Here is a 49,988-nt window from a genome sequence, read left to right on the forward strand (position 1 = left end):
GCCCCAGGTGTCCGCCCGCTCCGTGCGTCCCGGCCTCCCGGAAGCCGGATCACCCAGCGCCACGCCCCGTTTGCGGTCGGCAACACGCGAGCCATGGGCCGGTGATGGCTTGGCCACGGGCGCATAACAAGGTGGACAGAAGGGGTTTTCAGGCAGGTCTACGCGCGTTAATCTGCGGCGAAGCCAGCGCTGAAGCTGAACCGTCCCGGCGCTGTGCGACCTCGTTGTACGACAGGAGCACCCACACATGCGCCGGATATCCCGGATCACGGTCGCAGGCGCAGCGACCGCCTCCCTGGCCCTCGCGCTCTCCGCCTGCGGCAGCACCTCGACCTCCGGGTCGTCGGACTCGAAGGGCGACAAGGGTCTCGCCATCGCGTACGACGTCGGCGGCAAGGGTGACCAGTCCTTCAACGACGCGGCCTACGCCGGCCTCGAGCAGGCGAAGAAGGAGTTCGGCTACCAGACGGCCGACGTCGAGCCCACCGACGGCGAGACGGGCGCCGACAAGGAGCAGCGCCTCTCCTCGCTGGCCAAGCAGGGCTACAACCCGGTCATCGGCGTCGGCTACGCGTACGCCTCGGCCGTGAAGGGTGCCGCGGAGAAGTTCCCGGACACCACCTTCGGCATCGTCGACGACGCCACGATCAACACCAAGAACGTCGCCGACCTGGTCTTCAGCGAGGAGCAGGCCTCCTACCTGGCCGGTGTCGCCGCCGCCAAGAGCACCAAGTCGAACGTCGTCGGCTTCGTGGGCGGTGTGGACATCCCGCTGATCCACAAGTTCCAGGCGGGCTTCGAGCAGGGCGTCAAGGACACGAACCCGAAGGTCAAGGTCCTTTCCCAGTACCTGACCCAGACGGCCGAGGAGGGTGGTTTCTCCAGCCCCGACAAGGGCAAGACGGCCGCTGAGGGTCAGATCGAGAAGAAGGCCGACGTGGTCTACGCGGCCGCCGGCCTGTCCGGTCAGGGTGTGATCGAGGCCGCCGCCACCAAGAAGGTGTGGGCCATCGGTGTCGACTCCGACCAGTACCAGCAGGAAGCCCTTGCCAAGTACAAGGACTTCATCCTGACCTCGGCGATGAAGGACGTCGCCAAGGCGGTGTACAACCTGGCGAAGTCGGTCGAGGACGGCAAGCCCGAGACCGGTATCGTTCGTGGCGATCTGAAGACCGGCGAGGTGGGCCTGTCGAACTCCAACCCGAAGTTCGCGGACGACGCCGAGCTCCAGGCAGCCATCAAGACGGCCAAGGAGAAGATCATCAGCGGCGAGATCAAGGTCAAGAGCAGCTGACGAGCGACTGCCTCGAAGCAGGCGGTAACCCCCGGGGTTACGTCCGCTCGACGGGGTGCGGGGAGGCTGCTCCTCGTACCCCGTTGGCGCGGGGCGTCGGCCCCTTTGTATGCCGTAGGGGCGCTACGCGCGTAGACGGCCCCCGTCCCCAGGAGAGTGCGCCATCAACGCGTCCAGCAGCCCTCCGGCCGGAGCGGCGGTCAACGAATCGGTGACCGCCGTCGAACTCGCCGGGATCACCAAGCGTTTCCCCGGTGTCGTGGCCAACCACGACATCCACCTCAGCGTCCGCAAGGGCACCGTCCACGCCCTCGTCGGAGAGAACGGCGCCGGCAAGTCGACGCTGATGAAGATCCTCTACGGCATGCAGAAGCCGGACGAGGGCACCATCGCCGTCAACGGCGAGCAGGTCAGCTTCTCCTCGCCGGCCGACGCGATCGTCCGCGGCATCGGCATGGTCCACCAGCACTTCATGCTCGCCGACAACCTCACGGTCCTCGAGAACGTCGTCCTCGGCAGCGAGAAGCTCCACGGCATCGGCGCCAAGGCCCGCCGCAAGATCAAGGACCTCTCCGAGCGCTACGGCCTCGGCGTCAAGCCCGACCTCCTGGTCGAGGAGCTCGGCGTCGCCGCCCGCCAGCGCGTGGAGATCCTCAAGGTCCTCTACCGCGGCGCCACCACCCTCATCCTGGACGAGCCGACCGCCGTGCTCGTCCCGCAGGAGGTCGACGCCCTCTTCGCCAACCTGCGCGAACTGCGCTCCGAGGGCCTGTCGGTCATCTTCATCTCGCACAAGCTCGGCGAGGTGCTCTCCGTCGCCGACGAGATCACCGTCATCCGCCGCGGCACCACCGTCGGCACGGCCGTCCCCGCCGAGACCACTCCGCGCCAGCTCGCCGAGATGATGGTCGGCAGCGAGCTGCCCACGCCCGAGACGGCCGAGTCCACCGTCACCGACCGCCCGGTCATCAGCGTCGACAAGCTGCGCCTGGCGGCCCCCGGCGGCAAGGCCCTCCTCGACGACATCACCTTCACCATCCACGCGGGCGAGGTCCTCGGCATCGCCGGAGTCGAGGGCAACGGCCAGACCGAACTGGTCGACGCCCTCATCGGCCTCAAGCACGCCGACTCCGGCACCATCCGGCTCGCCGACGAGGAGATCACCGCCTGGCCCACCCGCAGGCGCCGCGAGCAGGGCATCGGCTACATCCCCGAGGACCGGCACCGCCACGGCCTCCTCCTGGAGGCACCCCTCTGGGAGAACCGCATCCTCGGCCACGTCACCGAGAAGCCCCTCGCCAAGGGCGTCTGGCTGGACCCGAAGGCCGCCCAGGAGGACACCCGCCGCATCGTCGAGGCGTACGACGTGCGCACCCCCGGCATCGACGTCACCGCCGCCTCCCTGTCCGGCGGCAACCAGCAGAAGCTGATCGTCGGCCGCGAGATGAGCCACAAGCCGCGCTTCCTCATCGCCGCCCACCCGACCCGGGGCGTGGACGTCGGCGCCCAGGCCGCCATCTGGGACCACATCCGCGAGGCCCGCCACGAGGGCCTGGCCGTGCTGCTGATCTCCGCCGACCTGGACGAGCTGATCGGCCTGTCCGACACGCTGCGCGTGATCTACGACGGCAAGCTGGTCGCGGACGCCGACCCGGCCACCATCACCCCCGAGGAGCTCGGCTCGGCCATGACCGGTGCCGCCGCAGGGCACCTCGAGCACGACGACACCCCCGAGACCTCGAAGGCCGACGCCCCCGAGTCTCCGGAAGACGAGGCCCGCTGATGAAGAAGTTCGACAAGGAGCGCGTGCTCCTCGCGGTGGCCGGGCCGGTCATCGCGCTCGCCGTGGCCTTCGTCCTGAGCGCGATCGTGCTGATCGCGTCCGGCAAGAGCCCGTTCGAGCCGTTCGCCTTGATGTTCGAGCAGCTGGGCTTCTCCGACATCCAGGTCCTGATCATCAACCAGGCCTCGATGTACTACATCGCGGCCCTCGCGGTGGCCATCGGCTTCCGGATGAACCTGTTCAACATCGGCGTCGACGGCCAGTACCAGCTCGGCGCCATGATGGCCGCCGTCGTCGGCGCCCACATGAACCTGCCGGCCGTCCTGCAGGTCCCGCTGCTGCTCCTGACGGCCGTCCTCACCGGCGCCTTCTGGTCCGGTATCGCCGGTGTCCTCAAGGTCACGCGCGGCGTCAGCGAGGTCGTCGCCACGATCATGCTCAACGCGGTCGCCACCTCCGTGATCGCCTACCTGTGGCTGCCGACCGTCTTCGGTGTGAAGGTCGGCAACAACAACACCACCGGCGAGATGTCCGAGTCCGGCTGGATCCCCGGCATCCCCATGGGCGCGGCCGGCGAGATCTACGGCCTGGTGGTGCTCGCCGTCCTGCTCGGCATCGGCTACTGGGTCGTCCTCAACCGCACCCGCTTCGGCTTCGACCTGCGCGCCTCCGGCGCGTCGCAGACCGCCGCCGCGGCCAGCGGCGTGGACCCGGGGCGCATGGTGCTCAGCGCCATGCTGATCTCCGGCGGCATCGCGGGCCTCGCCGGCCTGCCGATCCTGCTCGGCGACACCCACACCTACAGCCTGAACTTCCCCACCGGTATCGGCTTCCTCGGCATCGGCATCGCCCTGCTGGGCCGCAACAGCCCCGTGGGCATCGCCTTCGCCGCCCTGCTGTGGGCCTGGCTCGACAAGGCCTCGCCCGAGCTGGACTTCCACGGCTACGACAAGGAGATCGCGGTCATCATGCAGGGCCTGATCGTGCTCTCGGTCGTCGTCTCCTACGAGGCCGTCCGCGAATGGGGGCTGCGCCGCCAGCAGCGCCGCGTCGGCGCCGAACTCGCCGCCGGTCACGTCCTCGGCGCTCAGAACACGAAGGAGGTGGCTGGCCGATGACCACCGCGACCGACGTCAACCAGCCCACGCTGCAGCCCGCGGCGCCGACCGGCCGCCGCCTGTCGTGGCCCGTCCTGCTGCTCATCATCGCCGGCGGACTGGCGCTCACCTCGATGGTCCGCCTCATCACCGGCGCCAACGGCATCACCAACGTCAGCCAGATGTCCACCGCGCTCCAGCTCGCCGTGCCGATCGGCCTCGCCGGTCTCGGCGGTCTGTGGGCCGAGCGCGCGGGCGTGATCAACATCGGCCTCGAGGGCATGATGATCCTCGGCACCTGGTTCGGCGCCTGGGCCGGCTTCCAGTGGGGCCCGTGGACCGGTGTCCTGGTCGGCATCGCCGGCGGCGCGATCGGCGGTCTGCTGCACGCCTTCGTCACCGTCACCTTCAACGTCAACCACATCGTCTCCGGTGTGGCCATCAACATCCTCGCCCTCGGCGCCACCCGCTACCTCGCGCCCCTAGCCTTCGAGGGCCACACGGGCGGCTCCGCCAAGCAGTCCCCGGCGGTGGAATCCCTCGGCAACTTCACCGTGCCGGGCCTGTCCGACGCGCTCAGGGACCTCAACGACCAGGGCTGGTTCTTCGTCTCCGACATCGCCGGCCTGCTCGGCGGCCTGGTCACCGACGTCTCCTGGCTGACCCTGATCGCCATCGGGCTGATCCCCGCCACCTGGTGGATCCTGTGGCGCACGGCCTTCGGTCTGCGGCTGCGCTCCTGCGGTGAGAACCCGGTCGCCGCCGAGTCCCTCGGCGTCAACGTCTACAAGTACAAGTACATCGCCGTCGTCATCTCCGGCGGTCTGGCCGGCCTCGGCGGTGTCTTCCTGTCCATCGTGGCCAACCCCTTCTACCTGGAGGGCCAGGTCAGCGGCCGCGGCTTCATCGGCCTCGCGGCGATGATCTTCGGCAACTGGATGCCGGGCGGCCTCGCCCTCGGCGCGGGCCTGTTCGGCTACACCGACAGCCTCAACCTGCGCGGCGGCTCCGCCAACGTGCACGCCCTGCTCCTGCTCGGCGCGCTGCTGCTGGTCATCGGCGCCATCTGGCTGGTGGTCCGCAAGAAGTACGTCCCGGCCGTGGTCACCCTGGTCCTGGGCGCCCTGGTGTTCGCCTGGTACGCCACCACCGACGAGGTCCCGAACCAGGTCGTCTCCGCCACGCCGTACGTCATCACCCTGGTGGTCCTCGCGCTGTCCGCCCAGCGTCTGCGGATGCCGAGGGCGAACGGCATGCAGTACCGGAAGGGGCAGGGCAAGTGACCGACGCCGGCCCGGCCGTCGACTGGGAGAAGCTGCGCGCCGTGGCCCGGGACGCCATGTCCCGGGCTTACGCCCCGTACTCCGGTTACCCGGTCGGCGTGGCCGCCCTCGTCGACGACGGCCGGATCATCTCCGGCTGCAACGTCGAGAACGCCTCGTACGGGCTCGGCCTGTGCGCCGAGTGCGGCCTGGTCTCCGAGCTGCACAACACCGGCGGCGGCCGGCTGACGCACTTCACCTGCGTCGACCGCGACGGCGCCACGCTGGTCCCGTGCGGCCGCTGCCGCCAGCTGCTCCACGAGTTCGGCGGCCCGGACCTCCTGCTGGAGACCCCGGCGGGCATCCTGCCGCTGTCGGAGATGCTGCCCCAGGCTTTCGGCCCGGAGCACCTCACCAAGTAATCCCCGTGCGGCCCCCCTGAGTTGCTCACGCGACCGGCTCAGGGGGGCCGTACGGTTTCTGGAACCCTCGGAAGGAATCCACGCCATGGCCATGGACGCCATCTCCGTCATCCGCACCAAGCGGGACCGCGGCGAGCTCAGCGACGAGCAGATCGACTGGGTCATCGACGCGTACACCCGCGGGGAGGTCGCCGACGAGCAGATGTCCTCCCTCGCGATGGCCATCCTGCTCAACGGCATGAACCGCCGCGAGATCGCCCGCTGGACGGCCGCGATGATCGCCTCCGGCGAGCGCATGGACTTCTCGTCGCTGTCCCGCCCGACCGCCGACAAGCACTCCACGGGCGGCGTCGGCGACAAGATCACGCTCCCGCTGGCCCCCCTGGTCGCCGCCTGCGGCGCGGCCGTCCCCCAGCTGTCGGGCCGGGGCCTCGGCCACACCGGCGGCACCCTGGACAAGCTGGAGTCGATCCCCGGCTGGCGCGCTCTGCTCTCCAACGAGGAGATGCTGTCCGTCCTGGACGGCACCGGCGCGGTGATCTGCGCGGCGGGCGACGGCCTGGCCCCCGCCGACAAGAAGCTCTACGCCCTCCGGGACGTCACCGGCACCGTCGAGGCGATCCCGCTGATCGCCTCCTCGATCATGTCGAAGAAGATCGCCGAGGGCACGGGCTCCCTGGTCCTGGACGTGAAGGTCGGCACGGGCGCCTTCATGCGGACGCTGGAGGACGCCCGCGAACTGGCCTCCACGATGGTCGGCCTGGGCACGGACCACGGCGTGAAGACGGTCGCGCTCCTCACGGACATGTCCACGCCCCTCGGCCTCACGGCCGGCAACGCCCTGGAGGTCCGCGAGTCGGTGGAGGTCCTGGCGGGCGGCGGCCCGGCGGACGTGGTCGAGCTGACGGTCGCCCTGGCCCGCGAGATGCTCGACGCGGCCGGCGTCAGGGACGCCGACCCGGCGAAGGCCCTGGCCGACGGCTCGGCGATGGACGTCTGGCGCCGCATGATCACGGCCCAGGGCGGCGACCCGGACGCGGCGCTTCCGGTGGCTCGCGAACAGCACGTGATCAAGGCCCCGGCCTCGGGCGTCCTCACCCGCCTCGACGCTTACGACATCGGCGTCGCGGCCTGGCGCCTCGGCGCGGGACGGGCCCGCAAGGAGGACCCGGTCCAGGCGGGCGCGGGCATCGAGATGCACGCCAAGCCGGGCGACCAGGTCACCGAGGGCCAGCCCCTGCTGACCCTCCACACGGACACCCCGGAACGCTTCGAGTACGCGCTCCAGTCGATCGAGGGCTCCTACGACGTGGCGGCCCCCGGCACGGACTTCACCGCGTCGCCGGTCGTGCTGGAACGTATCGCCTGACCTGGGGTTTCCTCATTCGGACGAACGGGACTGGTGGACCCGCACCAGTCCCGTTCGGCGTGCTGGGATCGGTGACGCACCGATGGGGGAAACCGTCATGAGCGCACTCACCGTCGACCACTCGACGGCCGACGGCCACGAGTGGGACGCCCCCGTCCGGATCTGGCAGGAGACGGACGCGCGCCCGAGGACTGCAATCCTCTCCATGTGATCCTCGCGGCGCCGGCAGGACGGACAGACGCGATGAGTTACGGCCGCCCGCCCGGTCTACCGATCGTGGACGCCATGACACCGCCCGTGCTCGTACTGCCCGGCCCTGTCACCCGGGACGAGGCGAGAGGGCTCAGCGACGATGTCCGGGCACTGCTGCACGGCAGCGGTGCCCGGGTCGTGGTGTGCGATGTCGCGGGCCTGGGGCCGTCGGGGCTCGCCGCCGTCGACCTGCTGGCGAGACTCCAGCTGGCCGCCCGCCGGGCCGGGGGCCGGATCCGGCTGCGCGACCCCGACCCCGCCCTACGCGCCCTGCTCGACCTGGTCGGTCTCCGCTTCGAGGTGGAGGGGGAGGTCGAAGAGCGGGAACCAGCGCTGGGTGTCGAGGAAGCAGTGGAACCCGGTGATCCGGCCGTCTGAGATCTCCAGTACCTGGACCGCCCACGGCGTGAAGCCGCCCTTCTCGGGGTCGGGCTTGTACTGGGCGAACCCCGGCAGGCCGTTGACCTGGACGGGCACCAGGCGGGAGCCCGCGCAGGGCGCGCCGAGGGTGGTCATGAAGCCGGTGATGTCCCGCGTGCCGGTCAGCCACAGGTCGAACGGCGGCATCGTCATGACCGCGTCCTCGTGCAGCAGGGCCGTCAGCGCCGTCATGTCGTAGCCCTCGAAGGCCGCCACGTAGCGGTCCAGCAGCTTCTGCTGGTCCTCGTCCAGCGGGTCGGAGACGGCCGCGTCGGCGCCCGGTTCCTGCCGCTCGGCCAGGGTCGCGCGGGCCCGCTGGAGGGCGCTGTTGACCGACGCCACCGAGGTGTCCAGCAGCTCGGCGACCTCACTGGCCTTCCAGGCCAGGACCTCGCGAAGGATCAGCACGGCCCGCTGCTTGGCCGGGAGCTGCTGCAGGGCGGCCATGAAGGCGAGCCGCACGGACTCCCTGGCGATCGCCGCCTCCGCCGGGTCACCGGTCGTGGGCAGCACACGGGCGTCCGGCATGGGCTCCAGCCAGGTGTTGTCCGGTCGGGGGGAGAGGGCGGCCCGGGCGAGCGGCGTGGACTCGGTGAGGTCCATGGGCCGGGCGCGTTTGTTGCCCGCGGTCAGCATGTCCAGGCACACGTTGGTCGCGATGCGGTAGAGCCAGGAGCGCAGGCTGGAGCGGCCCTCGAACGTGGCGTAGCTGCGCCAGGCGCGGACCATCGTGTCCTGCACCGCGTCCTCGGCCTCGAAGGAGGAGCCGAGCATCCGGTAGCAGTACCCCGTCAGCTCGGTCCGGTGTGCCTCCAGCCTGATGTCCAGGTCCGTCGGTGTCGCCGTGCCGTTCGCCATCTCCACCCACCCCTGCGGAAGTTCTGTTCACGCGCCTTTGCGCCCCAGCACTTCGGAAGCTACCGCAGCCCACTGACAACGGCCCCTCGAGCGCACAAAGGCGCAGGTGGAAGCAGGTGCTCCAGGCCGGATGCGACAGGTCCGCGGGCCTTCACACGAGCTCCCTGACCGACATGAGCAGATGCCGGTGCTCCCCGGCCGCCGCGGCCGCACCCGTGTCCCCGTCGCCCGCCACGGCGTGCAGCAGTGCCCGCTGCCCCGCCCCGAGCAGTTCCAGGCGTACGCGCGGGCTCTCGAAGGACGTCAGCGCGTCCAGCAGGTAGGCCGGGCTGAACGCCACCGGCATCTCGTCGGCGCCGCTCAGCGTCGCGGGCAGCCGCTGGGCCGCCACGTCGTCCCCGTAACCGGCGCGCAGCCGTACGGATCCGTCGGCCGAGAAGTCCAGCCGCACCGGGCTGTTCGCCTCCGCCACCACCGCGACCCGCCGCACCGCCTCCGCGAGTCCCTCGCGCTCCACCTCGGCGACCGCGGCCCCCGCCATGGTGAACAGGGACGTGTACGACGGCAGCCGCCCGTCCAGCAGCCGCAGCGCGGTCCGTGTCCGCCCGCACTCGAAGCCGACCAGTCCGCCGCCCGGCTCCCACCCGATCCGCACGTCCCCGCCACGCCCCAGCGACCGCGCCACGTCCAGCAGCCGCCGCGCGGGCAGCAGGGCCTCCACGACCCGGTCGTCGGCGGCGGCCTCCGGTTTCCATCCCAGCCGCCGCACCGCGTACCGGTAGCGGTCCGAGGCCGCGAGGGTCATCTCCCCGCCGTCGAGGCGCAGCTGGACGCCCGTCAGCAGGGGCAGCGTGTCGTCGCGTCCGGCGGCGACCGTCACCTGGGCGACGGCGGTCGCGAAGGCGGCGGCGTCGACGGTGCCGTAGGCCGCGGGCGGCGTGGGCAGGGACGGGTACTCGGCGAGCGGCAGCGTCGACAGCCCGAAGCGCGTGCCGTCCGCCTCCACCGTGAACCGCGAGGCCTCCAGGACGCAGCCCACCGGCCCGTCCGGCAGTACCCGGCAGACGTCCAGCAGCCGCCGCCCCGGGACGAGCACCCGCCCGGGAGCCGTGACCTCCGCTTCGGCCTCCACCCGGACCGCCGCCTCGAAGTCGAACCCCGTCACGGCCAGCCGCCCCCCGTCCGCCTCCAGCAGCAGCCCGCCCAGCACCGGCACCGGCGTCCGTCCGGGCAGCGCGCGTGCCGCCCGGCCCACGGCGTCGGCGAACTCGGTACGGTCCACCCGGAACTCCATGGAAAATCCCCCTGCCCGGTTCGGTGATCAGTCGGCGCGGACGTTATCCGCACCCACTGACAACCGGCCCCGGCCAGGGGGATCGTCAGCAGGAATCAGGCAGCGGTGGCCAGCCGGTGGCGCTGCAGCCGCGCCGCCCGCGTTCCGAAGACGGTGATCGTCACGACACCCACGACCGCGAGGAGCCCGACCCCGACCGTCCCGGCCCAGCCGCCCGTGTGGAAGGCGATCGCGCCGACCGTGCTGCCCGCGCTGGAGCCGATGTAGTACGCCGACTGGTACAGCGCCGAGGCCTGGGCGCGGCCGTGCGCGGCCGTCTTGCTGACCGCCGAGGAGGCGACCGCGTGGCCCGCGAAGAAGCCACCCGTGATGAGGACCAGGCCCAGCAGGACCAGCGGGAGGGAGCCCGCCAGGGACAGCAGCAGGCCGGCCGTCGTCGTGCCGCCCGCCGCGTACAGCGCGCCCCGGCGGCCCAGCCGGCCGACCAGCCGGCCCGCCGTCGACGCCGACACCGTACCGACCAGGTACACCAGGAAGATCGAGCCGATGATGCCCTGCGGCAGCGAGAACGGAGCCTCGGTCAGCCGGTAGCCGATGACCGTGTACACGCCGCCGAACACCGTCATGAACAGCGCGCCGATCGCGTACAGCCGGCACAGCAGCGGGTCGGACAGGTGGTCGCGGACCGTGCGGGCCAGGACGCGCGGCCGCAGCGAACCGGCCCTGAAGTGCTTCGGGGCGGGGAGCAGCAGCCGGAAGGCCACCGCACACGCCACCGCGATCACGCCGATGACACCGACGGCGACCCGCCAGCCCCACTCCTGCGCGACCCAGCCGGTGATGACCCGGCCGCTCATCCCGCCCACGCTGTTGCCCGCGACGAACAGCCCGATCGCGGTGACCAGCGCCCTGGGGCTGACCTCCTCCGCGAGATACGCGGTCGCCGACGCCGGCAGCCCGGCCAGGGCGGCGCCCTGCAGCGCCCGCAGCGCGATCAGCATGCCGAGGGAGGGGGCCAGCGGTACCAGCAGCCCGAGCGTGACGGCCACGGCCAGCGAGGCGGTCATCACCGCACGGCGTCCGAAGCGCTCCGACAGGGCGCTCATCGGCAGCACGAACAGCGCCAGCCCGCCCGTCGCGGCGGCCACCGTCCAGCTCGCGTCGCTCGCCGCCACCCCGAACTCGCCGGAGATCAGCGGGAGCAGCGCCTGCGTGGAGTACAGCAGCGCGAAGGTCGCGACACCCGCGAGGAAGAGGGCGAAGCTCATCCGGCGGTAGCCGGGGCCGCCCGGGGACACACGTGAGTCGGCAGCAGGAACAGAGACATCGGCGCCCACGACGGTGGACGCCCCGGTACTGGCGGGAGACATGCCTCGAACCTACGGACGCCGTATTCATCCGTCCAATGCACGGAACGGTCATAATCGTTCCCATGGTGCATCAACCGAGCTCACAGGGTCGCCTGTCACCAAGCAGTGACACAGAAGACAGGGCAGAGATGTCGAAGGTGCTGGCGCCGCGCCTCGCGTACTTCGCGGGCGTCGCCCGCACCGAGCACGTCACCCGCGCCGCCCAGGAGATGAACGTGCCCCAGTCGACCCTGTCCCGGTCCATGGCCCGCCTGGAGCAGGACCTCGGCGTCGACCTGTTCGCCCGGCACGGCCGCACGGTCTCCCTCACCCCGGCCGGCCGCACCTTCCTCACCTCCGTCGAACGCGCCCTGGCCGAGGTCGAGCGCGCCGCCGAGGAGGTGCGCGCCGACGCCGACCCGACCACCGGCAAGGTCGCCTTCGGCTTCCTGCACACCATGGGCGCCGAGACCGTCCCGGGCCTCCTGCACGCCTTCCGGGCCGACCACCCGCGCGTCCGCTTCAGCCTCGTCCAGAACTACGGCGAGGCCATGCTGGAACGCCTGCGCGCCGGCGAGCTCGACCTGTGCCTGACGTCCCCGGTGCCGGACGCCCCCGACCTGGTGGCCCGCCGCCTGGACGAGCAGAAGCTGCGGCTGGTCGTCCCCGCCGACCACTCCCTCGCGGGCCGCCGCCGTATCCGCCTCGCCGAGGCGGCCGACGAAACCTTCGTCACCCTGGAACCCGGCTACGGTCTGCGCCGCATCACCGACGACCTCTGCAAGGAGGCCGGCTTCAAGCCCCGCATCGCCTTCGAGGGGGAGGAGGCGGAGACCCTGCGGGGCCTGGTGGCGGCGGGCCTGGGAGTGGCCCTCCTGCCACCACCCGCCGTTCCCCGTCCAGGGGTGGTGGAACTGACGGTCACGGCCCCGCGGGCGGCCCGCGAGATCGGCGTGGCCTGGCTGGAAGGCCACCCGGACACACCCCCGGTGGCGGCCTTCAAGAAGTTCCTGCTCTCCAGGAGGGGCAATCTGCTGCCCTGAGCCCGGGGGCGCGGGGCAGTGTCGATGTGCGGCTCCGCCGCGTGGGCGCGAGCGACCGCACGCATCCGGCACTCCGGACGTCACGGCGACCCGAACGGCGCTACCGCCGCGAAGGACTGAACCCCGCGGCGAGCGGCATCCGCAGCCCCAGCGGCGGCGGCGCGGCGAACGCGTCCCGTACGGGACGCGACACCGCCCGTCCGAACAGCGCCCCCATCACGAAGTCCTCCGCCAGCGCCAGGACTTCGTCCCGGTACTGATGCAACCCGTGTCCGTCCGCGTGCACTTCGAACCGGCACACGTCCCGGTTCGCCTTCTTCGCCCGCGCCGCCAGCCGGAACGACAGCTCGGGATCCGTCCGTCCGTCGTTCGTGCCGTGCACGATCAGCACCTGGCGCCCGGCCAGCTGCTTCACCGGTTCGGGTGGCGTCGCGACGTCCTCCTCCGGCAGCCAAGGGGCGAGCGCCAGAACGGAGTTGACGGCCTCGTGGCCCCCGGCCCGCAGTCCCGCCCGGCCGCCCATCCCCAGGCCGACGAGGCAGACGGGGACGTCGCCGTACCGCCGTACGATCTCGTCGGCCGCCCAGGTCGCGTCCTGCGCGAGATTGGCCTCGCTGCCGTTCCACCCGCGGTAGCGGTAGTGCACCACGTGCGCGGCGAGACCCTCGTCCCGGCCCGCGCGGGCCAGGCGGCGCCCGACGCCGCGCATGGAGGCGGTCGCCAGCATGGGCGACGGTCTGCGGCCGGAGACCTCGTCGCCGCCGGGGAGCAGCAGCACCGCGCCGCTCACCGCCGTCGGCTCCGGACCGAGTGCCCTGCCCAGCCGGGCCCTGCGAACCGGCGTCGCTTGGTGTGCCATGACAGAACAGTGTCAGAAGCGCGGGTGTACCCGACCCGTCCTCGGGGTCACCGTTACGTATCGACGAAAACGTCGAGCAACCGGGAACGCGCCATCTACGCGCGTAGGAGTTAGAGTGCGGAAATGACGAGCCAGACCATCGCGAACACCCCGACACCGGACCAGATCCGCCGGGCGCCCAAGGTTCTGCTGCACGACCACCTCGACGGCGGTCTGCGCCCCGGCACGATCGTCGAACTCGCCCGCGAGAGCGGCTACTCGCAGCTCCCCGACACCGACCCGGAGAAGCTCGGCGTCTGGTTCCGCGAGGCCGCCGACTCCGGTTCCCTGGAACGGTACCTGGAGACGTTCTCCCACACCGTCGGCGTCATGCAGACCCGCGACGCCCTGGTCCGGGTCGCCGCCGAGTGCGTCGAGGACCTGGCCGGGGACGGCGTCGTCTACGCCGAGGTGCGCTACGCCCCCGAGCAGCACCTGGAGGGCGGCCTCCGCCTCGAGGAGGTCGTCGAGGCCGTCAACGAGGGCTTCCGGGAAGGGGAGCGGCGCGCACGGGAGAACGGCCTGCGCATCCGCGTCGGCGCGCTGCTCACCGCCATGCGGCACGCGGCCCGCGCCCTGGAGATCGCCGAACTCGCCAACCGCCACCGCGATCTGGGAGTGGTGGGTTTCGACATCGCGGGAGCCGAGGCCGGCTACCCGCCCACCCGGCACCTCGACGCCTTCGAGTACCTCAAGCGCGAGAACAACCACTTCACCATCCACGCGGGCGAGGCCTTCGGGCTGCCCTCCATCTGGCAGGCCCTGCAGTGGTGCGGCGCCGACCGGCTCGGGCACGGTGTGCGGATCATCGACGACATCCAGGTCCACGAGGACGGCCGCGTCGAGCTCGGGCGGCTCGCCTCCTACGTCCGGGACAAGCGCATCCCGCTGGAGCTGTGCCCGAGCTCCAATCTCCAGACCGGCGCCGCCGCCTCGTACGCCGAGCACCCCATCGGGCTGCTGCGCCGGCTGCACTTCCGCGCCACGGTCAACACGGACAACCGCCTGATGTCCCACACCAGCATGAGCCGCGAATTCGAGCATCTCGTCGAGGCATTCGGATACACGCTCGACGACATGCAGTGGTTCTCCGTCAATGCGATGAAATCAGCGTTCATTCCTTTCGATGAACGACTGGCCATGATCAATGACGTCATCAAGCCCGGATATGCCGAGCTGAAATCCGAATGGCTGTTCCGTCAGACCGCTTCCACCAGCGGTTCTTCCGATTCGGAGGGCTGATCCGGGCGTATTCGGCGCCCAGTGGGTTCGGGCAGCGTTCACAATCCGTCCGCATTTCGATGTTTGCGGCGGGTGGCGCCGGGTGTTTACGGTCACTGGACCGCTCCCCACTCCCTCATCCCGTTACGAGGACGCATTTCATGAAGCAGTCTGCTGCCAAGTCCCTCGGTGTCGCCGCTCTCGGTGCCGCCTTCGCCGCCGCCGGTGCGGGTGCCGCCAACGCCGCCCCGGCCCTCCCGGACACCGCCCAGACGCTGGAGACCGTCACCGCGGCGCTCCCGGCGGAGCAGCTCTCCCAGACGCTTCCGGGCTCGGGTGAGGCGCTGGGGCAGGGGCAGACGGCGGCCGGTGCCGGTCTGGCCGCCGCGCAGCCGGTCGCCGAGCAGCTGCTCGCCAAGGGCCCGACGGGCCCGGCCGCCAAGCTGCTGGGCGGGCTGCCGGTGCAGGGGCTGCCCACGCACGGCCTGCCGGTGAACGGCGTGCCGGTCGGCTGAGCCTCCCGCCGAGGCGGCCACCCATGCCGATGGGGCGCACCCGCACGGGGTGCGCCCCATCGGCGTTCTCGCGCACGGTCTTACCAGGCCGTCTGGGTCTTGCCGGGCGTCTTGTCCTCCGAGGGCAGCACGATCCACAGCGCGATGTACAGCAGGAACTGCGGGCCGGGCAGCAGGCACGAGATCAGGAAGATCACTCGCATCGTGGTCGCGGAGGTGCCGAAGCGCCGTGCCAGCGCGGCGCACACTCCGCCGATCATGCGGCCGTGGGTGGGGCGGGCGAGGCGGGACATGTGCGACTCCTTCGTCAGGGTGGGTGAGGCCTCTCGTCCGAGTACCCCATCTGCGCTCCACGCTACGGAGACGAAGGGGGCAAAGCGTCGCTCCACGGGGCGATCCCGACCCTGGGAATCGTCGGGGTCCGACCCTGAGCCGGCTCCTCCGGGGGCAGGGGCGTGTGGAGCGGGCGGGCGGTGGTGCGGCGGCGCAGCCAGGAGCGGCCCACCGGGACCAGCGCGAGGTGCGCGAGGGCCACGCCCGCGGTGTTCAGGAACAGCGAGTCGACGTCGACCACCTGACCGGGCACGCCGGTCTGCAGCAGTTCGATGCCCCACGACAGCAGGGCGGCGGCCGCGACGGTGCGCAGCAGGGACGCCAGCGGCGAGACGACCAGCCTGCCGCCGGCCAGCGGCAGCAGTACACCCAGCGGGGCGAGCAGGGCCAGCCCCTCACCGATCCGGCGGGCCGCCGCGGGCCAGCCCAGGGCGAGGTCGGCCCGGATGCCGGCGAACGGCCGCAGATTGGCGGGCATCACCCAGGGCACGTCCAGCGGCCGCAGCGTGAACCAGGCGACGAACGCGAGGTGGGCGACGAGGAGGACACCCCCTGTCACACGGATGCGGATCGCGGCGCTGCCGCCGATGGAGCCTTGACGCTGCACGCCCCCCTAGACGCGGCCTCCGGCAGGATCGGTTCCGGGATGGGCCCGGGTAGGCCTGTGAGGCATGCGCCACAGCCCGGGCGGATCACTCCCCGGCCACGTCCTTCGACGGGGGTTCCGTGCTCCCCGGCCGGGCCCGCACCTCGTCGGTGCACTCGTAGCGGCGCGGGGCCCCGGCCCCGGGGCCGCCCAGGACCACCGAGCCGTCGCCCTCGGCCGCCGCGGAGTCGGAGAAGGTGCAGACGACCTGCGCGAGGGCGTACGAGGTGAGGCCGACCGGTGCCGTGCTCAGCCGCAGCGTGTCGTCCGGGTCGCCGGGGCGCGGCCCGCCGACGGTGATGCCGTCGCGGACGTCCGTGCTGTAACCGGCTTCCTTCTCGGCGGTCGACGTCGGTGTGGCGAGCTGGTCCAGCAGGCCCTGCGCGACGAGGATGCGTCGCTCGGAGTCGGCCGCGCCCTCCGGCACCCGCACGGTCCGGTCGACGGTCACCAGCGAGGACCCGCAGAGCAGGAACACCTGCACCGGCAGCCCCCGGGCGGCCTGCGTGGAGACGTCCGGCTCGGCGAGCGAGCACTGCACCCGCGAGGGCGCGGGCCCGAAGTTCGTCGGCACCTCCGTGGCCCGGATCCCGCAGCCGGCCAGCAGCACGGCGAGCGCCGGGACGGCCAGCGCACGAGACACGGCCGCGAGACGTGCGGTCGTCATGCGTCCCCCTTCGAGTCCTCGCCCTGGAGCCGGGCGGTGTCGCTCCCGGGCTTCTGCTCGTCCTCGGCGGGCTGGTCCTCCGCGGGGGACGTGCCGCGCGGGAGCCGCAGGGTGAACACCGCGCCCGAGTCGGGCGAGTTGGCCGCGGTGATCTCGCCCCCGTGGATGTGGGCGTTCTCCAGCGCGATGGACAGCCCCAGGCCGCTGCCCTCGGAACGCGGCCGGGAGGCGCTGGCCTTGTAGAAGCGGTCGAAGACGTGCGGCAGGACGTCCTCCGGGATGCCGGGCCCGTTGTCCTGCACCTCGATGACGATCGAGTCGTCCGCCTCGCGCACGGACACCCGCACCGGGGAGCCGCCGTGCTTGAGCGCGTTGCCGATGAGGTTGGCCAGGATGACGTCCAGGCGGCGCGGATCCAGGCGGGCGTGCAGGCCCCGCTCGGCGTCCAGCTCGACCGCGTCCAGCCAGGCGCGGGCGTCGATGCAGGCGGTGATCTGGTCGGCGAGGTCGACGTCGTCCAGGACGAGCCGGGCGGTGCCCGCGTCGAAGCGGGTGACCTCCATCAGGTTCTCGACCAGGTCGTTCAGCCGCCGCGTCTCGCTGACCACCAGCCGGACGGCGGGCTCGATCATCGGGTCCATGCTGCCGGTCTCCGCTTCCAGCTCCTCCTCGAGCACCTCCGTCACGGCGGTGATCGCGGTGAGCGGCGTCCGCAGCTCGTGGCTCATGTCCGCCACGAACCGCCGGGACGCCTCGTCGCGTGCGGCCATGTCGGCGACCCGTTTCTCCAGTGCCTCGGCCGCGTTGTTGAACGTCCGTGACAGGTCGGCGAGTTCATCGGTTCCCGACACCCTGAGCCGGGTGTCCAGCTTGCCCTCGCCGAGCCGCCGCGCGGCCGCCCCGAGTCGCTGCACCGGCTTCAGCACGGTCGTCGCCGCGGCCTGCGCGAGCAGCGCCGAGCCGATCAGCGCGAGCCCCGTGGCGATGCCCAGCGACCAGGCCAGCGAGTTGAGGTCCTTGGCCTCCGGCTCCAACGACTTGAGCATGTACCCGGTCGGACCGCCGCCGATGACCCGCGTGCCGGCCACCAGGTACGGCGTGTCGTGGTCGACGATCCGCTGCCAGTACAGGTGGTGCGGGTGCTTGTTGGTCCCGTCGAGCTTCTGCGTCTTGTTGACCGCCGTGCGCAGCGAGACCGGCACGTCGCGCGACGAGAAGCCGTTCAGCCCGCCGGAGCTGCCGTAGACGGTCCTGCCCTCGGCGTCGCGGCCGACCAGCAGCACGCTGAAGCGCTGGTCGCTGCCCGCCATCTGGCCCGCGGTGTGCTGCAGCTCGTCCTGCGTCGGGCGCTCGGGCAGCGCGCCCGCCCGGTTCTGCATCTCCTGCTCGAAGTCCCGCAGCACGGCGTCCTGGGTACGGGTGAGCACGGCCTCGCGGTTGAGCCAGTAGGCGATCGCGGACGCCGACACGGCGGCCGTCAGCGCCACCAGGCCGAAGACGACGACCAGTCGCAGCCGCAGGCTCGTGAAGCGCAGCCGCGACAGAACTCCCTTGCGCGCCCCGGTCCAGCCGCGGGTCCCCCCTTGGTGCGCCTGGGTCACTGAGGCGCGTCCAGCCGGTAGCCGACACCCCGCACGGTGCGGATCAGCGTCGGGGACGACGGCACGTCCTCGACTTTGGCGCGCAGCCGCTGGACACACGCGTCCACGAGCCGCGAGTCGCCCAGGTAGTCGTGCTCCCACACCAGCCGCAGCAGTTGCTGCCGGGACAGTGCCTGGCCCGGCCGCCGGCTCAGCTCCAGCAGCAGCCGCAGCTCGGTCGGCGTGAGCTGGAGGTCCTCGCCGTTCTTCGTCACGGTCATCGCCGAGCGGTCGATGACGAGGCTGCCGAAGCTCGCCGCGTCGTTCGACTCCCGCTCGCCGCGCCGCAGCACGGCCCGGATCCGGGCGTCGAGCACGCGCCCCTGCACCGGTTTCACGACGTAGTCGTCGGCGCCGGACTCCAGCCCGACGACCACGTCGATGTCGTCGTTGCGCGCGGTCAGCAGGATGATCGGCAACTGGTCCGTGCGCCGGATGCGACGGCACACCTCGAACCCGTCGATGCCGGGCAGCATCACGTCCAGCACGATCAGATCCGGCCGCTGCTCGCGCAGGAGCTTCAGACCGTCCTCACCGCTGGCAGCGGTCGCCACGCGGTGACCCTGGCGCGTCAGTGAGAGCTCCAGGGCCGTCCGGATGGCGTCGTCGTCCTCGATCAGCAACAGGGAAGGCACGCGCTCATTCTGGCCCATGGAGGGCTCGGGGTTCGACCTGTGGGGCCCAGTCGATGCGCCTGGTACCGCCGACGTGTGTGTACGACCCCGTGGCCGACCTGTGACCGACCCCTGTGACAGGTCTGTGACAGTCGGCGGACACGGCCATGAAAGTGCCGCGGCAAGCTTTTCGGCACAGGCAAGGAAGCCCGCCCCAGCCGGCGGGCCGCACACCGGAAGTCCACGACGGGGGGCGCGAGATGAACACGCTGCACGGCATCAGCACCAGCGCGGTTGTCACGCGTCTGCACGACGTGCACCGGGGTGCCGAGAAGTCCGGTGCCGATGGGGGCCCCTCCCGCGCGAGCGGATTCGAGCGTGGGGGAGGGCGGGGGTGCGCTCGCGGCACCGGGCGTCAGCACACCGCGTTCATGACGGTGGTTGACGCACCTACGGGGGAGATCAACAAGGGGTCCGCGGCGGCAGCCGCCACGGGCACCGTCGGGGGAGCAGCGTACGGGGAGGGCTCGGGGGAGCGCCGTTCGCCGGCGGAGACCGTAGATGCCGAAGCGGCGTTTACCGCCTACGTCCAGGAGCGCCGCGCCTCCCTGTACGCGACCGCCTACCACCTCACCGGTGACCGTTTCGAGGCCGAGGACCTGCTGCAGAGCGCGCTGTTCTCGACCTACCGGGCGTGGGACCGGATCAGTGACAAGGCGGCGGTCGGCGGATACCTCCGCCGCACCATGACCAACCTGCACATCAGCGCCTGGCGGCGCCGCAAGCTCAACGAGTACCCGACCGAGGAACTGCCGGAGACGCCCGGTGACACGGACGCGATGCGCGGCACCGAGCTGCGCGCGGTCCTGTGGCAGGCGCTGGCCCGGCTGCCCGAACTCCAGCGCACCATGCTGGTCCTGCGCTACTACGAGGGCCGCACGGATCCGGAGATCGCGGAGATCCTCGACATCAGTGTCGGCACGGTGAAGTCCAGCATCTGGCGGTCGCTCCGCCGGCTGCGCGAGGACGAGGTCCTCAGCTTCGGCCGTGACGAGGAGGACGCCTTCGGCGAGCTCGTCGCCTGAAGGTTCGGGGGGGGAGCACCACAAAAAGGGGGCCCACGGGGGAACTGTAGAGGCGCTGGGGGGCGTCTCCGCAGGAGAGTGGGGGACTCGGGGGAGCACAACGGGGGAGCAACAGAAGCGGGACTGGAGGGCCGGGGGGTCCGTCCGGTCCCGCTTTCTCTTGTGCCCGGCCGCTGGGGGGCTTCTGATGGATCTCCGCTGGATCTCCGCGGCGTCGCGCCCCCCGGCACGCCCCCCAAGCTCTTCGAGCAGGGGGGACCCCACTCGCCGCACCGGGCAAGAGGCCCAGTAGCTCCTCCCCCACTCTCGGCTTCGCTCGAGCGGGGGCACCCCCGTCAAGGCCTTCCGCCCGGCACGCCGAGAACACCCACCGAACGCCGCTCCTTCTTCCACGGAGATCCATCAGAAGCCCCCCCCAGGCCCCCGTCCGGCCGATCTTGCCGGGCTCGTGTGCCCTGGCACGGCGCTTCCCCGTAGCCCTTCGAGCACGGGAGGTGCCCCATCCTCCGTGGGCAGGCCTCGCAGGGAACCGCCTACAGCGCAGTCAGCCCGGCTGTTGCCCCACCGGTCCGTCGCCGGGCACGGCAGCCTGCCGCTCGCCCCGGCGTTGGGGCGGGCCGTTCGGAGGACCGGTGGGAGTGGCGCGGCGGCCCGGGCGACGCAGGCTCCTAGCGTGTCCGGGCATGACGAACGCATCCTCAGAGACAGCGGCGAGGCCTACCCGACGGGGGGCGCTCGCAGGCCTGGCGGCCGGAGCCGGAGCGGCCCTTGTGGCCTCGGCGCCGACGGCGTCCGCGCTGGTACCCGCCGGAGCCCGTGGGCCGGCCGCGTCCAGCCCGTCGTCCACGACCCCGGGCGCGTCGCCGACGCCCGGAGCCATGCAGCTGTTCACGGACCCCGCGCTCAACTTCGCCGCGCTGCTGGCCCTGGGCGGCGCCGGGTTCGGCTCGAGCGAGGTCGGCGAGGTCCTGACCGCGGTCAACGCGGTCAACGCGGCGGGGGCGGACCAGCAGACCTTCACCGAGGAGTTCCGGCGCTGGGGGGACCGGCTGACGGCCACCGCGACCCGGCATCCGCAGACCCGGCGCTCCCGCTCGCTGCGGGCGGCCCAGTACTACGACCAGGCGCTGTTCTTCGTGCTCGGCTCGGACACCCCCGGCGACGAGGAAGAGCTCTACCTCGCCGGGCGCCGCTCCTGGGACACGTTCGCCCGGCTGTGCACACCGGCAGCGATCACCGATCAGGTCCCGTACGAGGGCGGGACGTCGATCCCTGTCTGGTTCTTCCGCCCCGATACCTCCGGCAGGGCCAGGCCGACCGTCATCCTCACCAACGGCAGCGACGGCCAGAACGTCGACATGTGGACGTACGGGGTCTCCGCAGCCCTCGCCCGCGGTTGGAACGCGCTCGTGTACGACGGACCGGGCCAGGGCCAGCTGCTCTTCGTCGACCAGGTCGTCTTCACCCCTCGCTGGGAGCGGGTCGTCTCTCCTCTGGTGGACTGGCTGGAGCGCCGCGGGGACGTCGACGAGCGGCGCATCGCCCTGACCGGGCTGTCGATGGGCGGCGACCTCGCACCGCGCGCAGCGGCCTTCGAACGCAGGATCGCAGCGCTGGCCGCGATGCCGGGAGTGCTCTCGCCGTGGCTGGGTTTTCCGCCGGAGCTCCGGAGCATCGTGAGCCCCGACAAGGCGGAGACGAACCGCATCTGGAACGAAGAGGTCGTCCCCGAGCTGAGCCCGGAGGAAGCGGGCACGATCAAGAAGCGGGTCGAGCCGTTCTCGATCCCCGCGATGCTGGCCGCCCGTCGGGGCCGGATCTTCACCGACTTCTGGACACCGGCCCAACGGATCATGGCGCTCGACATCACCAAGGTCGTGGGCCGTATCAAGTGCCCCACGCTCGTGCTGGACTACGAGGACGAGCAGTTCTACCCCGGCCAGCCGCGCGCGTTGTACGAACTGCTGCGCGCCCCCAAGGATTTCCAGCTGCTGACGGCGGCCACCGGTGCACAGCTGCACTGCTCGCCGATGGCGCCGCAGCAGCACTGCGAGCTCGTCTTCGACTGGCTGGAGGACACCCTGGGGCGGGGCCACCGCTCATAGGCCGGCCGTCAGCGGGCCGACGTACGCCGGCCCGCACGTCCCGGCCGACAGCGGCGGGATGTTCACTAGTGCCGCGTCAGGCAACGTTCGCCCCGTCGCGACGCCCGGCACGCTCCCCCAAGCTCTTCGAGCAGGGGGGACCCCCACTCGCCGCACCGGCCGAAAGCCCGAGTGCAACCAGTACGAGGACTTCCGGCCGGCACGCCGAGAGCACGCACCGGACGCCGCTCCTGGACGGGCAGACGTTGCCTGCCGCGACACTAGGCCGCAGTGTCGAGGCTCCCGCACCGGCCGGCCGCCGCTGCCGCCAACCGGCCCATCGCCTCGTCGCGGTCGCAGGCGTACGCGCCCAGCGCCGTCTGGCGGGCGACGATCGTGCGCTCCTGCCGCATCAGCCGCCAGCCGCGGCGCAGCAGGAACAACACCGACTTGCGGCCCTCCTTCAGATCCCGCAGGAACCGGCGGCGGAAGGTCTTCACCGGGCCGCGGCTCAGGCACAGCGCGTCGGCGAGGACGCCGAGTTCGCGGCAGCGCGTGACGATCTCCGCGGCGAAGATGCCCTCCGCGATGAACAGCGGGGTCCGTCCGATGTCGACCGTCTCGCCGCCGGTGCGGGCGCTGAGGGCGAGGTCGTAGACGGGAACTTCCGTACGGCCCGTGCGGCACAGCCGGGTGATCGCGGCGACGGCGGTGTCCGCGTCCCACGAGTCCGGATGGTCCCAGTCGATGTCGGAGCTCTCCGCCACCAGGGGCAGGGTCGGGTCGTCGCCCTCCTTGTAGAAGTCGTCGAGCCGCAGCACCGGAAGGCCGGAGCGGGCCGCGAGGAGGGACTTGCCGGAGCCGGAAGGGCCGCAGAGCAGCACGACTCGCGTCGATATGGGCAGTGGAGAACTCACGGGACACCAGTGTGAGGCATCCACCGGGGGCCGTACGACCCCGCGGGTCGCCTTTGATGCGCGCGTCACACCTCAACTACCCTCGGGCACGAAACGATTACCCAGTGCATCAGAAGGTGGCAGCCATGGCCCGACACGATTCTTCCAGGAAGCCGGCCGCCCAGCGTGCCCTGGCCGTCCTCGCGACCGCGGGCGCGGCGCTGGGGGCGGGCACCGCGACGGCCGCGGCGGACACCGAGTCGCTGCTGGGCGTGGTGAACACCCGGCCCACCTCCCTCGGCAGGATCGACCCCCAGTCCGGCCTCCAGGCCACGACCGGTATCCTCGGCTACGTCACCGGCCCGGTCGCCGGTCTCAAGCCCAACCCGCTCGCCGGCACCGGAGTCGACCCGCTCGACAACGGCATCGGCACCCAACTCGCCGACTTCAAGCCGATGACGTCCCAGGCACTGACGGGGCCGGTGGCGCAGGCCCAGTCGGTCGCGAGCATTCCGGTGGTGGGGCAGGCGGCCGGGCTGCTGTCGCAGTAGCTCACCGGCCCCGCAGCGGGACCTCCCGGACCAGCCACGGCACCGCGAACGCCGCGGCACACGGTGCGGCCGTGCCAGGCGCGACACCGTGCAGGCCGTCCACCACGCCGGTCCGGAAGGCCCGCGCGATCCCCTGGATGGGACCCGTGAGTTCGCCGCTCCTCCCGCGACGACTGGGCGGTACACGTCGCTCTGCGGGAGAGGGACCGGCTGACAGCAGTCGCGGTCGCCCTGCCCGCCCGCGCGCTGGTTCTGTCCACCGGGCAGCACCCGCCTACCTCACCCGGCCGGGCCGGTCTCCTGCGGATGCCGGTCAGCCGCACCCGCCCGCCGCCCTTTGCCGGCCGGCCGACCTCCTCGGTGCACAAGTCCGGTGCACAAGTCGTGCCGCAGGAGTTCGCAGGCGCCAAGACCGCCGACGTCCTGCTGGGAGCGGCCGACCTGTACGTGCATGCGGGCGGCCAGCACGAATGGGACTCCGCGTGTCCTGGCGGCCTGCGCCCGGAGCAGCCACCGCTGAGCAGCGCGCAGACGGAGAAGCCCCGGGCCTCCCGGACGGAGGAGGGCCGGGGCTTCAGCTGTGAGGGGCGCCTAGTACGAGGAACCCGACGCGCCCAGTGACCCCGTGGGGTGCCAGACCGTTTTGGTCTCCAGGAACGCCGTCATGCGCTCGATGCCGGGAGTCTCCGCGTAATCCACAGGCTGTGGACGCAGCACGCGCTTGAGGTTGTCGGCCGCCGCGATCTCCAGCTCCTTCGCCAGGACCTCGTCGGCGCCCGCGAGGTCGATCGCGTTGACGTCCTGGTGGGCGGCGAGCGGGGTCGCGATCTCCGCCGTGCGGCCCGACAGGACGTTGACCACGCCGCCGGGAACGTCCGAGGTGGCCAGGACCTCGGCCAGGGACAGGGCGGGCAGCGGGGACTTCTCGCTCGCCACCACGACCGCCGTGTTGCCCGTCGCGATCACCGGGGCGAGCACCGACACCAGGCCCAGGAAGGACGACTCCTGGGGCGCCAGGACGGCGACCACACCGGTCGGCTCGGGGGAGGACAGGTTGAAGAACGGGCCCGCGACCGGGTTGCCGCCGCCGACCACCTGGGCGATCTTGTCGGTCCAGCCCGCGTACCAGACCCAGCGGTCGATCGTCGCGTCCACGACCGCGGCGGACTTGGACTTCGACAGCCCTTCCGCCTCGGCCACCTCGCGCACGAACTGCTCGCGGCGGCCCTCCAGCATCTCGGCGACGCGGTAGAGGACCTGGCCGCGGTTGTACGCCGTCGCCCCCGACCAGCCGCCGAACGCCTTGCGGGCCGCGACCACGGCGTCCCGGGCGTCCTTGCGGGAGGAGAGGGGCGCGTTGGCCAGCCACTTGCCCTTGGAGTCGCTCACCTCGTACACCCGGCCGCTCTCGGAACGCGGGAACTTCCCGCCGACGTACAGCTTGTAGGTCTTCAGGACGTTGAGCCGATCAGACATCGAGGTACGCCTCCAGGCCGTGGCGGCCGCCCTCGCGGCCGAAGCCCGACTCCTTGTAACCGCCGAACGGCGACGTGGGGTCGAACTTGTTGAACGTGTTGGACCAGACGACACCCGCGCGGAGCTTGTTCGCGACCGCCAGGATGCGCGAGCCCTTCTCCGTCCAGATGCCGGCGGAGAGGCCGTACGGCGTGTTGTTGGCCTTGGCGACCGCCTCGTCCGGTGTGCGGAACGTCAGCACCGACAGGACCGGGCCGAAGATCTCGTCCCGGGCGACGGTGTGCGCCTGGGTGACGTTCGTGAACAGCGTCGGGGCGAACCAGTAGCCGCTCTCCGGCAGTTCGCACGCCGGGGACCAGCGCTCGGCGCCTTCCGCCTCGCCCTGCTCGACGAGCGAGGTGATGCGCGTGAGCTGCTCCTCGGAGTTGATCGCACCGATGTCGGTGTTCTTGTCCAGCGGGTCGCCGAGGCGCAGCGTGGACAGGCGGCGCTTCAGGGACTCCAGGAGCTCCTCCTGGATCGACTCCTGCACCAGCAGGCGGCTGCCCGCGCAGCAGACCTGGCCCTGGTTGAAGAAGATGCCGTTGACGATGCCCTCGACGGCCTGGTCGATCGGGGCGTCGTCGAAGACGATGTTGGCGCCCTTGCCGCCCAGCTCCAGCGTGACCTTCTTGCGGGTCCCGGCGACCGTGCGGGCGATCTCCTTGCCGACGGCCGTGGAGCCCGTGAAGGCGACCTTGTTCACGTCCGGGTGGGCGACCAGCGCCGCACCCGAGTCGCCGAAGCCCGGGAGGATGTTGACGACGCCCTTGGGCAGGCCCGCCTGGCGGCAGATGTCCGCGAAGAACAGCGCCGAGAGGGGGGTGGTCTCGGCCGGCTTCAGGACGACCGTGTTGCCCGTCGCGAGCGCCGGGGCGATCTTCCACGCCAGCATGAGGAGGGGGAAGTTCCAGGGGATGACCTGGCCCGCCACGCCCAGCGGCCTCGGGTTCGCGCCGAAGCCCGCGTGGTCGAGCTTGTCGGCCCAGCCCGCGTAGTAGAAGAAGTGCGCGGCGACCAGGGGCAGGTCGGCGTCGCGGGTCTCCTTGATGGGCTTGCCGTTGTCCAGGGTTTCGAGGACGGCCAGCTCGCGGCTGCGCTCCTGGATGATCCGGGCGATGCGGAACAGGTACTTGGCGCGCTCCGAGCCCGGCAGCGCCGACCACTTCTCGAACGCCCGGCGCGCGGCCTTCACCGCACGGTCGACGTCCTCGGAACCGGCCCGGGCGACCTCGGAGAGGACCTCCTCGGTGGACGGGGAGACGGTCTTGAAGACCTTGCCGTCCGCCGCTTCGACGAACTCGCCGTCGATGAACAGGCCGTACGAGGGCGCGATGTCGGCGATCGCGCGCGACTCGGGGGCCGGGGCGTATTCGAATACCGATGCCATGGTGATCAGTCCACCGTCACGTAGTCGGGACCGGAGTAGCGGCCGGTGGCCAGCTTCTGGCGCTGCATCAGCAGGTCGTTCAGCAGCGAGGAGGCGCCGAAGCGGAACCAGTGGTTGTCCAGCCAGTCCTCGCCCGCCGTCTCGTTGACCAGCACGAGGAACTTGATGGCGTCCTTGGAGGTGCGGATGCCGCCGGCCGGCTTCACGCCGACCTGGATGCCGGTCTGCGCACGGAAGTCGCGCACCGCCTCCAGCATGAGCAGCGTGTTCGCCGGGGTCGCGTTGACGGCGACCTTTCCGGTGGAGGTCTTGATGAAGTCCGCGCCCGCCAGCATCCCGAGCCAGCTCGCGCGGCGGATGTTGTCGTACGTCGAGAGCTCGCCCGTCTCGAAGATGACCTTCAGGCGCGCGGAGGTCCCGCAGGCCTCCTTCACGGCGGTGATCTCGTCGTACACCTTCACGTAGCGACCCGAGAGGAACGCCCCGCGGTCGATGACCATGTCGATCTCGTCGGCACCGGCGGCGACGGCGTCGCGGACGTCGGCCAGCTTGACGTCGAGCGCGGCACGGCCGGCCGGGAACGCCGTGGCCACCGAGGCGACCTTCACGCCGGAACCGGCGACGGCCTCCTTGGCCACGGCCACCATGTCGGGATAGACGCAGACCGCCGCCGTGGCGGGCGTCGTCCGGTCCGTCGGGTCGGGCCTGACGGCCTTGGCGCCGAGCGCCCGGACCTTGCCCGGGGTGTCCGCGCCTTCCAGCGTCGTCAGGTCGACCATCGAGATGGCGAGGTCGATGGCGTACGCCTTCGCGGTCGTCTTGATCGAACGGGTGCCGAGGGAGGCCGCACGGCCCTCGAGTCCGACCGCGTCGACGCCGGGGAGCCCGTGGAGGAAGCGGCGCAGCGAGCTGTCGGACGCGGCGACGTCCTTGAGGGGGTGAGCTGCGGTGAGTGCAGAACTGGGCATGGTCACCAGACGAGCATATCTACGCGCGTAGCGGCTGTACAGCCCTCCGGCTGTCCTGGTGCGGATCCGACGATCGACCCCGGGCGGATGAAGGACGTGCGGACGGGTCCGGCAGAATCGAGACATGACGAGCCCCGAATCCCAGTCGCCGGCGCCGCAGCCTCCGGAGCCCGAGTCCAAGGACCGGGTGTACCGGTCGGTTCCGGCCATCGCCGGTGGTGTCCTGTTGCTCGCCATCGCCGGGTGGCTCGGCATCGACGCGGTGATCTCCGGAGAGGGGCGCACGCCGTGGCTCGTGCTCGCCGTGCTGCTCCTCGTCGTGCCGCTGGTCACCGCCTTCACACTGCGGCCCGCCGTGTACGCCGGTGACGACCGGCTGCGGATCCGCAACCCCTTCCGCCTTGTCGTCGTGCCCTGGGGGCAGGTCGCCTCGCTGCGCTCCGTGTACTCGAACGAGGTCCTCACCGAGCCCGGCGCGAAGTACCAGCTGTGGGCCGTGCCCGTCTCGCTGCGGGCCCGCAAGAGGGCCGCGCGGCGCGAGATGCGCGCGACGGCGCACGCGCGGCGGGAGATGGGGCGGGGGGAGAGCCGTGGCAGCGCGCTCGGGATGACCGGGGGGCTGATGGGGCAGGGCCTGAGCCGGGAGCCGGTGTCGGACGGGCCCGTGCGGGCCGAGACCGACCGAATCATGGACGAACTGCGCGGGCTGCACGAGGCGCGGCACCGGGCGGAGTCGGCGCAGGGCGAGGTGACCGTGCGGTGGGCCTATGAGGTGCTGGCACCGGCGGTCGCGGGAGCTGTGCTGGTGCTGATCCTGGTGGCGGTGGGCTGACCGGGCTCCGGCCGCCGTTCGGCGCCGGAGAAGGGGTGACTGGTCGAAGGGCCGCGTTCCTGGGTTCGGGGCATGCACCCGCACCATTCGTGTCACCGCCCGAGGCGCCTTCGACGGGCTGAGCGCCGGGCTGCCGGAGCGGGCTGCGGAGCGCGGCGTGCTGCGCGCTTCACGCCCGCGGGGAGCCTCACGTACGACGTGGCCGTGCGTCCCGCCGTCACCTTCCGCCTCCTCGGCTCCGGGGAGCCCGAGGAGGACATCCCGGAGGCGAGGAAGGGGGCCGAGGAGCCGGCGAGGGTGTGGCTGGAACAGCGCCGGTACGGCTACCGGAACCTCGGGTCCACCGCCGAGGACCTCTCCCGGCCGCCTCGGCGAGCGGCAGCGGCTGGAGGCCGCCCGGAAGAGCGCTGAGCCGCTTCGGCGGTGGACCGGGCGCCGGCGTCGTCAGATGCCCGCCGCGGCCGACAGGTCGCGCTTGATCGCCTCCAGCAGCGACGTCGCCCTCGCACGGGCACCCGGGAGGTCCTCGTGGGACCCGACCGGGATCACGACCTCCAGGTAGCACTTCAGCTTCGGCTCAGTGCCGCTCGGGCGGACGATCACCCGGGCGCCGTCGAGGGTGTAGCGCAGACCGTCCGTGGGCGGGAGTTCGGCCGTGCCCTTGGTGAGGTCGTCGGTACGGGTGATCGGCAGGCCGGCCAGCGCCGTCGGGGGCTGCTCGCGCAGGCGGCGCATCGCGGCCGCGATGAGGGACAGGTCCTCGACGCGGACCGAGAGCTGGTCCGTCGCGTGCAGGCCGTGCTCCACCGCCAGGTCGTCCAGCAGGTCGAGGAGCGTACGGCCCTCCTCCTTGAGCTGTGAGGCCAGTTCCGTGATCAGCAGCGCGGCCGTGATGCCGTCCTTGTCACGTACGCCGTCGGGGTCCACGCAGTAGCCGAGGGCCTCCTCGTAGCCGTAGCGCAGGCCCTCGGCGCGGGCGATCCACTTGAAGCCGGTGAGGGTCTCGACGTGGGGGAGGCCCGCCTTCCCGGCGATCCGGCCGAGGAGGGACGACGAGACGATCGACTCCGCGAAGGTGCCGGTCGCCCCGCGGCGGACCAGGTGGGCGGCGAGCAGGGCGCCCACCTCGTCGCCGCGCAGCATGCGCCAGTCGGCGCCGTCCTGCACGGCGACGGCACAGCGGTCCGCGTCCGGGTCGTTGGCGATGATCAGGTCCGGGGCGGTCCCGGCGGCGCGTGCCGTCGCGTAGGCCAGGTCCATCGCGCCGGGCTCCTCCGGGTTGGGGAACGCGACGGTCGGGAACTCCGGGTCCGGGTCGGCCTGCTCCGCGACGAGCACGGGTTCCGGGAAGCCGGCGCGGGCGAAGGCGGCCAGGAGGACGTCCTTGCCGACGCCGTGCATCGCCGTGTACACCGTGCGGGCGGTGCGAGGGGAGCCCTCGGAGAGAACGGCGTCGGTGCGGGCGAGGTAGGCGTGGAGGACGCTGTCGTCGAGGGTGTCCCAGCCTTCGGTGGGGCGCCGGACGGTGGTGAGGGACGGGACGGCGGCGATCTCCGCCGCGATGTCGATGTCCGCCGGGGGGACGATCTGGGAGCCGTCGCCGAGGTAGACCTTGTAGCCGTTGTCGCGGGGCGGGTTGTGGCTGGCGGTGACCTCCACGCCCGCGACCGCGCCGAGGTGCCTTATCGCGAAGGCGAGCACGGGGGTCGGGAGGGGGCGGGGGAGGACGGCCGCGCGCAGGCCGGCGCCGGTCATGACGGCGGCGGTGTCCTGGGCGAAGTCGTACGACTTGTGTCGGGCGTCGTAGCCGATGACGACGAGGCCGTTGTCGTGGCCCTGCTTCTTGAGATACGCGGCGAGGCCCGCGGCGGCGCGGATGACGACCGAGCGGTTCATGCGCATGGGGCCGGCGCCGAGTTCGCCGCGGAGGCCGGCGGTGCCGAACTGGAGGGTGCCGCTGAACCGGGCGGCGAGTTCGGCGTGGTCCCGGGCGTCGATGAGGCGGGCGAGCTCGGTGCGGGTGTCCGGGTCGGGGTCCTCGGTGAGCCACGCCTGGGCCTGTGCGATGAGTTCGTCGTGCACGGTCGGTGTCAGCCTCTCGCTTGTTGATCGATTCCGGTGCCGGTACCGGTGCCTCCGGCGGTGGGTGCGGGTACTTCGCCTGTTCACCTGTGGTGCGGTGCGGGTGTCTCCGGCGGTGGGTGCGGGCCTGCGCCTCCTCGCCGGGTGTGGGGTCGGGGACGCGTCGGGGGGTGTCCGTCCTCGGAACGGCGCGATGGGGCCGGACGCCGGCTGACTGTCCGTTGACGCGCCACCCCCTGCGGGCGGACGCCCCCCGACACGTCCCCTTGCGTCGTGCGGCGGCTGCGGGCGCGTGGGTGCGGGCCGCCGCTTCCGCTGGGCTGCGGGCGATCGTGCCGCCGACGGCGGCACGGGTGGGCGCGGCGGCACCTCGTCGCGCCGAGTCGCGCGGCGCCCCGGCCTCGGCCGCTGCGCCGGGTCGCTTACAGGCGGCCCAGGACCTGCGCCAGCAGCGAGCCCATGCGCGTTGCCGAGTCGCGGCCCGCCTGGAGGACCTCCTCGTGGTTCAGGGGCTCGCCCGTCATGCCGGCGGCGAGGTTCGTCACCAGGGAGATTCCCAGGACCTCGGCGCCCGCCTCACGTGCGGCGATCGCCTCCAGGACCGTCGACATGCCCACCAGGTCCGCGCCGATGACCCGGGCCATACGGATCTCGGCCGGGGTCTCGTAGTGCGGGCCGGGGAACTGGGCGTAGACGCCCTCCTCCAGCGTGGCGTCGATCTCCTTGCACAGGGCCCGCAGGCGCGGGGAGTACAGGTCGGTCAGGTCGACGAAGTTCGCGCCGATGATGGGGGAGGTGGCGGTGAGGTTGATGTGGTCGCTGATGAGGACTGGCTGGCCGGGGCGCATGCCCTCGCGCAGGCCGCCGCAGCCGTTGGTGAGGACGACCGTCTTGCAGCCGGCCGAGACCGCGGTGCGGACGCCGTGGGCGACCGCGGCCACCCCGCGGCCCTCGTAGTAGTGCGTACGGCCCAGGAAGACCAGGGCGCGCTTGTCGCCGATCCGGTACGAGCGGATCTTGCCTCCGTGGCCCTCCACTGCCGGCGGCGGGAAGCCGGGGAGCTCGGTGACCTGGAACTCGGCCTCGGGGGCGCCCAGGGCGTCCACGGCGGGGGCCCAGCCGGAGCCCATCACGAGGGCGACGTCGTGGGTCTCGGCGCCCGTGAGTTCGCGCAGGCGGGCCGCGGCGGCGTCGGCGGCCGCGTGGGGGTCGCCCTGGATGTCGTCCGGAAGAAGAGATGCGTTCACGCCGACGAGGGTAGCCGGTGAATGCCTACGCGCGTAGATGGCAGAGCTCACGGGGTGGCGATCGTTGTCTTGTCGTTTCCGACGAGGCGGCTCGCGCGGGCGGCCGTCAGCAGGGGCGCTTGCGGAGCTCCATCACGTAGTCGTGGGGAGCGCCGGCCGACTCGGCCGCGTCGGCGATCTCGCCCAGGTAGCGGGCGGAGGGCAGGCCGCCCTCGTACGCGTTCAGGGCGAAGGCCCAGGCGGAGTCCTCACCGTCCAGGGTGTGCACCCGTACGCGCGCACGACGGTAGATGTCGAGACCCACGCCCTCCCAGCGGTCGAGTGAGTCCTCGTCCATCGGGGCGATGTCGTACAGGGAGACGAAGACCTGGGAGAGCGGGTCCTCCACGATCGTCGGCAGTGCGCCCTCCCAGCCCATGTGCTCGCCGCCGAAGGTCAGCCGCCAGCCGTTCAGCCAGCCGGTGGCGCGCAGCGGCGAGTGCGGGGCGCGGCGGGACATCAGCCGCGCGTCGAGGTTGCCGGCGTACGCGGCGTAGAGCGACATGGGGGAAGGGTACGGCAGGCGGCCCCGGCGTCACTGTCGTAACAACAGGCGCACGGCGGGGCCCCGGGGCGGTGGCGCGTCGAGCGGTGCGGGACAATGGAGTACGTGACTCGGATCGTGATCATCGGTGGCGGACCCGGCGGATACGAAGCGGCCCTGGTGGCCGCCCAACTCGGCGCGGAGGTGACCGTCGTCGACTGCGACGGTCTGGGCGGGGCGTCGGTGCTCACCGACTGCGTGCCGTCGAAGACCCTGATCGCCACGGCCGAGGTGATGACCACCTTCGACTCCTCGTACGAGGAGCTGGGGATCATCGTGGCCGACGACACCCCGCACATCGAGCAGGCCGCCCGGGTCGTGGGTGTCGACCTGGGCAAGGTCAACCGGCGTGTGAAGCGGCTCGCGCTCGCCCAGTCACACGACATCACCGCCTCCGTGACGCGTGCCGGGGCGCGTGTCATGCGCGGGCGCGGGCGGCTGGAGGGCATGCAGGCGCTCGACGGGTCGCGCAAGGTCGTGGTGCGCACCGCCGACGGGAGTGAGGAGACCCTCACGGCTGACGCGGTGCTCATCGCCACCGGCGGCCACCCCCGTGAGCTGCCCGACGCCCTGCCCGACGGGGAGCGGATCCTGAACTGGACCCAGGTGTACGACCTCGACGAGCTCCCCGAGGAGCTCATCGTGGTCGGATCCGGTGTGACCGGTGCCGAGTTCGCCGGTGCCTACCAGGCGCTCGGGTCGAGGGTGACGCTCGTGTCGTCGCGCGACCGCGTGCTGCCGGGTGAGGACCCGGACGCGGCCGCCGTGCTGGAGGACGTCTTCCGGAGGCGCGGCATGAACGTCATGGGGCGTTCCCGGGCGCAGTCCGCCAAGCGGGTCGGGGACCGGGTCGAGGTGACCCTCAGTGACGGGCGGGTCATCACCGGCTCGCACTGCCTCATGGCCGTCGGTGCCGTGCCCAACAGCGCGGGCATGGGGCTGGAGGACGCCGGCGTCCGGCTGCGCGAGTCCGGCCACATCTGGACCGACAAGGTCTCCCGTACGACCGCTCCGGGCGTCTACGCGGCCGGTGACGTGACCGGCGTGTTCGCCCTCGCCTCCGTCGCCGCCATGCAGGGCCGCATCGCCATGTACCACTTCCTGGGCGACGCCGTGGCCCCCCTGAACCTGAAGACCGTCTCGTCGAACGTCTTCACCGACCCCGAGATCGCCACCGTCGGCTACACCCAGGCCGACGTCGACGGCGGGAAGATCGACGCCCGGGTCGTGAAGCTGCCGCTGCTGCGCAACCCGCGCGCCAAGATGCAGGGCATCCGCGACGGCTTCGTCAAGATCTTCTGCCGCCCGGGCACCGGCATCGTGGTGGGCGGAGTCGTCGTGGCCCCGCGTGCCTCGGAACTGATCCACCCCATCTCGATCGCGGTCGACAACAATCTGACCGTCGAACAGATCGCGAACGCCTTCACCGTCTACCCCTCCCTGTCGGGCTCGATCGCCGAGGTGGCACGGCAGTTGCACACCCGCAAGGAGAACGGCGAGGGCTGAGGCCGAAACCGACTCTTCGCTGGTCACGGGGAGTGCCGACCGTGCGTACGGCATGGGCGGCGGGACTGGGCCCGCCCCTATACCACTTCCCGCTGCCCAGTGCGAACATCTTCTGCTATTCAGCGCAAACTGCTGAAAGCAGACGGTCGCTGGCGTTACTGTCAGTTTCGTGTTCGCTGCAGAACGTCGCCAATTGATCCTCGAAATGGTGCGAGCGAACGGGGCCGTGTCGCTCCGTGAGCTCGCCCGCGTCGTCCAGACCTCCGAAGTGACCGTACGGCGGGACGTGCGCGCGCTGGAGGCAGAAGGACTCCTCGACCGCCGGCACGGCGGTGCGGTACTGCCGGGCGGTTTCACGCGGGAGTCCGGCTTTCCGCAGAAGTCTCATCTCGCGACCGCCGAGAAGACCGCCATCGCCGACCTCGCCGCGAACCTCGTGGAAGAGGGAGAGGCGATCGTGGTCGGGGCGGGTACGACGACCCAGGAGCTGGCCCGCCGGCTCGCCCGGGTGCCCGGGCTCACCGTCGTCACCAACTCCCTCCTCGTCGCCCAGGCGTTGGCCCATGCCAACCGGGTCGAGGTCGTGATGACCGGCGGTACGCTCCGCGGTTCGAACTATGCCCTGGTCGGCAGTGGTGCCGAGCAGTCCTTGCACGGACTGCGGGTGTCGCGGGCGTTCCTGTCCGGGAGCGGTCTGACCGCCGAGCGCGGGCTGTCCACGTCCAACATGCTGTCGGCGTCCGTCGACCGGGCGCTGGTGCAGGCCGCGGCGGAGGTGGTCGTGCTCGCCGACCACACGAAGCTCGGCACCGACACCATGTTCCAGACCGTGCCCACGGATCTCATCACGCGCCTCGTCACGGACGAGCCGCCCGCGCACGACGACCGTGCCGCCACGGAGCTCCAGGCGCTTGCCGACCAGGGCGTGCAGATCGCCGTGGCCGGGGGGCAAGGGGGTACGGCGGCGCCGGGTGCGGGGGGCCCGGGGGGTGATGCCGTCCCGGCGCGTCAGCAGCGCCGGGATGTGCCGTTGCCCGGGCCCCGACGGCAGGTGCCGGGGGCTGGGGGGCAGTTGAGGTCTGCTTCTGCCTCGATGATGGGTGAGCAGAGTCCGGGGGCGGAGCGGGCGCGGGTGGCGGATCTGCGGCGGCGCTGATGCCGGCGGTTCTGCCGACGGGGAGTTCCGTCGCGGTCGGTGTGCCGGGCACTCGGTGCTGGTGCTGGTGCTGAGGCCGGGGGTCCGCAACCCGGCGGAGCGGGGTGCCGCTGCGCCCACCCGTGCCGCCCTCAGCGGCACGACTGCCCGCAGCCAAGCCCTGGCGGGCCGCAGCTGATCGGGGTGGGCGTGCGCGGGCATCGTGGCCCGACGGCCCGGGCGGGCGTCCGTGGCTGGGTTGGCCCGGTGGCCCGCAGCCGAGCGGGGCGGGGTCCGTAGCCAAGGCGGCCCTGGCGGGCCGCAGCTGAGCAGGGCGGGCGGGTGCACTGGGCGCCTGCTGCGCCGGCCGGACGCACCCGCGGCCGCGTACGGCGAGCAGGGGACGCGCCGGGGGTGTCCGCCCGCAGCGGTTGGCGCGTCAACGCAGGTCAGTCGGTGAGTGGGTCCATCGCGCCGTTCCGAGGACGGACACCCCCCGGCACGGCCCCGACCGGGGCCGCGCCGTGGGCGTTCGGTTCGTCCTTCTCCGACTCAGTCCTTGATCTCGCAGATCGCCGCGCCCGACGTCACCGACGCGCCGATCTCCGCGCTCAGCCCCTTGATCGTGCCCGACCTGTGCGCGTTCAGGGGCTGCTCCATCTTCATGGCCTCCAGGACGACGACCAGGTCGCCCTCCTTGACCTCCTGGCCCTCCTCGACGGCGACCTTGACGATGGTGCCCTGCATCGGGGAGGCGAGGGTGTCGCCGGAAGCTGCGGGGCCCGACTTCTTCGCCGCACGGCGCTTCGGCTTCGCGCCCGCCGCCAGACCCGTACGGGCCAGGGACATGCCCAGCGAAGACGGCAGGGAGACCTCGAGACGCTTGCCGCCGACCTCGACGACGACCGTCTCGCGGCCCGGCTCCTCGTCCGCGTCCGCATCGGCCGGCGCGGCGAACGGCTTGATCTCGTTGACGAACTCCGTCTCGATCCAGCGGGTGTGCACCGTGAACGGGTCGGACGAGCCGGTGAGCTCCGGCGCGAACGCCGGGTCCTTCACCACCGCACGGTGGAACGGGATCGCCGTCGCCATGCCCTCGACCTGGAACTCCTCCAGCGCACGGGCGGCCCTCTGCAGCGCCTCCCTGCGCGTACGGCCGGTGACGATCAGCTTGGCCAGCAGGGAGTCCCACGCCGGGCCGATGACCGAGCCGGACTCCACGCCCGCGTCCAGACGGACACCCGGGCCGGACGGCGGGGCGAACGTCGTGACCGTGCCGGGAGCGGGGAGGAAGTTGCGGCCCGGGTCCTCGCCGTTGATGCGGAACTCGAAGGAGTGACCGCGCAGCTCGGGGTCGCCGTAGCCGAGCTCCTCGCCGTCGGCGATGCGGAACATCTCGCGCACGAGGTCGATACCGGCGACCTCCTCGGTGACCGGGTGCTCCACCTGGAGACGGGTGTTGACCTCCAGGAAGGAGATCGTGCCGTCGAGGCCCACAAGGAACTCGACCGTGCCGGCGCCGACGTAGCCGGCCTCCTTCAGGATCGCCTTGGATGCGCTGTACAGCTCCTCCACCTGCGCGTCGGACAGGAAGGGGGCCGGTGCCTCCTCCACCAGCTTCTGGTGCCGGCGCTGGAGGGAGCAGTCACGGGTGGAGACGACGACCACGTTGCCGTGCTGGTCGGCCAGGCACTGGGTCTCCACGTGCCGCGGCTTGTCCAGGTACCGCTCGACGAAGCACTCGCCCCGGCCGAAGGCCGCGACGGCCTCACGGACCGCCGAGTCGTACAGCTCCGGGACCTCTTCCAGCGTCCGCGCGACCTTCAGACCACGACCGCCACCGCCGAAGGCGGCCTTGATCGCGATCGGCAGGCCGTGCTGCTCGGCGAACGCGACGACCTCGTCGGCGCCGGACACCGGGTCGGGCGTACCGGCCACCAGGGGGGCACCCGCGCGCTGCGCGATGTGCCGGGCGGCGACCTTGTCGCCGAGGTCGCGGATCGCCTGCGGCGGCGGGCCGATCCAGATCAGGCCCGCGTCCAGGACCGCCTGAGCGAACTCGGCGTTCTCGGAGAGGAAGCCGTAGCCGGGGTGGATCGCGTCCGCGCCCGACTCGCGGGCGGCGTTGAGCACCTTCTCGATGTCGAGGTAGCTGGTGCCCGGCGTGTCACCGCCCAGGGCGAACGCCTCATCCGCGGCGCGGACATGCAGAGCGTCCCGGTCCGGGTCGGCGTAGACGGCCACGCTCGCGATACCGGCATCCCGGCAGGCCCGGGCCACGCGGACAGCGATTTCGCCACGGTTGGCGATGAGCACCTTGCGCACGATTGAGGCTCCCTCCTTGAAACAAGCCGAGTTTAGGGACTGCCGACACGACACTTCGACCCGTCCCCAGTGGTGAGCTTGCCCACACGGAGCGTGATGCGAGGCTCGCTCGACCCGCGAAATCCCTTGTCGCACCGCGGTACGCAGTACTCCTCCGGGAAACCCTAGCCCTCTCCTGTGGTCAAGGTCTCTGTCATCACGTGCTGCGGGCCACTCTGTTTCTTTGTCGAGTCCCTACGAATGGCCCAATGATTCTTTGCCCGCTGCCGGGCCCTTGTCCCCTGGTTTACCCGTTAGTAGCGTTCGCGGTGTTCTTCGGAGGGAAGAGGGGGTGGGCCCGGTGATACGCAGGCCGGTGGCGTGGGTCGTGGCGGTGGTGCTGTTCGCCGAGGCGTTCGGCGTCGCGGCGCTCAACTGGTTCCTGGGGGTCGTCGTCGACCGCCAGGACATGTCACTGGCCGGGCTGGACCCGCACATGATGTCGGTGTCGTCGAAGATCGGCGGGATCGTCTTCGGCCTCTACTTCGCCCTGTGCGGCCTGGTCGCCCTGCTGGTGGCGCTGCGGGACCGCCCCCCGGCGGGCCTCGGACGCGTCCTGCTGATCAGCGGGGCGGTCGTGCACGGGGTGCTGGGCGCGTTCACCTGGGGGCTGGTGGGCTGGGGCGCCTTCCTGTCCATGGTGCTGGTCCTGGCCCTGATCGTGCTGCTGCTGATGACGTACGACCGCCCCGCGGAGCCCGCCGACGCCACGCCCGGGGGCGGGAAGAGCGGCGACGGGCCCCCGCTCACTTCTCCCCCGGCGCCCACAACTCCGTGATGCCTACGCCCAGTTCGGCGAGGAGCCGCCGGACCAGGGGCAGGCTGATGCCGATCACGTTGCCGTGGTCGCCGTCGATGCCGTCGATGAACGGGGCCGAGCGGCCGTCCAGGGTGAACGCACCGGCGACGTAGAGGGGTTCGCCGGAGGCGACGTAGGCGGCGATCTCCTCGTCGGTGGGGTCGCCGAAGTGGACGACGGTGGACGCGGTGGCGGAGACGTAGCGGCCGGTGCGTGTGTCGTAGACGCAGTGGCCGGTCTGCAGGGTGCCGGCCCGGCCGCGCATCGACTTCCAGCGCGCGGTGGCCTCCTCGGCGTCCGCGGGCTTGCCGAGCGCCTGTCCGTCCAGGTCGAGCACCGAGTCGCAGCCGATGACGAGCGCGCCCTTGGCCTCCGGCCGGGCCGCCACGACGGAGGCCTTCGCCTCGGCCAGGGCGAGCGCGAGCTCGGCGGGGGTGGGGGCGGTGACGGCGTCCTCGTCGACGCCGCTCACGATCACCTCGGGGGCGAGGCCGGCCTGGCGGAGCAGTCCGAGCCGGGCGGGGGACTGGGAGGCGAGGACGAGTCGCCTGCGGCGCTGAGCGGTCATGCCGTCAGGTTAGTCACCCGAGTGAGGCCGGCTCACCTCACTCCGATCACGATCATCGCGAGCACCATCGCCAGGGCCAGGAGAACGCTCAGTCGCCGCAGCATGTCCTGCATGTCACGCAGTTCTTCGGGCGGTTCGTTCTCGGGGTCGGACCACAGCATGACTCCAGCGTGTGGCCTGGCAGGGCGGGGCGCCTGAGTAGAGGTACTCAAATCGGCGCCCCGCGCGGGCCGGTCTCACCCCGGCCAGTAGGTGCGTCCCCACGCCGCCGGCCCCGGCTGGGGCAGGCGGTGGGCCGCGATGCGGGACGGGTCGGACCAGGAGTCGCGGGTTTCCGGCGCGCCGGGCGGGGCGGCAGCCGCCGCCGCGGCGCGGGCCCTGACCACCGCCAGGGCGGCGGCCAGCTCCTCCGGGGTCGGGTTGCCCCGTACGACCTTGATCGTCATGTGGGCCTCCTGGGCTCGCTGCGGGCTAGAGGGGGATGTTGCCGTGCTTCTTCGGAGGCAGGGATGCCCGCTTCGTACGCAGCTGACGCAGGCCCCGTACGACGTGCCGGCGGGTCTCGGACGGCAGGATCACGGCGTCGACATAGCCGCGCTCGGCCGCGACGTAGGGGTTGAGGAGGGCGTCCTCGTACTCCTGGATCAGCCGGGCCCGGACCGCCTCCAGATCCTCACCGCCCGCCTCGGCCTCGGCGATGGTGCGGCGGTGCAGGATGTTGACCGCGCCCTGGGCGCCCATGACGGCGATCTGGGCGGTGGGCCAGGCGAGGTTGAGGTCGGCGCCCAGGTGCTTGGAGCCCATGACGTCGTAGGCGCCGCCGAAGGCCTTGCGGGTGATGATCGTGATGAGCGGGACGGTCGCCTCGGCGTAGGCGTAGATCAGCTTGGCGCCGCGGCGGATGATGCCGTCGTGCTCCTGGTCGACGCCGGGCAGGAAGCCGGGGACGTCGACGAACGTGATGACCGGGACGTTGAAGGCGTCGCAGGTCCGCACGAAGCGGGCCGCCTTCTCGCTGGCCGTGATGTCCAGGCACCCGGCGAACTGCATCGGCTGGTTGGCGACGATGCCGACCGGGCGGCCCTCGACCCGGCCGAAGCCGGTGACGATGTTCGGCGCGTACAGCGGCTGCGTCTCGAAGAACTCGGCGTCGTCGAGGACGTGCTCGATCACCGCGTGCATGTCGTACGGCTGGTTCGCGCTGTCCGGGACGATCACGTCCAGTTCGAGGTCCTCGTCGCTGACCTCGAGGTCGGCCTCCTCGGGGAACGCCGGTGCCTCGGAGAGGTTGTTGGACGGCAGGTACGACAGCAGCTGCTTGATGTACTCGATGGCGTCCTTCTCGTCGCCCGCCATGTGGTGGGCGACCCCGGAGGTCGCGTTGTGGGTCCTGGCGCCGCCCAGCTCCTCGAAGCCGACGTCCTCGCCGGTGACGGTCTTGATGACGTCGGGGCCGGTGATGAACATGTGCGAGGTCTGGTCGACCATGACCGTGAAGTCGGTGATGGCGGGGGAGTACACGGCCCCGCCCGCACACGGGCCGACGACCAGACTGATCTGCGGAATGACACCCGACGCGTGGGTGTTGCGGCGGAAGATCTCGCCGTAGGCCCCCAGCGAGGCCACACCCTCCTGGATGCGGGCGCCGCCGGAGTCGTTGATGCCGATGACCGGGCAGCCGGTCTTCAGGGCGAAGTCCATGACCTTGACGATCTTCTGGCCGTAGACCTCGCCGAGGGCTCCGCCGAAGACGGTGAAGTCCTGGGAGAACACCGCGACCGGGCGGCCGTCGACGGTCCCGTAGCCGGTGACGACCCCGTCGCCGTACGGGCGGTTCTTGTCGAGGCCGAAGTTGGTGGAGCGGTGCCGGGCGAACTCGTCGAGCTCGACGAAGGAGCCCTCGTCGAGCAGGAGCTCGATCCGCTCACGGGCCGTCAGCTTGCCCTTGGCGTGCTGCTTCTCGACGGCACGAGCGGAGCCGGCGTGTGTCGCTTCCTCGATGCGTCGCTTCAGATCCGCGAGCTTGCCCGCGGTCGTGTGAATGTCGGGCTGCTGCTGCTCTTCCGGCTCGGACATCGGGATGCGGCTCCCTGCCTGCTCAAAAGGGGGGACGGTTACTCATCCGTAGAGTAGTGGGGTGCCTTCACATCGGCAGTGCGGCGTTTACCACACCTAGGGTGGCTTGCATGACGCCGCGAGATGCATCAGAGCCGAACGGAAGCCGCTGGTCGGACCTGGACCGTCCGCCCCTCAACGTCACCGCCCTGCGCCGGGGTCTGGTACGGCAGGGAGGGCTGTGGTCTGAGGTGGACGTGGTGCAGCGCACCGGCTCCACCAACTCCGATCTGGTGGCCCGGGCGGCGAAGGGCGAGGTGTCCGAGGGCGCGGTGCTGGTCGCCGAGGAGCAGACGGCGGGCCGAGGCCGTCTCGACCGCCAGTGGACGGCGCCGCCCCGCTCCGGCCTCTTCTTCTCCGTCCTGCTCACGCCGGGCGAGGTGCCGGTGGCCCGGTGGGGGTGGCTGCCGCTGCTCACGGGAGTCGCGGTCGCGACGGGGCTGGCGCGGGCTGCGGGCGTGGACACGGCCCTGAAGTGGCCGAACGATCTGCTGGTCACGGTAGGGGGCGCGGAGCGCAAGGCCGGCGGGATCCTGGCCGAGCGGGCCGGCGACGACGGGGTGGTCATCGGGGTCGGCATCAACGTCTCCCTCAAGGACGACGAGCTGCCCGTGCCGACGGCGGGCTCGCTGGGGCTGGCCGGGGCGGTGAGCACGGACCGGGATCCGCTGCTGCGGGGGGTGCTGCGCTCGCTGGAGGACTGGTACGGCAAGTGGCGCACGGCCGGGGGCGACCCGGGGGTGTGCGGGTTGCAGGAGGCGTATGCGGCCGGGTGCGCGACCCTCGGAAGGGTGGTCCGGGCGGAGCTGCCGGGGGACCGGGCCGTGGTGGGAGAGGCGGTGGCCGTGGACGGGGACGGACGCCTGGTACTGGCCACCGGCGAGGGTGTGCAGGAGCCGGTCGGGGCCGGGGACATCGTTCATCTGCGGCCTGCGTGACAGGCGCTCGGCAGCGGGCCGGTGCTTCCGGCCCGTCCGGCGATCGAGGACGAGGCCGTTCAGGCCGAAGCGGTGTCCGGGGGCGGCAGGCCCCGGGGGCCGTGGCACCAACGCCGAGTGCCGACGGAACCGCCGGGCACCCACCCGTCGGCTGAACCAAACGGAGTGAGCTGGCGCACACCTGCCGTAGAGTTGAGGCCGGTCGATACATGACCGTGACAGATCGGAAGGGCAACACGCGTGACCGTCGACGACTCGGGTTCCGGCGAGGACGCGCAGGGCGCCGACTCCGGCGAGGATCCGCTCGCCCTGCGCCTCGAAGGGCTCATCCTGGGCGCCGAGCGCCGCTACACCCCGTTTCAGGCGGCCCGCAGTGCCGGGGTCTCCATGGAACTGGCCTCCCGCTTCTGGCGGGCCATGGGCTTCGCCGACATCGGCCAGGCCAAGGCCCTCACGGAGGCCGACGTGCTCGCGCTGCGGCGCCTCGCCGGTCTCGTCGAGGCGGGGCTGCTGAGCGAGGCGATGGCCGTGCAGGTGGCCCGGTCCACGGGGCAGACCACCGCGCGGCTCGCCGAGTGGCAGATCGATTCCTTCCTGGAGGGGCTGACCGAGCCGCCCGAGCCGGGCATGACGCGCACCGAGGTGACGTACCCGATCGTCGAGCTGCTCCTGCCCGAGCTGGAGGAGTTCCTGGTCTACGTCTGGCGCCGGCAGCTCGCCGCCTCGGCCGGACGGGTCGTGCAGGCGGCCGACGACGAGGAGATGGTCGACCGGCGGCTGGCCGTCGGCTTCGCCGACCTGGTCGGGTTCACGCGGCTGACCCGCCGCATGGAGGAGGAGGAGCTCGGCGAGCTGGTCGAGGCCTTCGAGACCACGGCGGCCGACCTGGTGGCCGCGAACGGCGGACGGCTCATCAAGACCCTCGGCGACGAGGTGCTCTACGCCGCCGACGACGCGGGCACGGCCGCCGAGATCGCCCTGCGGCTGATCGAGACCATGGCGCACGACGAGACGATGCCGGAGCTGCGTGTCGGCATGGCGTTCGGCACCGTGACCACCCGTATGGGTGATGTGTTCGGTACGACCGTGAACCTGGCCTCCCGGCTCACCTCGATAGCTCCGAAGGACGCCGTCCTCGTCGACACCGCCTTCGCCGAGGAACTGATCCGTACGCAGGACGCCCCGGCCTCGGAGGCGGAGGCGGCCGAGGAGGCCGCTGCGGCGGAGAAGGAGGGCGAGGAACCCCCGGTGTACCGGTTCGGGCTGCAGCCGATGTGGCAGCGGCCGGTGCGTGGCCTGGGCGTCGTGGAGCCGTGGCTGCTCACGCGGCGGGACGGGCCGCAGTAGCCGGTCGTCTGCGGGCCCGCGTGCCATGGCCGGTCGCCGGCGGGCTGTCAGCGGCGGCCGGCCGGCGAGTCCACGCACAAGCCGATCACCGGCACGCACAGGCCCGGATCGTGCGGCTCCTCCGGCTCCTCGGGTGTGGATGCCGGGGCAGGTGCGGTCCGGCTCGGAGGAGCGGTCGGGGCCGGAGCCGGTCTCGGGGCGTCGCGGCCCCTCGAAGCCGCCGGCGCCGGGGCCGGGGCGGGGCTGTTCGGCGTGTCGGGGATGGCCGTGGACGCGGGGCCGGCGCTCGTGGAGGTCACTGGGGTCCTGGTCGTGGCGGACGGGGACGGCCGTGCGCCCTTGGTGACCGGCGACGGGGTCGGGCCGCCCAGGGCCGTGGGCGACGACGGGCTCGCGTCGGGGGCGTCCGGGAAGGTCGCGACGGTGCCGGCGGCGTCGTCCGGGGCGCTGGTGACCGGATCGGGGCGGGGCCCGGCCTCGACGGTGCCCGCGTCGGTGCCCGGGCCGGAGGTCAGGCGCAGGAGGCTCAGGGCGCCCGCGGCGAGAGCGAGGCCCCCGGCGGTGAGCAGGACCTTGCGGGGGCGGGGCTTGCGGTGGCGGCCCCGGACGCGGGCGGCGAAGAGGCCGGTTTCGGCCGGGGCCGGCTCGTGGGGCGCGGGCGGCTCCCGTCGGCGGGCTGCCGGGGCGGTCCCGGGGTCCCGTTGCGGTTCCGTCCTCGTGCTCGTCGTCATCACGGTCCCTCCCCGATGCACCCGCGCCCCCTGTGCGCCGTGGGGGACGCACGCTATGCGCTCCCATGGGCGGTTGGGTCGGAGTTGGGGTGTTGTCACTCGAACGGGTGGGCGGGGGTGGTGGGGGAGTCGGACGCGTCCGCCTTTCCGCGGGTGGGGTGCGGCTGCGATGATCTGAGCGTCGACCTTGTTAACCCGCGTTAACCGGAGGGTGTCATGAGTGAGGAACGGTTCGGGGAGTTCGTGCTGGTGCGGCGGCATGAGCAGGGGCACGTCGCGGAGCTCGTCCTCGACCGGCCCAAGGCCATGAACGCGGTGTCGACGGAGATGGCGCGGTCCATCGCCGGGGCGTGTGCGGCGCTCGGAGAGGACCGGGACGTCCGGGCGGTCGTGCTGACCTCGACGCATGAGCGCGCGTTCTGCGTCGGCGCCGATCTGAAGGAGCGGAACTCGTTCAGCGACGCGGATCTGCTGCGGCAGCGGCCGGTGACGCGGGGGGCGTACACCGGGGTGCTGGAGCTGCCGGTGCCGACGGTGGCGGCGGTGCACGGGTTCGCGCTCGGGGGCGGGTTCGAGCTGGCGCTGGCGTGCGACGTGATCGTGGCGGACCGGACGGCGGTCGTGGGGCTGCCGGAGGTGTCGGTCGGGGTGATCCCCGGAGGTGGGGGCACGCAGTTGCTGCCGCGGCGGATCGGGGCGGCCCGGGCGGCCGAGCTGATCTTCTCCGCCCGGCGGGTGGAGGCCGTGGAGGCGGGCGGGCTGGGGCTCGTCGACCATCTGGTGGAGGAGGGGCGGGACCGGGAGGAGGCGCTGGCTCTGGCGGCCCGGATCGCCGGGAACTCGCCGGTGGGCCTGCGGGCGGCCAAGCGCGCGTTGCGGCTCGGGCAGGGGCTGGATCTGCGGGCGGGGCTCGAGGTCGAGGACGCGGCGTGGCGGGCCACGGCGTTCTCGGGGGACCGGGCGGAGGGTGTCGCGGCGTTCAACGAGCGGCGCAAGCCGCAGTGGCCGGGGGAGTAGGCGCTTGAGCGGGGCCGGGCCGAACGAGTCGACCCCGTTCGCGTCGTAAACAGGTCAGTCTGGCTGGAAACTCCCCTAGCCTGGAGTGATGGGTGAGGACAGACGGCTGGCTGCCGTCGTCGCGTTGGCTCAGGGGATGGCGGCCGCGCACGGATCGCGTGAGGCGTGGCGTGCCGCGGCCTCCGGGGCGTGCCGGGCGCTGGGCGGGAGTTTCGCCGCGCTGTCGGTGTGGGAGCGGGAGCTCGGGCGGCTGAGGGTCCTGGTGAACGTCGGTGAGCTGGCAGAGGGGGAGGAGGAGTTCCCGGAGGACGAGGCCTACCCCGTGCACCAGTTCGCGGAGATCACCGAGTTCCTGCACGAGCAGTGGGCCGGTGGCGGGGAGCCCGACGCGTGGGTGGAGACCGCCGAGGGGCCCGCCGCCGGGCGGCAGCCCGGGTACTGCCATCAGCGCGTCGCCGCCCTGCGCCGCCGGGGCCGCGGCTGCTGCGTGGTCGCGCCCATCGTGCTGCACGGCCGGGCCTGGGGCGAGCTGTACGTCGCCCGCCCGGCCGGTGAGGCCGTCTTCGGGCGGGGTGACGCCGACTTTGCCACGGTCCTGGCCTCCGTCGTGGCCGCCGGCATCGCCCAGACCGAGCGACTGGAGGAGGTCCGGCGGCTGGCCTTCACCGACTCCCTCACCGGACTCGCCAACCGCCGCGCCGTGGACGTGCGCCTGGAGCAGGCGATCGAGCGGCATCGCCGGGACGACGCCGTCGTCAGTCTCGTCGTCTGCGATCTGAACGGGCTCAAGCGGGTCAACGACACCCATGGGCATGCCGCCGGCGACCGGCTCCTGGAGCGGTTCGGTTCGGTGCTGTCGCTGTGCGGGGCCATGCTGCCGGGGGCGCTGGCCGCGCGGCTCGGCGGGGACGAGTTCTGCCTGCTCGCAGTCGGGCCGCCCGCCGACCAGGTGGTGAAGGCGGCCGGCGAACTGTGCCGCAGGGCAGCCGAGTTGGAGCTCGGGGACGGGGTGGCCTGCGGGGTCGCGTCCACCGAGGACCCGATCGGGCCCGTGCGCTCGGCCCGGCGGCTGTTCCGGCTCGCCGACGCCGCCCAGTACCGGGCCAAGGCGGAGCGGGCCGGCAGGCCGGTGGTGGCGGGGCGGGCCGGGCCCGACGATCCCGTCGTGCGGCTCGCGGACGAGCCGTCCCGGGACACGGGCGGTGAGCGCCGGCGGTTCCGGGGCCGGCACACGCCCTGACCCCGGCCCGGGCGGTGTGACCTGTTCGGTGCGGTGTGACCTCGTCGGTAAGGGGTGAACGCCACCCCCAGTGGTGACATCATCGAATTCACTGCGTACGCTCCTGAATATGAATATGCACACTGTGGTGGTGGGGACTTCCGGGGCGACCGCGTCCGACGTGCTCGCCGTGGCGCGCGGCGGCGCCCGCGTCGAGCTCTCCGAGGAGGCCGCGGCCGCCCTCGCCGCGGCCCGCGAGATCGTGGACGCACTGGCGGCCAAGCCGGACCCCGTGTACGGCGTGAGCACCGGCTTCGGCGCTCTGGCGACCCGGCACATCAGCCCGGAGCTGCGCGCACAGCTGCAGCGCAACATCGTCCGCTCGCACGCCGCCGGCATGGGGCCGCGGGTGGAGCGGGAGGTCGTCCGCGCCCTGATGTTCCTGCGGCTGAAGACCGTCTGCTCCGGGCGCACCGGCGTACGGCCCGAGGTCGCGCAGACCATGGCCGACCTGCTCAACGCCGGGATCACCCCGGTCGTGCACGAGTACGGCTCCCTCGGCTGCTCCGGCGACCTCGCCCCGCTGTCCCACTGCGCGCTCGCGCTCATGGGCGAGGGCGACGCCGAGGGCCCCGACGGTGCCGTACGCCCGGCCGCCGAACTCCTCGCCGCGCACGGTATCCAGCCCGTCGAACTGCGCGAGAAGGAGGGCCTCGCCCTCCTCAACGGCACCGACGGCATGCTCGGCATGCTGGTGATGGCCCTGGCCGACCTGGACAGGCTCTACCGGTCCGCCGACGTCACCGCCGCCCTGTCGCTGGAGGCCCTGCTCGGCACCGACAAGGTCCTCGCCCCCGAACTGCACGCCATCCGGCCGCACCCGGGACAGGCCGCCAGCGCCGCCAACATGCTGGCCGTGCTGAACGGGTCGGGCCTGACCGGGCACCACCAGGACGACGCCCCGCGCGTCCAGGACGCCTACTCGGTGCGCTGCGCCCCGCAGGTCGCCGGTGCCGGGCGCGACACCATGGCCCACGCCCGGCTGGTCGCCGACCGCGAGCTGGCCGCGGCCGTGGACAACCCCGTCGTCCTGCCCGACGGCCGGGTCGAGTCCAACGGCAACTTCCACGGGGCGCCCGTCGCCTACGTCCTGGACTTCCTCGCCATCGCCGCCGCCGACCTCGGCTCCATCGCCGAGCGGCGCACCGACCGGCTGCTCGACAAGAACCGCAGCCACGGCCTGCCGCCGTTCCTCGCCGACGACGCCGGTGTGGACTCGGGCCTGATGATCGCTCAGTACACGCAGGCCGCGCTGGTGAGCGAGCTGAAGCGGCTCGCCGTACCGGCGTCGGCCGACTCGATCCCGTCCTCCGCCATGCAGGAGGACCACGTCTCGATGGGCTGGTCGGCGGCGCGCAAGCTGCGCACGGCCGTCGACAACCTCACGCGCGTGATCGCCATCGAGCTCTACGCTGCCACACGCGCCGTGGAGTTGCGGGAGGGACTGACCCCGGCGCCCGCGTCGCGGGCGGTCATTGACGCCGTTCGGGAGGCGGGGGTCCGGGGGCCCGGGCCGGACCGGTTCCTCGCGCCCGACCTCGCCGCGGCGGACGCGTTCGTGCGCGACGGGCGGCTGCTGGCCGCGGTCGAGAAGGTCACCGGACCGCTCCGGTAGGGCGGGAGGGGCCCTGCCGTCCCGCGGGGCCCCGCGTCAACCGCCGTCAGAAGCCGAGGCGTTCCCGGCGCACCGAGTACACGACGAACCCGGCGCCCAGCGCGAGGCAGAAGGTCCCGCCGAGCACGTACGGCGTGCTGTCGAAGCTGCCGGTGTCGGCGAGACGGGGGCCGGTGACGGAGGCGTCCGCGGTCGTGGCCGCGATCCGCGCCTGCTCCGTGACCTGCGGCGACGGACTCGTCGAGACCGCGTCTCTCACCGGCGAGTCCGAGGACGCGTTCGCGGACGGAACGAACCACAGGGCGCCCAGCAGGGACGCCGCGGCGGTGGCGGTCAGCAACGGACGGCGAGCGGATGACACGGAATATCGATCCCCTTGTGGCGCTGGCGAATTGGCCGTGTGGGGCGATGTTAGTGAAAGTCGCGGGTCACGGGAAAGTCACGGGAGGACCTGGACGTACGCTCCCGCCATGAGCACTCCAGAGACATCACGTTTTGTACGGCTTCGGGTGGAACTCGTCCTCGAGGTCGGCGACGCGGACGCGGTCACCAAGTCCGCACTGAGCCGCATCGCCGGCGAGGCGGAGATGCCGGCGGCGGAACGGGCCCACGCCGAGGGCGCCGTGACGGAAGACACCGCGGAGGCCCTCGCGTACCTCGTTGATCCGTTCGACCTGGTCAGCCAGGTGCCGGGGGTGGAACTCCAGCAGGCGTCCTGGAGCAGCGAGCGGATCGACTACGACCCCGATTCGCCGGACTGGGACCTCGACGAGGATGATGGCGACGACAGCGACGGCTGAGCTCCTCGGAATTCGTGACCCCGGGCGGCAACCGCCGCCCGGGGTTTTCGCGTCTCAAGCGGCGCACCGGCCGCACCCGTATCGACCGGACCGTCCGTCACGGACGTGGTGATCCCCACACCTGCGCGACCTGGGGAACCGGGCGAACCGGTCGTAGCGTTGAAAGTTCCGGACGAGGACTTACGGGTCCCGACGGGGGCACTCAGCTTTGACGGGGACGCTCGGGGTTTTGGGGAAGAACGCAACGATGGAGAAGCGTGTGATGACGGTCGGTAAGCGGCGCAAGGGCCTGACGGTCGCGTCCGCACTGCTCGGCGGAGTGCTGGTGCTCTCCGCGTGTTCCGGAGGCGACGACAGCGCCTCCGGGAGCGACGGCGGCGACAGCTCCCAGTCGAAGGTCGACGAGGCCGCGGCGAAGAAGACCTCCGAGGCCCAGATCAAGATCACGCCCGGGGACGGCTCGGACAACGCCTCCATCAACAACTCCGCAGCCGTCACCGTGAGCAAGGGCACGCTCACCGACGTGAAGATGACGACATCGGAGGGCACGGAGGTCAGCGGCCAGATATCCGCCGACAAGACCAGCTGGAAACCCACCGCCCAGCTGGAGCGGTCCACCACCTACAAGCTGTCGGCCGAGGCGAAGGACTCCGACGGTCGCGTCGCCCACGAGAACGCCTCGTTCACCACGGTCTCCCCGGCCAACAGCTTCATCGGCAACTTCACCCCGGACGACGGCACCACCGTCGGTGTCGGCATGCCGGTCTCGATCAACTTCGACAAGGCGATCACCAACAAGGCCGCGGTCCAGAAGGGCATCAAGGTCAGCACGACCGGCGGCCAGGAGGTCGCCTGCCACTGGTTCAACGCCAACCGCATGGACTGCCGGCCCGAGGACTACTGGAAGGAAGGCTCCACCGTCACGATGAAGCTCGCGCTCGACGGCGTCGAGGGAGCCAAGGGCGTCTTCGGCGTCCAGCAGAAGACGGTCACCTTCAAGATCGGCCGCAACCAGGTCTCGTACGTCGACGCGAAGACCAAGCAGATGAAGATCACGCAGGACGGCAAGGTCGTCCGCACGATCCCGATCTCCGCCGGCTCGCCCGAGAACAAGACCTACGAGGGCATCATGGTGATGTCCGAGAAGTTCAAGGAGACGCGCATGAACGGCGCGACCGTGGGCTTCACGGACGACGACGGCAAGGGCGAGTACGACATCAAGGACGTGCCGCACGCCATCCGCCTCTCCAGCTCCGGCACGTTCATCCACGGCAACTACTGGGGCGCGAAGTCCATCTTCGGCAGCGTGAACACCAGCCACGGCTGCGTCGGTCTGCAGGACGCCAAGGGTGCCGACAACCCCAACACGCCGGGCGCGTGGTTCTACAACAACTCGATGATCGGTGACGTCGTGGTCGTCGAGAACACCGGCGACAAGACGATCGCGCCGGACAACGGCCTCAACGGCTGGAACATGAGCTGGGCCGACTGGAAGGCCGGCTCGGAGCTCTGACGGTTCGCCGGCCCCACTGACGAAAGGCCGCCGCCCACCCCGGACGAGGGG

The 49,988-nt window shown here is 71.9% G+C and carries 48 protein-coding genes; 25 read left to right on the top strand and 23 right to left on the bottom strand.

The window, feature by feature from the left end; all coding sequences use genetic code 11:
• The first annotated feature begins 247 nt into the window (after positions 1 to 247).
• From ACFU3E_RS31295 to ACFU3E_RS31325, 7 genes are all read left to right on the top strand, one after another.
• Positions 248 to 1,294 (top strand): BMP family protein, encoded by a 1,047-nt coding sequence (locus ACFU3E_RS31295; RefSeq protein ID WP_384165774.1) that lies wholly within the window; start codon positions 248 to 250, stop codon positions 1,292 to 1,294.
• A gap of 211 nt (positions 1,295 to 1,505) precedes the next feature.
• Positions 1,506 to 3,077 (top strand): ABC transporter ATP-binding protein, encoded by a 1,572-nt coding sequence (locus tag ACFU3E_RS31300; RefSeq protein WP_384165777.1) that lies wholly within the window; start codon positions 1,506 to 1,508, stop codon positions 3,075 to 3,077.
• Positions 3,077 to 4,195 carry an ABC transporter permease gene (locus tag ACFU3E_RS31305; RefSeq protein ID WP_384165780.1) on the top strand — a complete coding sequence of 373 codons (1,119 nt, stop codon included), beginning with the start codon at positions 3,077 to 3,079 and terminating at the stop codon, positions 4,193 to 4,195. Before ACFU3E_RS31300 ends, ACFU3E_RS31305 begins: the two co-directional genes overlap by 1 nt.
• The gene (locus ACFU3E_RS31310) at positions 4,192 to 5,457 is read left to right on the top strand and encodes an ABC transporter permease (protein WP_384165784.1); all 1,266 of its coding nucleotides are present in this window, start codon (positions 4,192 to 4,194) and stop codon (positions 5,455 to 5,457) included. The genes ACFU3E_RS31305 and ACFU3E_RS31310 overlap by 4 nt, the downstream gene beginning before the upstream one ends.
• Complete coding sequence (locus ACFU3E_RS31315; protein ID WP_384165787.1) at positions 5,454 to 5,858, top strand: cytidine deaminase; 405 nt, start codon at positions 5,454 to 5,456, stop codon at positions 5,856 to 5,858. Before ACFU3E_RS31310 ends, ACFU3E_RS31315 begins: the two co-directional genes overlap by 4 nt.
• 85 nt (positions 5,859 to 5,943) lie before the next feature.
• The gene (locus ACFU3E_RS31320) at positions 5,944 to 7,227 is read left to right on the top strand and encodes a thymidine phosphorylase (RefSeq protein WP_384165790.1); all 1,284 of its coding nucleotides are present in this window, start codon (positions 5,944 to 5,946) and stop codon (positions 7,225 to 7,227) included.
• Between the two features lie 243 nt (positions 7,228 to 7,470).
• Positions 7,471 to 7,857: an STAS domain-containing protein gene (locus ACFU3E_RS31325; RefSeq protein ID WP_384165793.1), complete on the top strand. Its 387-nt coding sequence runs from the start codon at positions 7,471 to 7,473 to the stop codon at positions 7,855 to 7,857.
• Here ACFU3E_RS31325 and ACFU3E_RS31330 read toward each other — a convergent pair.
• The 3 genes from ACFU3E_RS31330 to ACFU3E_RS31340 all read right to left on the bottom strand — a co-directional run bounded on the left by ACFU3E_RS31330 (position 7,741) and on the right by ACFU3E_RS31340 (position 11,421).
• Positions 7,741 to 8,757 carry a sigma-70 family RNA polymerase sigma factor gene (locus ACFU3E_RS31330; protein WP_384165796.1) on the bottom strand — a complete coding sequence of 339 codons (1,017 nt, stop codon included), beginning with the start codon at positions 8,755 to 8,757 and terminating at the stop codon, positions 7,741 to 7,743. The genes ACFU3E_RS31325 and ACFU3E_RS31330 overlap by 117 nt on opposite strands.
• 151 nt (positions 8,758 to 8,908) lie before the next feature.
• Positions 8,909 to 10,051, bottom strand: coding sequence for a DNA polymerase III subunit beta (dnaN, locus tag ACFU3E_RS31335; protein ID WP_384165799.1), 1,143 nt, complete (start codon positions 10,049 to 10,051; stop codon positions 8,909 to 8,911).
• Between the two features lie 95 nt (positions 10,052 to 10,146).
• A complete protein-coding gene (locus ACFU3E_RS31340) occupies positions 10,147 to 11,421 on the bottom strand; it encodes an MFS transporter (protein WP_384165802.1) in 1,275 nt (424 codons plus the stop codon).
• A 62-nt stretch (positions 11,422 to 11,483) separates the two neighbouring features.
• Here ACFU3E_RS31340 and ACFU3E_RS31345 point away from each other — a divergent pair, with 62 nt between their 5' ends.
• Positions 11,484 to 12,443 (top strand): LysR family transcriptional regulator, encoded by a 960-nt coding sequence (locus ACFU3E_RS31345; protein WP_384165805.1) that lies wholly within the window; start codon positions 11,484 to 11,486, stop codon positions 12,441 to 12,443.
• 100 nt (positions 12,444 to 12,543) lie between these two features.
• On the opposite strand, the gene ACFU3E_RS31350 is transcribed toward ACFU3E_RS31345, so the two are convergent.
• Positions 12,544 to 13,302 (bottom strand): alpha/beta hydrolase, encoded by a 759-nt coding sequence (locus ACFU3E_RS31350; RefSeq protein WP_384165808.1) that lies wholly within the window; start codon positions 13,300 to 13,302, stop codon positions 12,544 to 12,546.
• Positions 13,303 to 13,425: 123 nt separating this feature from the next.
• Between ACFU3E_RS31350 and ACFU3E_RS31355 the strand changes: the two genes are divergently transcribed.
• Entirely contained in the window at positions 13,426 to 14,583 is a 1,158-nt protein-coding gene (locus tag ACFU3E_RS31355; protein ID WP_384165811.1) for an adenosine deaminase, read from the top strand.
• A 140-nt stretch (positions 14,584 to 14,723) separates the two neighbouring features.
• Positions 14,724 to 15,077 carry an ATP-binding protein gene (locus tag ACFU3E_RS31360; RefSeq protein WP_384165814.1) on the top strand — a complete coding sequence of 118 codons (354 nt, stop codon included), beginning with the start codon at positions 14,724 to 14,726 and terminating at the stop codon, positions 15,075 to 15,077.
• Positions 15,078 to 15,157: 80 nt separating this feature from the next.
• Here ACFU3E_RS31360 and ACFU3E_RS31365 read toward each other — a convergent pair whose 3' ends face one another.
• The 5 genes from ACFU3E_RS31365 to afsQ1 all read right to left on the bottom strand — a co-directional run bounded on the left by ACFU3E_RS31365 (position 15,158) and on the right by afsQ1 (position 18,998).
• Positions 15,158 to 15,370 carry a PspC domain-containing protein gene (locus ACFU3E_RS31365; RefSeq protein ID WP_384165817.1) on the bottom strand — a complete coding sequence of 71 codons (213 nt, stop codon included), beginning with the start codon at positions 15,368 to 15,370 and terminating at the stop codon, positions 15,158 to 15,160.
• Between the two features lie 62 nt (positions 15,371 to 15,432).
• Positions 15,433 to 16,017 carry a VanZ family protein gene (locus ACFU3E_RS31370; protein WP_384165820.1) on the bottom strand — a complete coding sequence of 195 codons (585 nt, stop codon included), beginning with the start codon at positions 16,015 to 16,017 and terminating at the stop codon, positions 15,433 to 15,435.
• Positions 16,018 to 16,102: 85 nt separating this feature from the next.
• Positions 16,103 to 16,723: a hypothetical protein gene (locus ACFU3E_RS31375; RefSeq protein ID WP_384165822.1), complete on the bottom strand. Its 621-nt coding sequence runs from the start codon at positions 16,721 to 16,723 to the stop codon at positions 16,103 to 16,105.
• Positions 16,720 to 18,324 carry an ATP-binding protein gene (locus tag ACFU3E_RS31380; protein WP_384165825.1) on the bottom strand — a complete coding sequence of 535 codons (1,605 nt, stop codon included), beginning with the start codon at positions 18,322 to 18,324 and terminating at the stop codon, positions 16,720 to 16,722. The genes ACFU3E_RS31375 and ACFU3E_RS31380 overlap by 4 nt, the downstream gene beginning before the upstream one ends.
• A complete protein-coding gene (gene afsQ1 / locus ACFU3E_RS31385; protein ID WP_097219620.1) occupies positions 18,321 to 18,998 on the bottom strand; it encodes a two-component system response regulator AfsQ1 in 678 nt (225 codons plus the stop codon). Before afsQ1 ends, ACFU3E_RS31380 begins: the two co-directional genes overlap by 4 nt.
• Positions 18,999 to 19,237: 239 nt before the next feature.
• On the opposite strand from afsQ1, the gene ACFU3E_RS31390 reads away from it, so the two are divergent.
• Both ACFU3E_RS31390 and ACFU3E_RS31395 read left to right on the top strand, forming a co-directional pair.
• The gene (locus tag ACFU3E_RS31390) at positions 19,238 to 20,062 is read left to right on the top strand and encodes a SigE family RNA polymerase sigma factor (protein ID WP_384165829.1); all 825 of its coding nucleotides are present in this window, start codon (positions 19,238 to 19,240) and stop codon (positions 20,060 to 20,062) included.
• 878 nt (positions 20,063 to 20,940) lie between these two features.
• Positions 20,941 to 22,167 carry an alpha/beta hydrolase family protein gene (locus ACFU3E_RS31395; RefSeq protein WP_384165832.1) on the top strand — a complete coding sequence of 409 codons (1,227 nt, stop codon included), beginning with the start codon at positions 20,941 to 20,943 and terminating at the stop codon, positions 22,165 to 22,167.
• A 260-nt stretch (positions 22,168 to 22,427) separates the two neighbouring features.
• Here the strand turns inward: ACFU3E_RS31395 and ACFU3E_RS31400 are convergent, their stop codons facing one another.
• Entirely contained in the window at positions 22,428 to 23,132 is a 705-nt protein-coding gene (locus ACFU3E_RS31400; RefSeq protein WP_384165835.1) for a uridine kinase, read from the bottom strand.
• A gap of 56 nt (positions 23,133 to 23,188) precedes the next feature.
• Between ACFU3E_RS31400 and ACFU3E_RS31405 the strand changes: the two genes are divergently transcribed.
• The gene (locus ACFU3E_RS31405) at positions 23,189 to 23,593 is read left to right on the top strand and encodes a hypothetical protein (RefSeq protein WP_384165838.1); all 405 of its coding nucleotides are present in this window, start codon (positions 23,189 to 23,191) and stop codon (positions 23,591 to 23,593) included.
• A 591-nt stretch (positions 23,594 to 24,184) separates the two neighbouring features.
• Here ACFU3E_RS31405 and ACFU3E_RS31410 read toward each other — a convergent pair.
• Genes ACFU3E_RS31410 through deoC form a run of 3 tightly spaced genes read right to left on the bottom strand, consistent with a single transcriptional unit; the run spans position 24,185 to position 27,466 of the window.
• Positions 24,185 to 25,069 carry an aldehyde dehydrogenase family protein gene (locus ACFU3E_RS31410; protein WP_384165841.1) on the bottom strand — a complete coding sequence of 295 codons (885 nt, stop codon included), beginning with the start codon at positions 25,067 to 25,069 and terminating at the stop codon, positions 24,185 to 24,187.
• On the bottom strand, positions 25,062 to 26,498 hold the full coding sequence (locus ACFU3E_RS31415) for an aldehyde dehydrogenase family protein (RefSeq protein WP_384165844.1): 1,437 nt from the start codon (positions 26,496 to 26,498) through the stop codon (positions 25,062 to 25,064). Before ACFU3E_RS31415 ends, ACFU3E_RS31410 begins: the two co-directional genes overlap by 8 nt.
• Positions 26,499 to 26,503: 5 nt before the next feature.
• Positions 26,504 to 27,466 carry a deoxyribose-phosphate aldolase gene (gene deoC / locus ACFU3E_RS31420; RefSeq protein ID WP_384165847.1) on the bottom strand — a complete coding sequence of 321 codons (963 nt, stop codon included), beginning with the start codon at positions 27,464 to 27,466 and terminating at the stop codon, positions 26,504 to 26,506.
• Positions 27,467 to 27,590: 124 nt separating this feature from the next.
• Here deoC and ACFU3E_RS31425 point away from each other — a divergent pair, with 124 nt between their 5' ends.
• Complete coding sequence (locus ACFU3E_RS31425; protein WP_384165850.1) at positions 27,591 to 28,298, top strand: PH domain-containing protein; 708 nt, start codon at positions 27,591 to 27,593, stop codon at positions 28,296 to 28,298.
• Positions 28,299 to 28,370: 72 nt separating this feature from the next.
• Positions 28,371 to 28,709, top strand: a complete 339-nt coding sequence (locus ACFU3E_RS31430; protein WP_384165852.1) for a DUF6204 family protein — start codon at positions 28,371 to 28,373, stop codon at positions 28,707 to 28,709.
• A gap of 33 nt (positions 28,710 to 28,742) precedes the next feature.
• Here the strand turns inward: ACFU3E_RS31430 and ACFU3E_RS31435 are convergent, their stop codons facing one another.
• The 3 genes from ACFU3E_RS31435 to ACFU3E_RS31445 all read right to left on the bottom strand — a co-directional run bounded on the left by ACFU3E_RS31435 (position 28,743) and on the right by ACFU3E_RS31445 (position 32,171).
• Positions 28,743 to 30,380: a phospho-sugar mutase gene (locus tag ACFU3E_RS31435; RefSeq protein WP_384165855.1), complete on the bottom strand. Its 1,638-nt coding sequence runs from the start codon at positions 30,378 to 30,380 to the stop codon at positions 28,743 to 28,745.
• 422 nt (positions 30,381 to 30,802) lie between these two features.
• On the bottom strand, positions 30,803 to 31,627 hold the full coding sequence (locus ACFU3E_RS31440) for a purine-nucleoside phosphorylase (protein WP_384165858.1): 825 nt from the start codon (positions 31,625 to 31,627) through the stop codon (positions 30,803 to 30,805).
• Between the two features lie 106 nt (positions 31,628 to 31,733).
• Positions 31,734 to 32,171: a gamma-glutamylcyclotransferase gene (locus tag ACFU3E_RS31445; RefSeq protein ID WP_384165861.1), complete on the bottom strand. Its 438-nt coding sequence runs from the start codon at positions 32,169 to 32,171 to the stop codon at positions 31,734 to 31,736.
• 96 nt (positions 32,172 to 32,267) lie between these two features.
• Here ACFU3E_RS31445 and ACFU3E_RS31450 point away from each other — a divergent pair, with 96 nt between their 5' ends.
• Together ACFU3E_RS31450 and ACFU3E_RS31455 are read left to right on the top strand one after the other, a co-directional pair.
• Entirely contained in the window at positions 32,268 to 33,716 is a 1,449-nt protein-coding gene (locus tag ACFU3E_RS31450; RefSeq protein WP_384165864.1) for an NAD(P)H-quinone dehydrogenase, read from the top strand.
• A 169-nt stretch (positions 33,717 to 33,885) separates the two neighbouring features.
• The gene (locus tag ACFU3E_RS31455) at positions 33,886 to 34,872 is read left to right on the top strand and encodes a DeoR/GlpR family DNA-binding transcription regulator (protein WP_384165867.1); all 987 of its coding nucleotides are present in this window, start codon (positions 33,886 to 33,888) and stop codon (positions 34,870 to 34,872) included.
• Between the two features lie 531 nt (positions 34,873 to 35,403).
• On the opposite strand, the gene ACFU3E_RS31460 is transcribed toward ACFU3E_RS31455, so the two are convergent.
• Positions 35,404 to 37,176 (bottom strand): acetyl/propionyl/methylcrotonyl-CoA carboxylase subunit alpha, encoded by a 1,773-nt coding sequence (locus ACFU3E_RS31460; protein ID WP_384165870.1) that lies wholly within the window; start codon positions 37,174 to 37,176, stop codon positions 35,404 to 35,406.
• 340 nt (positions 37,177 to 37,516) lie between these two features.
• Here ACFU3E_RS31460 and ACFU3E_RS31465 point away from each other — a divergent pair, with 340 nt between their 5' ends.
• A complete protein-coding gene (locus ACFU3E_RS31465; RefSeq protein ID WP_384165908.1) occupies positions 37,517 to 37,993 on the top strand; it encodes a hypothetical protein in 477 nt (158 codons plus the stop codon).
• Here ACFU3E_RS31465 and ACFU3E_RS31470 read toward each other — a convergent pair.
• The 4 genes from ACFU3E_RS31470 to ACFU3E_RS31485 all read right to left on the bottom strand — a co-directional run bounded on the left by ACFU3E_RS31470 (position 37,962) and on the right by ACFU3E_RS31485 (position 40,658).
• A complete protein-coding gene (locus ACFU3E_RS31470) occupies positions 37,962 to 38,582 on the bottom strand; it encodes a Maf family protein (protein ID WP_384165873.1) in 621 nt (206 codons plus the stop codon). The genes ACFU3E_RS31465 and ACFU3E_RS31470 overlap by 32 nt on opposite strands.
• A gap of 32 nt (positions 38,583 to 38,614) precedes the next feature.
• A complete protein-coding gene (gene mmpB, locus ACFU3E_RS31475) occupies positions 38,615 to 38,743 on the bottom strand; it encodes a morphogenic membrane protein MmpB (RefSeq protein ID WP_142160211.1) in 129 nt (42 codons plus the stop codon).
• Between the two features lie 75 nt (positions 38,744 to 38,818).
• Complete coding sequence (locus tag ACFU3E_RS31480; protein WP_384165876.1) at positions 38,819 to 39,028, bottom strand: acyl-CoA carboxylase epsilon subunit; 210 nt, start codon at positions 39,026 to 39,028, stop codon at positions 38,819 to 38,821.
• A 25-nt stretch (positions 39,029 to 39,053) separates the two neighbouring features.
• A complete protein-coding gene (locus ACFU3E_RS31485) occupies positions 39,054 to 40,658 on the bottom strand; it encodes an acyl-CoA carboxylase subunit beta (protein WP_384165879.1) in 1,605 nt (534 codons plus the stop codon).
• Between the two features lie 110 nt (positions 40,659 to 40,768).
• Here ACFU3E_RS31485 and ACFU3E_RS31490 point away from each other — a divergent pair, with 110 nt between their 5' ends.
• Both ACFU3E_RS31490 and ACFU3E_RS31495 read left to right on the top strand, forming a co-directional pair.
• The gene (locus ACFU3E_RS31490) at positions 40,769 to 41,635 is read left to right on the top strand and encodes a biotin--[acetyl-CoA-carboxylase] ligase (protein WP_384165883.1); all 867 of its coding nucleotides are present in this window, start codon (positions 40,769 to 40,771) and stop codon (positions 41,633 to 41,635) included.
• 240 nt (positions 41,636 to 41,875) lie between these two features.
• Positions 41,876 to 42,982, top strand: coding sequence for an adenylate/guanylate cyclase domain-containing protein (locus ACFU3E_RS31495; protein WP_384165886.1), 1,107 nt, complete (start codon positions 41,876 to 41,878; stop codon positions 42,980 to 42,982).
• Positions 42,983 to 43,029: 47 nt separating this feature from the next.
• Here the strand turns inward: ACFU3E_RS31495 and ACFU3E_RS31500 are convergent, their stop codons facing one another.
• On the bottom strand, positions 43,030 to 43,713 hold the full coding sequence (locus tag ACFU3E_RS31500) for a hypothetical protein (RefSeq protein WP_384165889.1): 684 nt from the start codon (positions 43,711 to 43,713) through the stop codon (positions 43,030 to 43,032).
• A gap of 216 nt (positions 43,714 to 43,929) precedes the next feature.
• Between ACFU3E_RS31500 and ACFU3E_RS31505 the strand changes: the two genes are divergently transcribed.
• From ACFU3E_RS31505 to hutH, 3 genes are all read left to right on the top strand, one after another.
• The gene (locus ACFU3E_RS31505) at positions 43,930 to 44,730 is read left to right on the top strand and encodes an enoyl-CoA hydratase/isomerase family protein (protein WP_384165892.1); all 801 of its coding nucleotides are present in this window, start codon (positions 43,930 to 43,932) and stop codon (positions 44,728 to 44,730) included.
• A gap of 88 nt (positions 44,731 to 44,818) precedes the next feature.
• Positions 44,819 to 45,970 carry a diguanylate cyclase domain-containing protein gene (locus tag ACFU3E_RS31510; protein WP_384165895.1) on the top strand — a complete coding sequence of 384 codons (1,152 nt, stop codon included), beginning with the start codon at positions 44,819 to 44,821 and terminating at the stop codon, positions 45,968 to 45,970.
• Between the two features lie 115 nt (positions 45,971 to 46,085).
• Positions 46,086 to 47,624, top strand: coding sequence for a histidine ammonia-lyase (hutH, locus tag ACFU3E_RS31515; RefSeq protein WP_384165911.1), 1,539 nt, complete (start codon positions 46,086 to 46,088; stop codon positions 47,622 to 47,624).
• Positions 47,625 to 47,670: 46 nt separating this feature from the next.
• Here hutH and ACFU3E_RS31520 read toward each other — a convergent pair whose 3' ends face one another.
• Positions 47,671 to 47,985, bottom strand: coding sequence for an LPXTG cell wall anchor domain-containing protein (locus ACFU3E_RS31520; protein WP_384165898.1), 315 nt, complete (start codon positions 47,983 to 47,985; stop codon positions 47,671 to 47,673).
• Between the two features lie 109 nt (positions 47,986 to 48,094).
• Here ACFU3E_RS31520 and ACFU3E_RS31525 point away from each other — a divergent pair, with 109 nt between their 5' ends.
• Together ACFU3E_RS31525 and ACFU3E_RS31530 are read left to right on the top strand one after the other, a co-directional pair.
• Positions 48,095 to 48,424 (top strand): hypothetical protein, encoded by a 330-nt coding sequence (locus ACFU3E_RS31525; protein ID WP_384165901.1) that lies wholly within the window; start codon positions 48,095 to 48,097, stop codon positions 48,422 to 48,424.
• A gap of 247 nt (positions 48,425 to 48,671) precedes the next feature.
• Positions 48,672 to 49,937 (top strand): Ig-like domain-containing protein, encoded by a 1,266-nt coding sequence (locus ACFU3E_RS31530; protein WP_384165905.1) that lies wholly within the window; start codon positions 48,672 to 48,674, stop codon positions 49,935 to 49,937.
• Positions 49,938 to 49,988: the final 51 nt, after the last annotated feature.

The organism is Streptomyces sp. NPDC057424, assembly GCF_042803315.1.
In the GTDB taxonomy this organism is placed as follows: Bacteria; Actinomycetota; Actinomycetes; order Streptomycetales; family Streptomycetaceae; genus Streptomyces.

What these genes read in the sequence shown, in the direction of transcription:
- ACFU3E_RS31490 (WP_384165883.1), top strand. Translation starts at nt 40,769, where the DNA reads ATGACGCCGCGAGATGCATCAGAGCCGAACGGAAGCCGCTGGTCGGAC.
- ACFU3E_RS31330 (WP_384165796.1), bottom strand. Translation starts at nt 8,757, where the DNA reads ATGGCGAACGGCACGGCGACACCGACGGACCTGGACATCAGGCTGGAG.
- dnaN (WP_384165799.1), bottom strand. Translation starts at nt 10,051, where the DNA reads ATGGAGTTCCGGGTGGACCGTACCGAGTTCGCCGACGCCGTGGGCCGG.
- ACFU3E_RS31310 (WP_384165784.1), top strand. Translation starts at nt 4,192, where the DNA reads ATGACCACCGCGACCGACGTCAACCAGCCCACGCTGCAGCCCGCGGCG.
- ACFU3E_RS31350 (WP_384165808.1), bottom strand. Translation starts at nt 13,302, where the DNA reads ATGGCACACCAAGCGACGCCGGTTCGCAGGGCCCGGCTGGGCAGGGCA.
- ACFU3E_RS31295 (WP_384165774.1), top strand. Translation starts at nt 248, where the DNA reads ATGCGCCGGATATCCCGGATCACGGTCGCAGGCGCAGCGACCGCCTCC.
- ACFU3E_RS31360 (WP_384165814.1), top strand. Translation starts at nt 14,724, where the DNA reads ATGAAGCAGTCTGCTGCCAAGTCCCTCGGTGTCGCCGCTCTCGGTGCC.
- ACFU3E_RS31445 (WP_384165861.1), bottom strand. Translation starts at nt 32,171, where the DNA reads ATGTCGCTCTACGCCGCGTACGCCGGCAACCTCGACGCGCGGCTGATG.
- ACFU3E_RS31410 (WP_384165841.1), bottom strand. Translation starts at nt 25,069, where the DNA reads ATGTCTGATCGGCTCAACGTCCTGAAGACCTACAAGCTGTACGTCGGC.
- ACFU3E_RS31480 (WP_384165876.1), bottom strand. Translation starts at nt 39,028, where the DNA reads ATGACGATCAAGGTCGTACGGGGCAACCCGACCCCGGAGGAGCTGGCC.
- ACFU3E_RS31510 (WP_384165895.1), top strand. Translation starts at nt 44,819, where the DNA reads ATGGGTGAGGACAGACGGCTGGCTGCCGTCGTCGCGTTGGCTCAGGGG.
- ACFU3E_RS31355 (WP_384165811.1), top strand. Translation starts at nt 13,426, where the DNA reads ATGACGAGCCAGACCATCGCGAACACCCCGACACCGGACCAGATCCGC.
- ACFU3E_RS31305 (WP_384165780.1), top strand. Translation starts at nt 3,077, where the DNA reads ATGAAGAAGTTCGACAAGGAGCGCGTGCTCCTCGCGGTGGCCGGGCCG.
- ACFU3E_RS31470 (WP_384165873.1), bottom strand. Translation starts at nt 38,582, where the DNA reads ATGACCGCTCAGCGCCGCAGGCGACTCGTCCTCGCCTCCCAGTCCCCC.
- ACFU3E_RS31500 (WP_384165889.1), bottom strand. Translation starts at nt 43,713, where the DNA reads ATGACGACGAGCACGAGGACGGAACCGCAACGGGACCCCGGGACCGCC.
- ACFU3E_RS31525 (WP_384165901.1), top strand. Translation starts at nt 48,095, where the DNA reads ATGAGCACTCCAGAGACATCACGTTTTGTACGGCTTCGGGTGGAACTC.
- ACFU3E_RS31345 (WP_384165805.1), top strand. Translation starts at nt 11,484, where the DNA reads ATGGTGCATCAACCGAGCTCACAGGGTCGCCTGTCACCAAGCAGTGAC.
- ACFU3E_RS31365 (WP_384165817.1), bottom strand. Translation starts at nt 15,370, where the DNA reads ATGTCCCGCCTCGCCCGCCCCACCCACGGCCGCATGATCGGCGGAGTG.
- ACFU3E_RS31485 (WP_384165879.1), bottom strand. Translation starts at nt 40,658, where the DNA reads ATGTCCGAGCCGGAAGAGCAGCAGCAGCCCGACATTCACACGACCGCG.
- mmpB (WP_142160211.1), bottom strand. Translation starts at nt 38,743, where the DNA reads ATGCTGTGGTCCGACCCCGAGAACGAACCGCCCGAAGAACTGCGTGAC.
- ACFU3E_RS31375 (WP_384165822.1), bottom strand. Translation starts at nt 16,723, where the DNA reads ATGACGACCGCACGTCTCGCGGCCGTGTCTCGTGCGCTGGCCGTCCCG.
- ACFU3E_RS31430 (WP_384165852.1), top strand. Translation starts at nt 28,371, where the DNA reads ATGCACCCGCACCATTCGTGTCACCGCCCGAGGCGCCTTCGACGGGCT.
- ACFU3E_RS31320 (WP_384165790.1), top strand. Translation starts at nt 5,944, where the DNA reads ATGGCCATGGACGCCATCTCCGTCATCCGCACCAAGCGGGACCGCGGC.
- ACFU3E_RS31530 (WP_384165905.1), top strand. Translation starts at nt 48,672, where the DNA reads ATGGAGAAGCGTGTGATGACGGTCGGTAAGCGGCGCAAGGGCCTGACG.
- hutH (WP_384165911.1), top strand. Translation starts at nt 46,086, where the DNA reads ATGCACACTGTGGTGGTGGGGACTTCCGGGGCGACCGCGTCCGACGTG.
- ACFU3E_RS31395 (WP_384165832.1), top strand. Translation starts at nt 20,941, where the DNA reads ATGCAGCTGTTCACGGACCCCGCGCTCAACTTCGCCGCGCTGCTGGCC.
- ACFU3E_RS31405 (WP_384165838.1), top strand. Translation starts at nt 23,189, where the DNA reads ATGGCCCGACACGATTCTTCCAGGAAGCCGGCCGCCCAGCGTGCCCTG.
- ACFU3E_RS31505 (WP_384165892.1), top strand. Translation starts at nt 43,930, where the DNA reads ATGAGTGAGGAACGGTTCGGGGAGTTCGTGCTGGTGCGGCGGCATGAG.
- ACFU3E_RS31340 (WP_384165802.1), bottom strand. Translation starts at nt 11,421, where the DNA reads ATGTCTCCCGCCAGTACCGGGGCGTCCACCGTCGTGGGCGCCGATGTC.
- ACFU3E_RS31425 (WP_384165850.1), top strand. Translation starts at nt 27,591, where the DNA reads ATGACGAGCCCCGAATCCCAGTCGCCGGCGCCGCAGCCTCCGGAGCCC.
- deoC (WP_384165847.1), bottom strand. Translation starts at nt 27,466, where the DNA reads ATGCCCAGTTCTGCACTCACCGCAGCTCACCCCCTCAAGGACGTCGCC.
- ACFU3E_RS31450 (WP_384165864.1), top strand. Translation starts at nt 32,268, where the DNA reads ATGGAGTACGTGACTCGGATCGTGATCATCGGTGGCGGACCCGGCGGA.
- ACFU3E_RS31415 (WP_384165844.1), bottom strand. Translation starts at nt 26,498, where the DNA reads ATGGCATCGGTATTCGAATACGCCCCGGCCCCCGAGTCGCGCGCGATC.
- ACFU3E_RS31390 (WP_384165829.1), top strand. Translation starts at nt 19,238, where the DNA reads ATGAACACGCTGCACGGCATCAGCACCAGCGCGGTTGTCACGCGTCTG.
- ACFU3E_RS31325 (WP_384165793.1), top strand. Translation starts at nt 7,471, where the DNA reads ATGAGTTACGGCCGCCCGCCCGGTCTACCGATCGTGGACGCCATGACA.